The sequence below is a fragment of the Nonomuraea sp. NPDC050478 genome, from assembly GCF_044458265.1.
GTDB classification, from domain to species: domain Bacteria; phylum Actinomycetota; class Actinomycetes; order Streptosporangiales; family Streptosporangiaceae; genus Nonomuraea; species Nonomuraea ferruginea.
In genome coordinates, this window is the sequence record NZ_JBITHT010000006.1 from 655,603 (window position 1) to 712,001 (window position 56,399).

The 56,399-nt window shown below is 70.9% G+C and carries 51 protein-coding genes and 1 riboswitch (2 of these 52 only partly in view); of the genes, 24 read left to right on the top strand and 27 right to left on the bottom strand.

Going from position 1 to position 56,399, the window contains the following annotated elements; all coding sequences use genetic code 11:
* Together ACIBF7_RS32170 and ACIBF7_RS32175 are read left to right on the top strand one after the other, a co-directional pair.
* Positions 1–1,211: the 3' portion of a glycoside hydrolase gene (locus ACIBF7_RS32170; protein WP_364230974.1), read on the top strand. It extends 130 nt beyond the left edge of the window; 1,211 of the gene's 1,341 nt are visible here — the last part of the coding sequence; its start codon lies beyond the left edge, outside the window; it ends in the stop codon at positions 1,209–1,211.
* Positions 1,208–2,281 (top strand): endo-1,4-beta-xylanase, encoded by a 1,074-nt coding sequence (locus tag ACIBF7_RS32175; protein ID WP_364230972.1) that lies wholly within the window; start codon positions 1,208–1,210, stop codon positions 2,279–2,281. The genes ACIBF7_RS32170 and ACIBF7_RS32175 overlap by 4 nt, the downstream gene beginning before the upstream one ends.
* Here ACIBF7_RS32175 and ACIBF7_RS32180 read toward each other — a convergent pair.
* Positions 2,278–3,051, bottom strand: coding sequence for an enoyl-CoA hydratase/isomerase family protein (locus ACIBF7_RS32180; protein ID WP_271276447.1), 774 nt, complete (start codon positions 3,049–3,051; stop codon positions 2,278–2,280). The two genes, ACIBF7_RS32175 and ACIBF7_RS32180, sit on opposite strands and share 4 nt — an antisense overlap.
* 151 nt (positions 3,052–3,202) lie before the next feature.
* On the opposite strand from ACIBF7_RS32180, the gene ACIBF7_RS32185 reads away from it, so the two are divergent.
* Positions 3,203–5,116, top strand: a complete 1,914-nt coding sequence (locus ACIBF7_RS32185) for an N-acetylmuramoyl-L-alanine amidase (RefSeq protein WP_364230969.1) — start codon at positions 3,203–3,205, stop codon at positions 5,114–5,116.
* Here the strand turns inward: ACIBF7_RS32185 and ACIBF7_RS32190 are convergent.
* A complete protein-coding gene (locus ACIBF7_RS32190; RefSeq protein WP_148029433.1) occupies positions 5,079–5,975 on the bottom strand; it encodes a MurR/RpiR family transcriptional regulator in 897 nt (298 codons plus the stop codon). The genes ACIBF7_RS32185 and ACIBF7_RS32190 overlap by 38 nt on opposite strands.
* Before the next feature lie 45 nt (positions 5,976–6,020).
* Positions 6,021–8,603 (bottom strand): alpha-glucan family phosphorylase, encoded by a 2,583-nt coding sequence (gene glgP, locus ACIBF7_RS32195; RefSeq protein ID WP_397198823.1) that lies wholly within the window; start codon positions 8,601–8,603, stop codon positions 6,021–6,023.
* A 238-nt stretch (positions 8,604–8,841) separates the two neighbouring features.
* Here glgP and ACIBF7_RS32200 point away from each other — a divergent pair, with 238 nt between their 5' ends.
* The 3 genes from ACIBF7_RS32200 to ACIBF7_RS32210 all read left to right on the top strand — a co-directional run bounded on the left by ACIBF7_RS32200 (position 8,842) and on the right by ACIBF7_RS32210 (position 14,004).
* Positions 8,842–10,887 (top strand): alpha-1,4-glucan--maltose-1-phosphate maltosyltransferase, encoded by a 2,046-nt coding sequence (locus ACIBF7_RS32200; protein WP_397198824.1) that lies wholly within the window; start codon positions 8,842–8,844, stop codon positions 10,885–10,887.
* Positions 10,888–10,959: 72 nt separating this feature from the next.
* Positions 10,960–12,660, top strand: a complete 1,701-nt coding sequence (gene treS, locus ACIBF7_RS32205) for a maltose alpha-D-glucosyltransferase (protein ID WP_148029430.1) — start codon at positions 10,960–10,962, stop codon at positions 12,658–12,660.
* Between the two features lie 3 nt (positions 12,661–12,663).
* Positions 12,664–14,004, top strand: coding sequence for a phosphotransferase (locus ACIBF7_RS32210; protein WP_397198825.1), 1,341 nt, complete (start codon positions 12,664–12,666; stop codon positions 14,002–14,004).
* On the opposite strand, the gene ACIBF7_RS32215 is transcribed toward ACIBF7_RS32210, so the two are convergent.
* The 4 genes from ACIBF7_RS32215 to ACIBF7_RS32230 all read right to left on the bottom strand — a co-directional run bounded on the left by ACIBF7_RS32215 (position 14,001) and on the right by ACIBF7_RS32230 (position 17,048).
* Positions 14,001–14,246, bottom strand: a complete 246-nt coding sequence (locus tag ACIBF7_RS32215) for a DUF4328 domain-containing protein (protein ID WP_148029428.1) — start codon at positions 14,244–14,246, stop codon at positions 14,001–14,003. The two genes, ACIBF7_RS32210 and ACIBF7_RS32215, sit on opposite strands and share 4 nt — an antisense overlap.
* Positions 14,216–14,410: a hypothetical protein gene (locus ACIBF7_RS32220; RefSeq protein ID WP_364230963.1), complete on the bottom strand. Its 195-nt coding sequence runs from the start codon at positions 14,408–14,410 to the stop codon at positions 14,216–14,218. Before ACIBF7_RS32220 ends, ACIBF7_RS32215 begins: the two co-directional genes overlap by 31 nt.
* A 70-nt stretch (positions 14,411–14,480) precedes the next feature.
* Positions 14,481–15,155: a CHAP domain-containing protein gene (locus ACIBF7_RS32225; RefSeq protein WP_397198826.1), complete on the bottom strand. Its 675-nt coding sequence runs from the start codon at positions 15,153–15,155 to the stop codon at positions 14,481–14,483.
* Between the two features lie 13 nt (positions 15,156–15,168).
* A riboswitch (cyclic di-AMP (ydaO/yuaA leader) is annotated at positions 15,169–15,317 on the bottom strand.
* 207 nt (positions 15,318–15,524) lie between these two features.
* Positions 15,525–17,048 (bottom strand): MFS transporter, encoded by a 1,524-nt coding sequence (locus ACIBF7_RS32230; RefSeq protein ID WP_271277193.1) that lies wholly within the window; start codon positions 17,046–17,048, stop codon positions 15,525–15,527.
* Positions 17,049–17,189: 141 nt separating this feature from the next.
* Between ACIBF7_RS32230 and glgB the strand changes: the two genes are divergently transcribed.
* From glgB to sppA, 4 genes are all read left to right on the top strand, one after another.
* On the top strand, positions 17,190–19,340 hold the full coding sequence (gene glgB / locus ACIBF7_RS32235) for a 1,4-alpha-glucan branching protein GlgB (RefSeq protein ID WP_364237484.1): 2,151 nt from the start codon (positions 17,190–17,192) through the stop codon (positions 19,338–19,340).
* Positions 19,341–19,438: 98 nt separating this feature from the next.
* Entirely contained in the window at positions 19,439–21,364 is a 1,926-nt protein-coding gene (locus tag ACIBF7_RS32240; RefSeq protein WP_271277195.1) for a S8 family serine peptidase, read from the top strand.
* 84 nt (positions 21,365–21,448) lie between these two features.
* Positions 21,449–22,816: a S8 family serine peptidase gene (locus ACIBF7_RS32245; RefSeq protein WP_364237487.1), complete on the top strand. Its 1,368-nt coding sequence runs from the start codon at positions 21,449–21,451 to the stop codon at positions 22,814–22,816.
* 61 nt (positions 22,817–22,877) lie between these two features.
* Positions 22,878–24,575: a signal peptide peptidase SppA gene (gene sppA, locus ACIBF7_RS32250; RefSeq protein WP_364237489.1), complete on the top strand. Its 1,698-nt coding sequence runs from the start codon at positions 22,878–22,880 to the stop codon at positions 24,573–24,575.
* Here sppA and ACIBF7_RS32255 read toward each other — a convergent pair.
* Genes ACIBF7_RS32255 through ACIBF7_RS32275 form a run of 5 tightly spaced genes read right to left on the bottom strand, consistent with a single transcriptional unit; the run spans position 24,572 to position 28,427 of the window.
* Positions 24,572–25,054, bottom strand: coding sequence for a flavin reductase family protein (locus tag ACIBF7_RS32255; protein ID WP_261808325.1), 483 nt, complete (start codon positions 25,052–25,054; stop codon positions 24,572–24,574). The genes sppA and ACIBF7_RS32255 overlap by 4 nt on opposite strands.
* Positions 25,055–25,085: 31 nt before the next feature.
* Positions 25,086–25,997, bottom strand: a complete 912-nt coding sequence (locus ACIBF7_RS32260; protein ID WP_148029421.1) for an ABC transporter substrate-binding protein — start codon at positions 25,995–25,997, stop codon at positions 25,086–25,088.
* 15 nt (positions 25,998–26,012) lie between these two features.
* Positions 26,013–26,705, bottom strand: a complete 693-nt coding sequence (locus ACIBF7_RS32265) for an ABC transporter permease (RefSeq protein WP_148029420.1) — start codon at positions 26,703–26,705, stop codon at positions 26,013–26,015.
* Positions 26,702–27,376 carry an ABC transporter permease gene (locus tag ACIBF7_RS32270; protein WP_148029419.1) on the bottom strand — a complete coding sequence of 225 codons (675 nt, stop codon included), beginning with the start codon at positions 27,374–27,376 and terminating at the stop codon, positions 26,702–26,704. Before ACIBF7_RS32270 ends, ACIBF7_RS32265 begins: the two co-directional genes overlap by 4 nt.
* Positions 27,369–28,427 (bottom strand): ABC transporter ATP-binding protein, encoded by a 1,059-nt coding sequence (locus tag ACIBF7_RS32275; protein ID WP_219550988.1) that lies wholly within the window; start codon positions 28,425–28,427, stop codon positions 27,369–27,371. Before ACIBF7_RS32275 ends, ACIBF7_RS32270 begins: the two co-directional genes overlap by 8 nt.
* Positions 28,428–28,697: 270 nt before the next feature.
* Between ACIBF7_RS32275 and ACIBF7_RS32280 the strand changes: the two genes are divergently transcribed.
* Positions 28,698–30,569, top strand: a complete 1,872-nt coding sequence (locus ACIBF7_RS32280; RefSeq protein WP_364237495.1) for a hypothetical protein — start codon at positions 28,698–28,700, stop codon at positions 30,567–30,569.
* A 31-nt stretch (positions 30,570–30,600) separates the two neighbouring features.
* On the opposite strand, the gene ACIBF7_RS32285 is transcribed toward ACIBF7_RS32280, so the two are convergent.
* A complete protein-coding gene (locus ACIBF7_RS32285) occupies positions 30,601–31,755 on the bottom strand; it encodes an acyl-CoA dehydrogenase family protein (protein WP_271277200.1) in 1,155 nt (384 codons plus the stop codon).
* Entirely contained in the window at positions 31,755–32,867 is a 1,113-nt protein-coding gene (locus ACIBF7_RS32290) for an acyl-CoA dehydrogenase family protein (protein WP_271277201.1), read from the bottom strand. Before ACIBF7_RS32290 ends, ACIBF7_RS32285 begins: the two co-directional genes overlap by 1 nt.
* Before the next feature lie 253 nt (positions 32,868–33,120).
* Between ACIBF7_RS32290 and ACIBF7_RS32295 the strand changes: the two genes are divergently transcribed.
* The gene (locus ACIBF7_RS32295) at positions 33,121–33,747 is read left to right on the top strand and encodes a TetR family transcriptional regulator (protein WP_219551039.1); all 627 of its coding nucleotides are present in this window, start codon (positions 33,121–33,123) and stop codon (positions 33,745–33,747) included.
* A 24-nt stretch (positions 33,748–33,771) separates the two neighbouring features.
* Here the strand turns inward: ACIBF7_RS32295 and ACIBF7_RS32300 are convergent, their stop codons facing one another.
* Complete coding sequence (locus ACIBF7_RS32300; RefSeq protein WP_271277202.1) at positions 33,772–34,326, bottom strand: helix-turn-helix transcriptional regulator; 555 nt, start codon at positions 34,324–34,326, stop codon at positions 33,772–33,774.
* A gap of 92 nt (positions 34,327–34,418) precedes the next feature.
* Between ACIBF7_RS32300 and ACIBF7_RS32305 the strand changes: the two genes are divergently transcribed.
* From ACIBF7_RS32305 to ACIBF7_RS32330, 6 genes are all read left to right on the top strand, one after another.
* Positions 34,419–35,339, top strand: a complete 921-nt coding sequence (locus ACIBF7_RS32305) for a serine hydrolase domain-containing protein (RefSeq protein ID WP_364237552.1) — start codon at positions 34,419–34,421, stop codon at positions 35,337–35,339.
* Positions 35,340–35,427: 88 nt separating this feature from the next.
* Positions 35,428–36,366 (top strand): NADP-dependent oxidoreductase, encoded by a 939-nt coding sequence (locus ACIBF7_RS32310; RefSeq protein ID WP_271277224.1) that lies wholly within the window; start codon positions 35,428–35,430, stop codon positions 36,364–36,366.
* Positions 36,367–36,418: 52 nt separating this feature from the next.
* Positions 36,419–37,414 (top strand): sigma-70 family RNA polymerase sigma factor, encoded by a 996-nt coding sequence (locus ACIBF7_RS32315; RefSeq protein WP_271277203.1) that lies wholly within the window; start codon positions 36,419–36,421, stop codon positions 37,412–37,414.
* 43 nt (positions 37,415–37,457) lie between these two features.
* On the top strand, positions 37,458–38,576 hold the full coding sequence (locus ACIBF7_RS32320) for a steroid 3-ketoacyl-CoA thiolase (RefSeq protein ID WP_271277225.1): 1,119 nt from the start codon (positions 37,458–37,460) through the stop codon (positions 38,574–38,576).
* On the top strand, positions 38,573–39,595 hold the full coding sequence (locus ACIBF7_RS32325) for an MBL fold metallo-hydrolase (protein WP_148029412.1): 1,023 nt from the start codon (positions 38,573–38,575) through the stop codon (positions 39,593–39,595). Before ACIBF7_RS32320 ends, ACIBF7_RS32325 begins: the two co-directional genes overlap by 4 nt.
* A gap of 25 nt (positions 39,596–39,620) precedes the next feature.
* On the top strand, positions 39,621–40,295 hold the full coding sequence (locus ACIBF7_RS32330; RefSeq protein ID WP_364237502.1) for a FadR/GntR family transcriptional regulator: 675 nt from the start codon (positions 39,621–39,623) through the stop codon (positions 40,293–40,295).
* Here the strand turns inward: ACIBF7_RS32330 and ACIBF7_RS32335 are convergent.
* Both ACIBF7_RS32335 and ACIBF7_RS32340 read right to left on the bottom strand, forming a co-directional pair.
* On the bottom strand, positions 40,292–41,113 hold the full coding sequence (locus ACIBF7_RS32335; RefSeq protein WP_364237505.1) for a hypothetical protein: 822 nt from the start codon (positions 41,111–41,113) through the stop codon (positions 40,292–40,294). The genes ACIBF7_RS32330 and ACIBF7_RS32335 overlap by 4 nt on opposite strands.
* Entirely contained in the window at positions 41,110–41,964 is an 855-nt protein-coding gene (locus tag ACIBF7_RS32340) for a hypothetical protein (protein ID WP_397198827.1), read from the bottom strand. Before ACIBF7_RS32340 ends, ACIBF7_RS32335 begins: the two co-directional genes overlap by 4 nt.
* Positions 41,965–42,069: 105 nt before the next feature.
* On the opposite strand from ACIBF7_RS32340, the gene ACIBF7_RS32345 reads away from it, so the two are divergent.
* Positions 42,070–43,017: a DNA polymerase ligase N-terminal domain-containing protein gene (locus tag ACIBF7_RS32345; protein ID WP_397198828.1), complete on the top strand. Its 948-nt coding sequence runs from the start codon at positions 42,070–42,072 to the stop codon at positions 43,015–43,017.
* Here the strand turns inward: ACIBF7_RS32345 and ACIBF7_RS32350 are convergent.
* The 3 genes from ACIBF7_RS32350 to ACIBF7_RS32360 all read right to left on the bottom strand — a co-directional run bounded on the left by ACIBF7_RS32350 (position 42,972) and on the right by ACIBF7_RS32360 (position 45,980).
* A complete protein-coding gene (locus tag ACIBF7_RS32350; protein WP_397198829.1) occupies positions 42,972–44,141 on the bottom strand; it encodes a Cmx/CmrA family chloramphenicol efflux MFS transporter in 1,170 nt (389 codons plus the stop codon). The two genes, ACIBF7_RS32345 and ACIBF7_RS32350, sit on opposite strands and share 46 nt — an antisense overlap.
* 183 nt (positions 44,142–44,324) lie before the next feature.
* Positions 44,325–45,056 (bottom strand): dienelactone hydrolase family protein, encoded by a 732-nt coding sequence (locus ACIBF7_RS32355; protein WP_271277207.1) that lies wholly within the window; start codon positions 45,054–45,056, stop codon positions 44,325–44,327.
* Positions 45,057–45,350: 294 nt separating this feature from the next.
* Complete coding sequence (locus ACIBF7_RS32360; protein WP_271277208.1) at positions 45,351–45,980, bottom strand: hypothetical protein; 630 nt, start codon at positions 45,978–45,980, stop codon at positions 45,351–45,353.
* Between the two features lie 38 nt (positions 45,981–46,018).
* Here ACIBF7_RS32360 and ACIBF7_RS32365 point away from each other — a divergent pair, with 38 nt between their 5' ends.
* On the top strand, positions 46,019–46,615 hold the full coding sequence (locus ACIBF7_RS32365) for a UTRA domain-containing protein (RefSeq protein ID WP_148029404.1): 597 nt from the start codon (positions 46,019–46,021) through the stop codon (positions 46,613–46,615).
* Between the two features lie 157 nt (positions 46,616–46,772).
* On the opposite strand, the gene ACIBF7_RS32370 is transcribed toward ACIBF7_RS32365, so the two are convergent.
* On the bottom strand, positions 46,773–47,627 hold the full coding sequence (locus ACIBF7_RS32370; RefSeq protein ID WP_397198830.1) for an Ig-like domain-containing protein: 855 nt from the start codon (positions 47,625–47,627) through the stop codon (positions 46,773–46,775).
* Positions 47,628–47,887: 260 nt separating this feature from the next.
* Here ACIBF7_RS32370 and ACIBF7_RS32375 point away from each other — a divergent pair, with 260 nt between their 5' ends.
* Positions 47,888–49,093, top strand: a complete 1,206-nt coding sequence (locus tag ACIBF7_RS32375; protein ID WP_271277210.1) for an ATP-binding protein — start codon at positions 47,888–47,890, stop codon at positions 49,091–49,093.
* Complete coding sequence (locus ACIBF7_RS32380) at positions 49,094–49,558, top strand: N-acetyltransferase (RefSeq protein WP_271277211.1); 465 nt, start codon at positions 49,094–49,096, stop codon at positions 49,556–49,558.
* A 15-nt stretch (positions 49,559–49,573) separates the two neighbouring features.
* On the opposite strand, the gene ACIBF7_RS32385 is transcribed toward ACIBF7_RS32380, so the two are convergent.
* Positions 49,574–50,173 (bottom strand): hypothetical protein, encoded by a 600-nt coding sequence (locus tag ACIBF7_RS32385; RefSeq protein ID WP_271277212.1) that lies wholly within the window; start codon positions 50,171–50,173, stop codon positions 49,574–49,576.
* A 66-nt stretch (positions 50,174–50,239) separates the two neighbouring features.
* Here ACIBF7_RS32385 and ACIBF7_RS32390 point away from each other — a divergent pair, with 66 nt between their 5' ends.
* Together ACIBF7_RS32390 and ACIBF7_RS32395 are read left to right on the top strand one after the other, a co-directional pair.
* A complete protein-coding gene (locus tag ACIBF7_RS32390) occupies positions 50,240–51,100 on the top strand; it encodes an alpha/beta fold hydrolase (RefSeq protein ID WP_271277213.1) in 861 nt (286 codons plus the stop codon).
* A complete protein-coding gene (locus ACIBF7_RS32395; RefSeq protein WP_271277214.1) occupies positions 51,100–51,885 on the top strand; it encodes a MerR family transcriptional regulator in 786 nt (261 codons plus the stop codon). The genes ACIBF7_RS32390 and ACIBF7_RS32395 overlap by 1 nt, the downstream gene beginning before the upstream one ends.
* Here the strand turns inward: ACIBF7_RS32395 and ACIBF7_RS32400 are convergent.
* The 5 genes in view from ACIBF7_RS32400 to ACIBF7_RS32420 are tightly spaced (at most 29 nt apart) and all read right to left on the bottom strand, a layout consistent with a single transcriptional unit that may run on beyond the window.
* Positions 51,870–52,799, bottom strand: coding sequence for an aldo/keto reductase (locus ACIBF7_RS32400; protein ID WP_271277215.1), 930 nt, complete (start codon positions 52,797–52,799; stop codon positions 51,870–51,872). The two genes, ACIBF7_RS32395 and ACIBF7_RS32400, sit on opposite strands and share 16 nt — an antisense overlap.
* Positions 52,796–53,101: an L-rhamnose mutarotase gene (locus tag ACIBF7_RS32405; protein WP_271277216.1), complete on the bottom strand. Its 306-nt coding sequence runs from the start codon at positions 53,099–53,101 to the stop codon at positions 52,796–52,798. Before ACIBF7_RS32405 ends, ACIBF7_RS32400 begins: the two co-directional genes overlap by 4 nt.
* Entirely contained in the window at positions 53,101–54,099 is a 999-nt protein-coding gene (locus ACIBF7_RS32410) for an ABC transporter permease (RefSeq protein WP_187280961.1), read from the bottom strand. The genes ACIBF7_RS32405 and ACIBF7_RS32410 overlap by 1 nt, the downstream gene beginning before the upstream one ends.
* Complete coding sequence (locus ACIBF7_RS32415; RefSeq protein WP_364237540.1) at positions 54,096–55,544, bottom strand: sugar ABC transporter ATP-binding protein; 1,449 nt, start codon at positions 55,542–55,544, stop codon at positions 54,096–54,098. Before ACIBF7_RS32415 ends, ACIBF7_RS32410 begins: the two co-directional genes overlap by 4 nt.
* 29 nt (positions 55,545–55,573) lie before the next feature.
* A protein-coding gene (locus ACIBF7_RS32420) for a sugar ABC transporter substrate-binding protein (RefSeq protein ID WP_271277217.1) crosses the window boundary here: on the bottom strand, positions 55,574–56,399 show its 3' portion. 203 nt of this gene lie beyond the right edge of the window; the window shows 826 of its 1,029 coding nt (coding positions 204–1,029); the start codon falls outside the window, past its right edge; it ends in the stop codon at positions 55,574–55,576.

A 56,399-nucleotide genomic window follows, 5' to 3' on the forward strand; every position in this document is an offset into this window, starting at 1 on the left:
CCCAGGCCTTCAGGCGCAACGAGCTGCTGGAAGCGCTGTCCCCCGAACAGCGACGCGAGATCCTCGACCTGTGGTTCGACCCGCGCGAGGGGGCCGGGCTGAGCATCCTGCGCCTGGGCATCGGCTCCTCCCCGGCCGGCAGCCCGTACGACCACATGGTCTCCCACCAGCCCGAGGACCCGGGCGGGCCGGACGCGCGCCCCCGGTACGTGTGGGACGGCGACGACAACAGCCAGGTGTGGGTCGCCAAGGAGGCGCGGCGGTACGGCGTCGAGCGCTTCTACGCCAACGCCTGGAGCGCCCCCGGCTACATGAAGGACAACGGCGACGACAAGAACGGCGGCACGCTCAAGCCGGAGTGGGCCGAGGCCTACGCCCGCTACCTCGTCGCCTACACCGACTTCTACAAGAAGGAGGGCATCCGGATCACCGACCTGGCGTTCACCAACGAGCCCGACTACACGGCCCCGTACGCCTCCATGCGGTTCACCCCGGAACAGGCCGCCGCGTTCGTCAAGGTCCTGGGCCCGATCGCCAAGGGCATGAACGTGGTCTGCTGCGACTCCTTCGGCTGGGACGAGGCGCGCGCCTACACCCGGGCCGTCGAGGCGGACCCCGAGGCCCGCCGCTGGGTCAAGGTCCACACCGGTCACACGTACGCGAGCCCCGTGGACGGCCCGCTGCCCACCCGCCGCCAGGTGTGGATGTCGGAGTGGAACCCCAACGGCACCACCTGGAACGAGAACTGGGACGACGGCAGCGGCTACGACGGCATGACCATCGCCCTGGCCGTGCACGACGCGCTGACGCTGGGCCGGGCCAACGCCTACGTCTACTGGTTCGGCGCCTCCCGCGGCGCGACCAGGGCGCTGATGCAGATCGACGACGCGGCCGGGACCTACCGGGTGGCCAAGCGGTTCTGGGCGCTGGCGGCCTACGGCAGGTTCATCAGGCCCGGCGCGGTCCGGCTCGACGCCACCACCGCGAACCCGGCGCTCAAGGCGTCGGCCTTCCGCAACCGTGACGGGTCCACGGTCATCGAAGTGATCAACACCGGCGCCGAGCCGGTCACCTGGCACGGCGTGCGCGGCCGGGCGACCGCGTACCTGACCGACAGCACGCACGACCTCGCCCCCAGCAAGATCACCGGCGGGAGCGTCACGCTCCCGCCGCGCGCCCTCACCACCATCGTCGTCGGAGGCCATCGATGAGACCCCTGATCGTCGCGCTCACGCTGGCGCTCGCCGTGCCCGCGTTCGCACTCCCCGCGTCCGCCGCGCCCCCCGGCCAGGACGCCGCGAAGAACCACCACCGCGTCAAGGACCTGCGCGACCTGGCGCGCAAGCACGGCATCAGGATCGGCAGCGCCGTGGACGTCGCCGCGCTGCGTGCCGAGGCCGACTACCGGCACGTGCTCAACCGCGAGTTCACCCACCTCACCGCCGAGAACGCGATGAAGTGGGAGAGCGTGGAGCCCGAGCGCGGCGTCTACACCTGGGACGACGCGGACGCGGTGGTCGCGAACGCGCGCCGCAACGGCCAGCAGGTGCGCGGCCACACGCTGATCTGGCACAACCAGCTCCCCGGCTGGCTGACCAGCGGCGTGGCGGACGGCTCCATCGGCCCCGCCGAGCTCAGGAAGATCCTGCGCGAGCACGTCCAGACCCAGGTCCGCCGCTACAAGGGCAAGATCAGGGCCTGGGACGTGGTGAACGAGGCCGTCGACGACGACGGCAACATGCGGCAGACCATCTGGCTGCAGCACCTCGGCCCCGGCTACATCGCCGACGCCTTCCGCTGGGCCCGCGCCGCCGACCCGCGCGCCAAGCTCTACCTGAACGACTACAACGTCGAGTGGAACCAGAGCAAGATCGACCGCTACCTGAGCATCGTCCAGGAGCTGCAGGCGCAGCGGGTGCCGATCGACGGCATGGGCTTCCAGGGTCACCTGGGCATCCAGTACGACTACCCCGGTGACTGGGCCGACGTCATGCGGCGCTTCGCCGCCCTCGGCCTGGAGATCGCGGTCACCGAGATGGACGTGCGGATGGTGCTGCCCGTCACGCCCGAGAAGCTCGCCACCCAGGCCGAGTACTACAGCAGGGCGCTGACCGACTGCCTGAGCGTCAAGGCCTGCCGCGAGTTCACCGTCTGGGGCTACACCGACCGGCACTCGTGGGTGCCCGGCTGGTTCGACGGCGAGGGCGCGGCCTGCATCCTCGACGAGAACCTGCGGCCCAAGCCCGCCTACCAGGCCCTGCTGGCGACCGCGAGGCGCTAGCGGCCGGTGAACTCGGGGGTGGACTTCTCGGTGAAGGCTGTCATGCCGGTCTTCGCGTCCTCCGTCGCGAAGATGCCGGAGAACTGGAGCCTCTCGATCTCCAGGCCGGAGTCGAGGTCCACCTCCATCCCCCGGTCGACGGCCAGCTTGGCGGCCCGCAGCGCGATCGCGGGCCCGCCGGTGAAGGTCGCGGCCCACTCGCGCGCGGCCTGGTAGACCTCGGCGTCGGGCACGACCCGGTCGACCAGGCCGATGGCCAGCGCCTCGGCGGCGGGCACGTGACGGCCGCTGAAGATGAGGTCCTTGGCGCGGGCCGGGCCGATCAGACGCGGCAGCCTCTGGGTGCCGCCGGCGCCGGGGATGATGCCGAGCTGGATCTCAGGCTGGCCCAGCTTGGCGGACTCCCCGGCGACCCGGAAGTCGGCGCACAGGGCGAGCTCGCAGCCGCCGCCGAGCGCGTAGCCGGTGATGGCGGCGATGACCGGCTTGCCGATGCGGGCGACGGCGGTGAGGCTGTCCTGCAGGGCGCGCGAGTGCGCGTACATGTCGGCGTACGACATGACCGCCATCTCCTTGATGTCCGCGCCCGCGGCGAACACCCGCTCGCCGCCGTAGATCACCACGGCGTGCACCCCGGGATCGTCGTCCACGAGACGGGCCGCTTCGGCGATCTCCCGCTGGACCTGGGCGTCGAGGGCGTTCATCTTCGGACGGTCGAGTCTGATCGTGGCGATCTGGTCGGCCACCTCGACGCTTACGAACTCAGCCATGGAGCGAACCCTACCGGCTGCCTTTTCGCCGGTTCCGGCAGGTCTGTCCGGGGACCCAGTCGATGAAGAATTTCTTCGCAAAGCTCTCGCCAGAGAAGGAAAATGTTGAGACGCTGACTCCGTTCTGACAGCCCCCAGCAAGGAGCGGTACATGCGCAGAGCGCTGGCGATCGCGGCGGTCGCCATCCTGCCCTTAGCCCACGTCACGGCCGCGTCGGCCGCCGAGCCCGACGACCGGCAGCAGGCCTTCGCGGCGGCGGCCGAGGAGTTCCAGGTCCCCGAGAGCGTGCTGCTCGGCGTCTCCTACCTGGAGTCGCGCTGGGACGCCCACGCCGGGACGCCCAGCAACAACGCGGGCTTCGGCCCCATGCACCTGACCGACGCGGCCTCGTACACCGGCTCCAACCACCACGGTCAGGACGAGGAGGACCCGCGCGGCGACGACAGCAGGCCCGCCGTCCCGGCGGCCGAGGCGCCCGGGCCCGCCGAGATCCCCGCCGCGCTGCGCACCCTGGAGCGGGCGGCCGAGCTGACCGGAGAGAGCCGCGAGCGGCTGCGCGCCGACCCGGCCGCCAACATCAGGGGCGGCGCCGCGCTGCTGGCCGACTACCAGAAGTCGATCGGCGCGCCGCTCAGCGACGACCCCGGCCAGTGGTACGGCGCGGTCGCCAAGTACTCGGGCGCCGAGCAGCAGGAGGCCGCCCGGTTCTTCGCCGACGAGGTCTTCGCCACGATCAAGTCCGGTGAGGAGCGGGTCACCGACGACGGCCACCGGGTCAGGCTCAGCCCCGTCCCGAACCTGGGCAAGGTCGTGGCGTGGCTGGAGAAGCTGGGGCTGCGCGCGCCGCGCCGCGACGGCGTGGAGTGCCCGAGCACGGTGTCGTGCGAGTGGATCCCGGCCGGCTACGCCGAGCTGCCCGGCGGCGGCTACGGCAACCACGACCTGGCGAACCGCCCCAGCTCCCAGAAGATCGACTACATCGTCATCCATGACATGGAGGGCTACTTCGGCCCCTCCGTCGGACTGGTGCAGAACCCGGCCTACCGGGCGAGCTGGCAGTACTCGCTCCGCTCCTCCGACGGGCACATCGCCCAGCACATCAAGGCCAAGGACGTCGCCTGGCAGGCCGGCAACTGGTACATCAACGCCAAGTCGATCGGGCTGGAGCACGAGGGCTTCCTGGCCGAGGGCCACACCTGGTACACCGAGGCGATGTACCGGACGTCGGCCAAACTGGTGCGCTACCTGGCGCTCCGGCACGGCGTGCCGCTCGACCGGGCGCACATCATCGGCCACGACAACGTGCCCGGCACGCTCCCGACCACGGTGCGCGGCATGCACGAGGACCCCGGGCCGTTCTGGGACTGGGCGCACTACTTCAAGCTGCTCGGCGCCCCGCTGCACCCGTTCGGCGGCCCCCGCTCCGGCGCGGTCATGATCAGGCCCGACTTCGAGAACAACAAGCCGTACTTCTACGGCTGCGACCGGCAGAACCCGGAGGCCGCCTGCCCGCCGCTGCCCGCGCACACCGTCTGGCTGCGCACCGAGCCGCGCGAGGACGCGCCGCTGGTGAAGGACATCGGCAAGCACCCCACGGGCGAGTCCCTCTACAGCGTGTACGACCACAGCGCGCGGGCCAGCACCGGCCAGCGGTACGCGGTGGCCGACCGGCAGGGCGACTGGACGGCGATCTGGTATCTCGGCCAGAAGGCGTGGTTCCACAACCCGGCGTCCGCGCCGACCGCCGTGCCGTCGATGGGGCTCGTGGTCACGCCCAGGCCGGGCCTGGCGACGGTGCCGGTGTACGGCAGGGCCTACCCGGAGGAGGCCGCCTACCCCGAGGGCGTCCCGTACCAGGCGGTCACGCCGTTGCAGTACACGTTCTCGGCGGGCGAGAAATACACACTGGCCGGGACGGCGGCGACCGAGTATTACCGGGCCGTCACCTTCGACCCGGCGAACCACCAGGTGGTCCGGGGCAAGACGAAGTATCTGCAGATCCAGTTCGGGCACCGGATCATGTTCGTCAAGGCTGACGACGTGCGGGTGACGTTCTCCGGGTGAACTCCGAGACGGCGCGCCTGGTGCTGGCCAGCGCCTCCTGCGAGGAGTCGTAGGTGCGCTGGGCGACGCCGACGAAGACGCAGTCGACGACGAGAAGCTGGCTGATGCGGCTGGCCAGGGCGCCGGGACGGAACTCCGTCTCGCGCCCGGCCGAGATGAGCACGTGCTCGGCCAGCTCCGCGATGGACGAGCGGGGGTTGTTGGTGATGGCGACCGTGGTCGCGCCGGCCTCCCCCGCCCGGCGCAGCGGCTCGATCACGTCGGGCGTCTCGCCCGAGGTGCTGATGCCGATCGCCACGTCGCCGTCCTTGAGCAGCACCGCGCTGGTCAGCGCCAGATGGGCGTCCTGGAAGGCGTGGCTGGACAGGCCGATGCGCAGCAGCTTCTGCGCGACGTCCTCGGCCACCAGGCCGGAGGCGCCCACTCCGTAAGCGTCGATGCGGCGGGCGCCGACGATGGCGTCGACGACCAGGCCGAGCCGCTCGGAGGTGAGCTGGGCGACCGTGTCGTTGATCGCCTCCGACTCGGCCCTGGCGACCTTCTGGATGACCTCCGACAGCGGGTCGTCGGGGGCCAGGTCGCCGGGCACCAGCCGGTCGGGCTGGGCGGCGGCCGCGGCCAGCGCCAGGCGCAGCTGCGGGTAGCCCGCGAAGCCGAGCAGCCTGGCGGTGCGCACGATCGTCGCCTCGCTCGTGCCCGACGCGGCCGACAGCTCCGTGATCGTGCTGCGGGCCACCGTCGCCGGGTCCTCGAGGATCAGCTGGGCGACGGTGCGGGCAGCGGGCGTCAGGGACGGCAGCACACCACGAACCGTGGCCACCAGGGTGTCGGCTCGCATGCCGTTGCCGCTGTCGTCCACAGACCTGATTATGCCGTTGGTTGACCTGATTTCTACACCGCGTAATCAGCGCAGGGTGCCGTTGGTCATGCCGACCGGCTCCTCGGGCACGGCGATCAGCCCCAGCTCGGCCCGCGCGGCCACCAGCGGGTGGTGCGGCACGACCCGGACGGTGTAGCCGAAGGCGCCGGTGCGGCCGAGCGGGACCACCCCGGTGAAGTGGGCGCGGCCGTCGTCGTCGACCCCGGCCGCGGTCAGCTCGGCGTACTCGGGATGGATCAGCTCGTCGTGCGGGCCGACCCTGCCGTAGGCGGCCTCCACCAGCACGTCGCCGGGCTCCAGGTCGCCGAGCGTGATCGTGGCCCGCAGCTCCAGCGAGGCCCCGACCTCCGGCGTGTCTCCGACGCCCGACGCCTCCACGTGCTCGACGCGCACGCCCGGCCACTCCTTGGTGACCTTGAGCCGCCAGTCGGCGAAGGCCCGCGCGGGAGCGTACCCGTCGGCCGACAGCGCCCGCGCGGCCCTGGCGGCGGGCGTGTAGAGGCCCACCACGTAGTCGCGGAGCATCCGCCCGGCGAGCACCTTGGGCCCGAGCGAGGTCAGGGTGTGCTTGACCATCTCCATCCAGCGGCGGGGCAGCCCGTCGGCGGCCCGGTCGTAGAAGCGGTCGGCCACCTCGTGCTCGATGAGGTCGTAGAGCGCGGTGGCCTCCAGCTCGTCACGCCGGTCGGGGTCGGTCACCCCGTCGGCGGTGGGGATGGCCCAGCCGTTGGTGCCGTCGTACCACTCGTCCCACCAGCCGTCGCGGATGGACAGGTTGAGTCCGCCGTTGAGCGCCGACTTCATGCCGGACGTGCCGGACGCCTCCAGCGGGCGCAGCGGGTTGTTGAGCCACACGTCGCAGCCCTGCACCAGCAGCTGGGCCAGGGCCATGTCGTAGTCGGGCAGGAAGACGATGCGATGGCGGACGTCGGCGCGGTCGGCGAACTTGACGATCTGCTGGATGAGCTTCTTGCCGCCCTCGTCGGCCGGGTGGGCCTTGCCCGCGATCAGGATCTGCACCGGCTTGTCCGGGTCGAGCAGCAGCTCGCTCAGCCGCTCGGGGTCGCTGAGCATGAGCGTGAGCCGCTTGTAGGACGGCACCCGCCGGGCGAACCCGATCGTCAGCACCTCGGGGTCGAGCACGTCGTCGATCCAGCCCAGCTCGGCCGGCGAGGCGCCGCGGTCGAGCCACGACCGGCGCAGCCGCGCCCGCGCGCCCTCGACCAGGCGGCCGCGGAGCTCGCGCCTGATCTCCCAGATCTCCGCGTCGGAGATCTTCTGCACGCCCTCCCAGCCGCGCGCCCGCTCCAGCAGCGACGGCAGCTCGCGGCCGGCCAGCTCCATGAACTCGCGGCCGACCCAGGTGGGCGCGTGGACGCCGTTGGTGATCGAGCCGATCGGCACCTCGTCGACGTCGAAGCCGGGCCACAGGTCCTTGAACATGTCCCGGCTGACCTCGCCGTGCAGCTCGGACACGCCGTTGACGCGCTGGGCCAGCCGCATGCCCATGACGGCCATGTTGAACCGGCCGGGATCGGCCTCGGCGCCGAGTTCGAGAATGCGCTCGACGGGCACGGTCGGCCAGGCGTTGCCGCCGCCGAACTGGCGGGCGATCATGTCGACGGGGAACCGGTCGATGCCCGCGGGCACCGGGGTGTGGGTGGTGAACACCGTCCCGGCCCGCACCGCCTCCAGCGCCTCGTCGAAGGAGAGCCTGGACTCGGTCAGCTCGCGGATGCGCTCCAGGCCGAGGAAGCCCGCGTGGCCCTCGTTGGTGTGGAACACCTCGGGGTCGGGGTTGCCGGTGATGCGGCAGAAGGCCCGGATGGCGCGCACCCCGCCCACGCCGAGCAGGAGCTCCTGCATCAGCCGGTGGTCGGTGCCGCCGCCGTAGAGCCGGTCGGTGACGTCGCGGGCGGCGCTGTCGTTCTCGGCCACGTCGGAGTCGAGCAGCAGCAGCGGGACCCGCCCGACCTGCGCCATCCAGACCTGGGCGTGCAGCACCCGGTCGTCGGGCAGCGAGATGCGGATCTTGACCGGCGCGCCGCCGGGCTCCTTGAGCAGGCTCAGCGGCAGGCCCCCGGCGTCGAGCGACGGGTAGTGCTCCAGCTGCCAGCCCTCGGGCGAGAGCGACTGCGTGAAGTAGCCGTGGCGGTAGAGCAGGCCCACGGCCAGGATCGGCACGCCGAGGTCGCTGGCCGCCTTGAGGTGGTCGCCCGCCAGGATGCCGAGGCCGCCCGAGTACTGCGGCAGCGCGGCGGCGATGCCGTACTCGGGTGAGAAGTAGGCGATGGCCCGCGCGGCGTCGGGCAGCGTCTGGTACCACCGCGGCGCGGTCATGTACTCGCGCAGGTCGTCCGCGGCGTCGGCGAGCCGCCGGCGGAAGCGGCGGTCGGCGGCCAGTTCGGCCAGCCGGTCGGGCCCCACGGCGCCCAGCAGCGCGACCGGGTCGTGGCCGACCCGCTCCCAGAGGACGGGGTCGACCTCGGCGAAGAGATCCATCGTCTCTGGGTGCCATGACCAGCGCAGATTGTGGACGAGCTCGCCGAGTGCGGCCAGCTCCGCGGGCAGGACGGTCCGGACGGTGAACCGGCGGATAGCTCTCACAATGTGAACCCTACGGGCTAGGAGGAACGTCTGGTTCCTTCACCCCCAGTCCCGGCTTTCAAACCCCTTCCGAGATGAAGCATGAAGGGAGACTTTTGGGGCAACTTTCCCCCATGTCAGGTTCTCCCGGGGACACTCGGGAGTTCTATCCACCGCTGCCCGCAATTCACGTGCAAGGATCGATCCTGCCAGGAAAGCCTCCGGCGGTACCGAGTGCCGTCGCAAACCTTGAAATGCGATGATCGGACGAATTCCCATCACGGACATCTCCCCCGTCGTCGACTGCGGGCAGTGGCCCGCCAAGGCGGTCGCCGGCGAGACCTTCGAGGTCTCCGCGACCGTGTTCCGGGAGGGCCATGACGCCGTGGCCGCCGGAGTGGTTCTCACCGCGCCGGACGGGCAGCGGGGCAGGCTGAGACCGATGCGCGAGACCGCCCCCGGCACCGACCGGTGGGCCGTGGAGGTCTGCCTGCCGAGCGAGGGCGACTGGCTCTACCGCGTGGAGGCGTGGAGCGACCCCATCGCCAGCTGGCTGCACGACGCCGACATCAAGATCCCGCGCGGGCTCGACACCGATCTCATGTGCGAGGAGGGCGCGCGCCTGTTCGAGCGCGCGGCCAGGGCCGTGCGGCAGGCCGACTGCCCGGCTCCCGACGGCGCCAACGGCGAGAGCGCCTGCGGCCACCGGGCCGCGCTGCTCGGCGTCGCGGCGAGGCTGCGCGACGAGGACCTCGACCCGCGGGCCCGTCTGTCGATCGCGCAACTGCCCGAGACGGCCTCGCTGCTGGCGGCCCACCCGCTGCGCGAGCTGGTCACCAGGTCCAGGCAGCAGAAGGTGCGGGTGTCCAGGCGTCGGGCGCTCTACGGCTCCTGGTACGAGTTCTTCCCGCGGTCGGAGGGGGCCGTGGTCAACGGCGTCGGCGCCTCCAAGTCCGGAAATTTCCAGACTGCGGCCAAGCGACTGCCCGCCATCGCCAAGATGGGCTTCGACGTCGTCTACCTGCCCCCGATCCACCCGATCGGCCACACCTTCCGCAAGGGACGCAACAACACGCTCAACCCCGAGCCCGACGACCCCGGCTCACCGTGGGCGATCGGCTCGGAGGACGGCGGGCACGACGCCGTCCACCCCGACCTGGGCACCATCGACGACTTCGACGACTTCGTCGGCCGCACCCGCGAGCTGGGCATGGAGGTGGCGCTCGACTTCGCGCTGCAGTGCTCCCCCGACCATCCGTGGGTCAAGGAGCACCCGGAGTGGTTCACCGTCCGGGCCGACGGCACGATCGCGTACGCCGAGAACCCGCCCAAGAAGTATCAGGACATCTACCCGCTCAACTTCGACAAGGACCCCGAGGGCCTGTACGCGGAGATCAAGCGGGTGCTGCGCCACTGGATGGACCACGGCGTGCGGATCTTCCGGGTGGACAACCCGCACACCAAGCCGGTGGCGTTCTGGGAGCGCCTCATGGCCGACATCCACGCCACCGACCCTGACGTGCTGTTCCTGTCGGAGGCGTTCACCCGGCCGCCGATGCTGCACGCGCTGGGCAAGATCGGCTTCCACCAGTCGTACACGTACTACACCTGGAAGAACTCCAAGTGGGACGTCGAGGACTACCTGGCGGAGCTGTCCCACGCCACGTCCCACTTCCTGCGGCCCAACCTGTTCGTCAACACGCCGGACATCCTGCACGAGTACCTGCAGCACGGCGGGGTCCCGGCGTTCAAGATCAGGGCCGTGCTGGCGGCGACGGCCTCGCCGACGTGGGGGGTGTACTCGGGCTACGAACTCGCGGAGAACGTGCCGGTACGTCCCGGCAGCGAGGAGTATCTCGACAGCGAGAAGTACCAGTACCGGCCGCGTGACTGGGTGACCGCGGAGCGGGATGGCCGCAGCCTGGCGCCCTTCATCACCCACCTGAATCTCTTCAGAAGGGCCCACCCGGCCCTGCAGGAATTGCGTAACCTACGGTTCCACCGGGTCGACCAGCCGGACATCATCTGCTTCTCCAAACGGCTGCCCGGCGCCTACGACGCGGCCACACGACGGCACGGACTGGGCGACGTCGTCATAGCGGTGATCAACCTCGATCCGCACCATACGCACGAGGCCACGGTAGACCTCGACCTGCCCGCCCTCGGGCTCGACTGGAACGCCGAGTTCGTGGTGGACGACGAGTTTTCTGGCGAGTCGTACCGTTGGAGACAGAACAACTACGTGCGTCTCGACCCTCACATCCAGCCGGCCCACCTTCTCACCGTACGAGCGTCGCCACGGTAGAGCTGAATTCAGCGGGGAGTCTTCAACAGTGTGTGCAAGCGCCTCCCTCATGAGCACCCGAGAGGAGAGCTCATGAGCTCCACACCCATTCCCAACACCTTCGACGACGAGAAACCACGCGACCCCTACTGGTACCGGCGTGCCGTCTTCTACGAGGTGCTGATCAGAGGGTTCGCCGACTCCAACGGCGACGGCACGGGCGACATCCGCGGCCTCATCGGCAAACTCGACTACCTGCAGTGGCTCGGCGTCGACTGCCTCTGGCTGCTCCCGCTGTACGAGTCACCGCTGCGCGACGGCGGCTACGACATCGCCGACTTCATGAAGATCCTCCCGGAGTTCGGTGACCTCGGCGACTTCGTACGGCTGGTCGAAGAGGCGCACAAGCGCGGCATGCGGGTCATCGCCGACCTGGTGATGAACCACACCAGCGACGCCCACCCGTGGTTCCAGGCGTCCCGCCACGACCCGGAGGGGCCGTTCGGCGACTTCTACGTCTGGTCCGACACCGACACGCGCTACCCCGACGCCCGCATCATCTTCATCGACACCGAGACGTCCAACTGGACGTATGACCAGGTGCGCGGGCAGTACTACTGGCACCGGTTCTTCCATCACCAGCCGGACCTCAACTACGAGAACCCCGCGGTGCAGGACGCGATGCTGGAGGTGCTGCGCTTCTGGCTCGACCTGGGCATCGACGGGTTCCGGCTGGACGCGGTGCCGTACCTCTTCGAGGAGGAGGGCACCAACTGCGAGAACCTCCCGAAGACGCACGAATACCTCAAGCGGGTGCGGGCCGAGGTCGACAGGCTCTACCCGGACCGGGTGCTGCTGGCCGAGGCCAACCAGTGGCCTTCGGACGTGGTGGAGTATTTCGGCGACCCGGTGGGCGGCGGGGACGAATGCCACATGGCTTTCCATTTCCCGCTGATGCCCCGCATTTTCATGGCGGTCCGCCGGGAGTCCCGTTACCCCATTTCCGAAATTTTGGCACAAACGCCGAAAATTCCGGAAAACTGCCAGTGGGGAATCTTCCTCCGCAACCACGACGAGCTGACCCTCGAAATGGTCACGGACGAAGAACGCGACTATATGTATACCGAATACGCCAAAGACCCCCGTATGCGGGCGAACGTCGGCATCCGCCGCCGGCTGGCGCCCCTGCTGGAGAACGACCGCAACCAGATCGAGCTGTTCACCGCCCTGCTGCTCTCGCTGCCCGGCTCGCCGGTGCTCTACTACGGCGACGAGATCGGCATGGGCGACAACATCTGGCTCGGCGACCGCGACGGCGTCCGCACCCCCATGCAGTGGGACCCGGACCGCAACGCGGGCTTCTCCGACTGCGACCCCGGCCGCCTCTACCTGCCGGTGATCATGGACCCGATCTACGGCTACCAGGGGCTCAACGTCGAGGCCCAGCAGAAGAACGCCGGCTCGCTGCTCCACTGGACCCGCCGGATGATCGAGATCCGCAAGCGCCACCCGGTGTTCGGGCTCGGCGAGTTCATCGAGCTCAACTCCTCCAACCCGAGCGTGCTGGCGTTCGTCCGCGAGCTGGGCGACGACCGCATGCTCTGCGTGAACAACCTGTCCCGCTTCCCGCAGCCGGTGGAGCTGGACCTGCGCAGGTTCGTGGGCGTCTCACCCGTGGAGACCATGGGTGGCGTGCCATTTCCACCGATTGGCGAACTTCCGTATCTTTTGACGCTCCCTGGGCATGGGTTCTACTGGTTCACTTTGCCGCCGGCCCACACCCAGGAGGAGTAGGACGTGCTGGAGGAGCTCCTTGCCGCATGGATCGCACGCCAACGCTGGTTCGGCGGCAAGGGGCGCCCGATCGACTCGCTGTCGATCGACTCCGACGTCGTCATCGAGGCGGGCGACCCGAGCCTGCGCCACCTGATCGTGTCGGTGTGGCAGGAGGGGTCCCGCGAGCGCTACCAGCTCCTGCTCGGCCTGCGCAGGGAGCTCCCCGACACCCTCACCCACGCCTTCATCGGGCCGTACGCGGCGGACGACGGGGAATGCGTGGTGTACGACGCCGTCCACGACCACGAGCTGACCCGCTGGATCCTGGAGTCGATGGCGGCCGGCTCGGGCCGGGCGGGCGTGCGGTTCCACCACCTGCCCGGCGTCGAGATCGACACCAACCAGCGCAGCCTGGTGCTGGGGGCCGAGCAGTCCAACACCTCGCTGGTGTTCGGCGAGAAGTACATCTGCAAGCTCTTCCGCCGGCTCGTCCCCGGCGTCAACCCGGAGCTGGAGATCGTCACCGCGCTCGCGATCAGGCAGGCGCCGCACATCGCGCAGCCGTACGGGTGGATCGAGACCGACCTCGACGAGACCCCGACCACGCTGGCGATCATGCAGGAGTTCCTGTCGAACTCCACCGACGGCTGGGACCTGGCGCTCACCAGCGTGCGCGACCTCTACAACTCGCTGCCCGGCCTCCCCGCCGCTGAGGCGGGCGGCGACTTCGCCGCAGAGGCGGGCCGGCTCGGCGCGGCCACCGCCCGCGTCCACCACGAGCTGCGCGAGGCGTTCGGCACGGAGGTGATGGAGCCGCACGAGATCAAGCGGATGGCCGAGGACTTCAGGCGCCAGCTCGGCCGCGCCGTGGGCGAGGTCCCCGAACTGCGCGAGCACGTGCCCGCCCTGGAGCTCGCCTACCACCGGGCCGAGGAGCTGACCACCGAGGTACGCGTCCAGCGGGTGCACGGCGACTACCACCTGGGCCAGGTCATGCGCACCACCACCGACTGGGTGGTGCTCGACTTCGAGGGCGAGCCCGGCCAGCCGCTGGCCGAGCGCCGCGCGCTCTCCTCGCCGCTGCGCGACGTGGCCGGCATGCTGCGCTCGTTCGACTACGCGGCCAGGCACCTGCTGGCGGACCACTCCGAGGCGGCCCGCCTGGAGCCGATGGCCGAGGAGTGGGCCAAGCGCAACAGGGCCGCGTTCCTTGAGGGCTACGCCGAGGGCGGAGGCGTCATCACCCCCGCCGACACGGCGCTGCTGCGCGCGTTCGAACTGTCGAAGGCGGTCTACGAGGTCGTGTACGAGGCCCGCAACCGCCCCACCTGGGTGTCGATCCCCTTGGCCGCCTTCCGCTAGACGGCCGGGCTCTCGAAGGGCGACACCGGAGCGGCGGGGCGCCGCGCCTCCTGCGCGTTGCTGATCCGCAGGACCACCAGGGCCGCCGGCACCGCCGCCACCAGCATCAGCGCGCAGCTCAGCACGTCGAACCTGGCCGCCGACGCCATGGACTCCAGCTCTTCGGCGTTGAAGAACAGCCGCCCGGCCACGAGCGCCACCCAGTTGCCGATCAGCCAGAGCGCCCACCAGAGCGTGACCAGCCCCGAGCGCGGCCGAGCTCCGCCATGCCGGTGAGGGCGTAGAGGGCGTCACTGGCCTCGACCTCCTCCATCGTGATGGCGGCCGGGTCGGCGATCACGCGGTCGATGAACGCGGCCCGCTGCAGGTCGACCACGATGACGCCGACGGCGAGGGAGTGGAGCACCGAGCCGGAAGCACCCGGGTGTCCGACCCGGCACCCATCCGTGATCAACCCGAGACGGTTGTCAGGCCGTTCAGGCGGCCTTGTACTCGGGGTAGCCGTAGCCGGTCACCTGGGACACGGGCCGGATGCGCTCCTCGACCTTGCCGTTGCCGGTGTTGCCCTCGATCGTGGTGATCGTGCCGTCGCCGTTGTCCTTCTTCACCAGGCCGACGTGGTCGACGGCGCTGATGTTCTTGCTGCCGTCCCAGTCGAAGAAGACCACGCTGCCGGGCTTGGCCTCGCTGCCCCAGCGGTTGTTGTCCTTGAACCACTGGGCGTGGGTGACGGTGTAGGCGTCCCAGCCGATGGTGGAGCGGGCGCCGGCCTGCTCGCCGACCCAGGACACGAACATCGCGCACCAGGGGGCGTTGGCGTACAGCGCGGGCGTGCCGCCGCCGTCACGGGCCAGGGTCTCGGCCGCGCGCGGGGAGGACATGTACCACTGGTGGAACTTGGTGCCGCCGCCGGCGGCGTCCTCGGTGACGCCGATCTGCGACTCGGCGACCTGCAGGACGGTGCTCGCGCTGACGGCGGTGGCCTGGCCGGCGCTGCTGTGCTGCTGGGCGACCGGGTACGGCTGGGAGGGGGAGGCGGCGGCCGCGGTGGCGGCGGCGGAGGTGCCGGCGAAGGCGGCGCCGAGTGCCAGGGTGGCGCCCAGGGCCAGGCGGGAGGTGGACGGGATGCGATCGAAGATGTGCTTGACCATGCTCGGGGATTGCTCCTTGCTTCCATGCCGCCTACCGGGTTAGCTGTCGGGTTCGGGCGTGGAAGTGCCCTACGGCGCGCTCTTGGTGAAGAGCGACCGATTCACCCCAGAGAAAGGTGGGTCCCCGGTTCCGCCAGAGGGCGGATTCGGCGGCCGCGCCGTGTTCCCGCATGTGCGCGGGTGGGCGCGGTCTCGGCAATTCATCGGCAACGCGCGGGGGCTTACCTAAAAGCGCTGCTCAAGCGCGTGCCATCGATGGGTCCGAAGGTAATCGTCGCGCAAGGGAAAGGGCAAGCGCGGGACGGACCCCGGCGACGGGATCCCCTATGACATGGGGGATCCCGCACGAATTCTTTACCTTCGATCCGGTTACGAACCGTCGGGCGAGGAGCCGAGCCGGGGGACGTGGCGCAGGGCGGTGGCCGCCAGGATCGCCGCGGCGAGCAGGACGACCGAGGCGGCCGCCGCCGTGACCGTGAGGCTCGTGGTGAAGGCGGCCCTGGCCGCCTCCGCGAGCGTGGCGGCGACAGAGGCGGGCTGAGCGGACGCGACGGCCATGGCGCCGCCCAGGGTGTCGCGGGCCGCTGCCGCCGCCTCCGCGGGGACTTCCTCCGGTACGCGCAGGCGGGCCTGGTAGACGGCGGCGGCGATGCTCCCGAAGACGGCCAGCCCGGCCGCGCCGCCGAACTCCTGGGCGGTCTCCGACAGCGCCGCCGCCGAGCCGGAGCGCTCCGGCGGCGCCGCGCCGACCACGATGTCGATGCCCAGCACGAGCAGCGGCGAGCCGCCCAGGAAGAACAGCGTCTGCCCGGTCACCAGCGCGGCGAGCCCCGACGTGCCCGCCATGGTGAGGAGCAGGACCCCTGCCGCGCCGAGCACCAGTCCCCCGGCCGCGAGGACCGCGGGCCGGACCCGCCGCGCCAGCGCCGGGGTCGCCACGAACCCGAAGATGATCGCCACCGCGTTGGGCAGCGTCCACAGCCCGGCCTCCAGCGGCGACAGGCCGAGCACGAGTTGCAGGTACTGCGCCGTCAGCAGGCCGATTCCCGGCCCCACCAGGATGACCAGCATCAGCGTGCCCAGCGCACCGGAGAAGCGCCGCTCGGCGAACAGCCGCAGGTCGAGCAGGGGTTCGGCCAGCCCGCGCTGCCTTCGTACGAAGACCACCGCCAGCGCCGTCCCCGCCACCAGGGAGAGCGGCGCGACGGCGCCCGCCCCGCCGGCGGCCAGCTCCTTCACCCCGTAGGTGACCGCGAGCGCGGCCGCCACCGACAGCACCACACTGGGGGCGTCGATCCGGCCCACGGCGGGCGAGCGGTACTCGGGCAGCAGCAGCGGCCCCGCCACCAGCAGCACGGCCATCACCGGCACCCCGAGCAGGAACGCCGCCCCCCACCAGAAGGTCTCCAGCAGTGATCCGCCGAGCAGCGGCCCGATCACCATGCCGCCGGTGAAGCCGACCATCCACAGGCTGATCGCGGTCGTCCGCTGGGCGGGGTCGTGGAACATGGTGCGGATCAGCGACAGTGTCGAGGGCATCAGCGTCGCGCCCGCCACGCCCAGCGCGGCGCGGGCGGCGATGAGCACTTCGGCGCTCGGCGCGTACGCGGCCGCGGCGGAGGCGAGCGCGAAGGCCGCGGCCCCGATCAGCAGCAGCCGCCTGCGCCCGATCCGGTCGCCCAGCGTGCCCATGGGGATGAGGAAGCCGGCGATCAGGAACCCGTAGATGTCGTTGATCCACAGCAGCTGCGCCCCGGTGGGCCGGAGGTCCTCACTCAGCGCGGGCACGGCCAGGTGCAGCACGGTCACGTCTATCGAGAGCAGCAGGGTCGGCAGGATGAGGACGGCCAGGCCGATCCACTCCCGCTTTCCCGCACGCTGTTGTATGTCCATGCATGGAACGCTAAAAACCCAACCACGCTTGAGGTCAATCCCCGATAAACCCAAGATTCCGCACTTTCGGTGATTGTCGGGGTGAATGCGGGCAGTGCCACAGATGGACGGTCGCCATAGGGCAGTGTTGGGAGCATGCCGATGAGGACAGAGCTCGACCGCCTCGCGGGCGGGGCGCACCACGATCCGCATTCCGTGCTGGGCGCCCACCCAGGCGCGGGTGGGGTGACCTTCCGAGCGCTGCGCCCGCTCGCCGAACGGGTCCGCGTGGTGCTGGACGACGGCACCGCGCACGACATGAAGCACGTGGCCCACGGCGTGTTCGAGACCACGGTCCCCGGTCTGGACAAGGTTCCCTCGTACACCTTGAGCGTGCGCTATCCCGGCGGTGAGGCGCACGAGACGCGCGACCCGTACCGGCACTGGCCCACGCTGGGCGAGGTCGACCTGCACCTGATCGGCGAGGGGCGGCACGAGCGGCTGTGGGAGGTGCTCGGCGCCCGCGTGATGGAACACCAGGACACGCCGGGCACGGCGTTCGCCGTCTGGGCGCCCAACGCCCGCGGCATCCGGGTGATCGGCGACTTCAACCACTGGGACGGCACCGCCTACCCCATGCGCTCGCTGGGCCGCTCGGGGGTGTGGGAGCTGTTCGTCCCCGGTCTCGGCGCGGGCGAACGTTACAAGTACCAGGTGCTGGGCGCCGACGGCGTATGGCGCGACAAGGCCGACCCGATGGCGCGCAGGACCGAGCTGCCCCCGCAGACCGCCTCGGTCGTCGAGCAGTCCGACTACGTCTGGGCCGACGAGGAGTGGATGGCGGGGCGGCGCGACGAGCAGCCGCGCAACGGGCCGATGAGCATCTACGAGGTCCACCTGGGCTCGTGGCGGCCCGGCCTGTCCTATCTGGAGCTGGCCGACCAGCTCTCGGAGTACGTGGCCGACCTGGGCTTCACGCACGTGGAGCTGCTGCCGGTGGCCGAGCACCCGTTCGGCGGGTCGTGGGGCTACCAGGTGACCTCCTACTACGCGCCGACGGCCCGCTTCGGCACCCCCGACGAGTTCCGCGCGTTCGTCGACCGGATGCACGCCAAGGGCATCGGGGTGGTGCTCGACTGGGTGCCGGCGCACTTCCCGATGGACGACTGGGCGCTGGCCCGCTTCGACGGCACCCCGCTCTACGAGCACGCCGACCCGGCCAGGGGCGAGCACCCCGACTGGGGCACGTACGTGTTCGACTTCGGGCGCCGCGAGGTGCGCAACTTCCTGGTCGCCAACGCGCTCTACTGGCTCAAGGAGTTCCACATCGACGGCCTGCGGGTGGACGCGGTGGCCTCGATGCTCTATCTCGACTACTCCCGCCGGGAGGGCGAGTGGACCCCCAACGTCTACGGCGGCCGGGAGAACCTCGACGCGGTCGAGTTCCTCAAGGAGATGAACTCGGTCTGCTACCGGGAGGCGCCCGGCATCGCGACCGTGGCCGAGGAGTCGACCGCCTGGCCGGGAGTGTCACGGCCGGTGCACCTGGGCGGGCTCGGCTTCGGGTTCAAGTGGAACATGGGGTGGATGCACGACACGCTGGAGTATCTCCGGCACGAGCCGATCTTCCGGCAGTACCACCACCATCAGATGACGTTCTCCCTCATCTACGCCTACTCGGAGAACTACGTCCTGCCGCTCTCCCATGACGAGGTGGTGCACGGCAAGGGCTCGCTGATGGGCAAGATGCCCGGCGACGAGTGGCAGCGCTTCGCCCAGCTGCGCGCGCTGCTGGCGTTCATGTGGGCGCATCCGGGCAAGCAGCTGCTGTTCATGGGCGGCGAGTTCGGTCAGGGCTCGGAGTGGTCGGAGGAGCGCGGGCTCGACTGGTGGGTGCTGGAGTTCGACGGTCACCAGGGCGTGCAGAGGCTGGTACGCGACCTCAACCGGTTCTACAAGGACACCCCGGCGCTGTGGGAGCAGGACACCAGGCCCGAGGGTTTCCGGTGGATCGACGCCGACGACGCGCCGGGCAACACGTTCTCGTTCCTGCGGTACGCGAAGGACGGGTCCGCGGTGGCGTGCGTGGTCAACTTCAGCGGCGGGGCGCACGAGAACTACCGGCTCGGGCTCCCGTACGGGGGGCGGTGGGAGGAGGCGGTCAACACCGACGCCTACGAGTACTGGGGCAGCGGCGTGGGCAACATGGGCGAGGTGGAGGCGGTCGACGAGCCGTGGCACGGCCTGCGCTACTCGACGACGTTGCGGGTGCCGCCGATGGGCGCGGTCTGGCTGACCTCTCCGCCTTCCTGACTGGTGCCTGAAAGTCTGGTGAGAAAGGAGCGGCAGGGCCTGTCCGGTCCTGACAAATCACCTTAAACTCCGAGATCATGTCTCCTCGGAGGAAGCCGGTGCGACTTCGCCCCCTGATCGCCACCGCGATCATGCTGGCGCTGCTCCCCGCGGCGCCGGCGTTCGCCGACGATTTAACGCCGACGCTGCCCACACCGACCCCCACCCCCGCCGCCACGAGCGCCGAAGAGAAGGTCGAGGAGGGCTTAGCCGTCGACGGCGGCAGCGTGCGCGCCATCGTCGAGCTGACCGACCCCGCCCAGCACGCCCCGATGGCGGCCAGGGCCGCCGAAGGCAGCGTCGAGGTGCTGCTGCAGCCTCAGGCCCAGCCGTTCATGGTGGTCGAGGGCACGGCCGAGGAGCTGGCCGCGCTCGCCGAGGACCCCCGGGTGACGTCCATCCACCGCGACCGCGCCTACCCGCCCGCGCTGGCCTCCAGCATCGCGCAGATCGGGGCCGACCAGGCGCACGCCGCCGGTCACACCGGGGCCGGACAGAACATCGCGATCCTGGACACCGGCGTCGACCTCGACCACCCGTTCCTGAGCGGCCGGGTGGTGGCCGAGGCCTGCTTCTCCGCCGTGGACGCGGGCGTCGAGTCGCTCTGCCCCAACGGCCAGACCAGCCAGGTCGGCGCCGGCTCGGCCGACGCCACCACGGCCAAGTGCCTGCTGGACGGGACGAACCTGTGCGACCACGGCACCCACGTGGCCGGCATCGCCGCGGGCACCGGCGGCGTCGCGCCCGGCGCGGGGATCGTCGCGGTGCAGGTGTTCAGCCGGGTCAACGACGAGGACCTGTGCGGCGCGGCCGCCTGCCTGCTGGCGTACGAGTCGTCGCTGCGGCTGGCCCTGGACCACGTGGCCTCGCTCACCGAGCCCATCGCGGCGGTGAACCTGAGCCTGGGCGGCATGCCGTACGAGACGAGCTGCGACGACAGCGAGGAGGCGCAGGTCTTCAAGCCGAAGATCGACGCGCTGCTCGCCAAGGGCGTCGCGACCGTAGTCGCGGCCGGCAACGAGTACTTCGAGGGCGCCACGTTCCCCGCCTGCATCAGCTCCGCGGTGGCCGTCGGGGCGAACGACGACGGCGACGCCATCGCCGACTTCTCCAACCGGGGCGCGCTGCTCGACCTGTTCGCGCCCGGCGTGGACATCGAGTCGTCGGTGCCTGACGACCAGATGACCACCTACAGCGGCACCTCGATGGCCACCCCGCACGTGGCGGGCGCGCTGGCGCTGCTGAAGGCGCAGTCGCCGGACACGCCGATGCCAGACCTGATCGCCAAGCTCGTGTCGACCGGCAGGCCGTACGTCTACCAGGTCGACGGCGCCGAGGTGCGCACGCCGAGGCTGGACGTGGCGGCGGCGGTGACGGGCGGCACGCCGCAGCCGGAGATCAGCCAGAGCCCGCCGGCCGCCCCCGACCCGGCCGATCCTGGCCCGGGGGACCCGGACCCGGCCGACCCGGACCCGAGCCCTCAGCCCGACCCGACGGGCAGCGGCCCGACCCCCGAGCCGGAGCAGCCGTCCGACGACCCGACGCCGGTGCCGCTGCCGACGGTCACCGTCACAGTCACGATCACCGTCACGCCGACCCCGGCCGCCAAGGCCGCGCCGGTCTGCACCAGGGGCACCGCGGCCAAGCGGCTGACCGCCAAGCAGTGGGCCAAGGAGATCCACCGCGGCAGCGGCACGATGAGCGACGAGACCCTCACCTGCTACCTGAAGCTGGTGGGCAAGGCCAGCAAGGTCTTCCCCGAGCTGACCAAGGCCTCGTCGCTGGGCAAGGCGTACCGGGTGATCAAGAACACCAAGACCGCCAAGCGCAGGCTGGACAGCGCGCTGCTCACCGGCTGGCTCAACTGGGCGCACGGCGTGAACGGCACCAAGACCCTCAAATCATCAGAGAAGGTGCGGCTGGCCAAGAAGCCCACGAATGCCGCGCTCAAGAAAGCTGCCACCAAGGTGATCAAATCCCGGTAAAAGGCTAGAAAACCGAGGCGTCACGGACGACACGACCGGGGAGCTATCCGCCGTGTCGTCCGCTTGACGTCTCGGAGGAAACCCGTGGGATCTCGCTCTGTGCTCGCCTGCGCGGTCGCGCTGACGACGATCGTGGGCACGGCGCCCGCGGGGAACGCCGGCACTCCTGTCAGCGACGGTCCCACCGTCGGCAACGGCCTGGTCGAGCAGATCAGGTCCGAGAAGAAGGTCCGCTCCATCGTCGAACTGCGGCCAGGCCAGCCGGTGGGCAAGGTCGCCACGGACGTCGAGCGGGCCTCGGCCGGCGCCAAGGTGCTGGAGTCGTCCGCCTCGGCGGGCTTCCTGGTCGCCGAGGTCGACGCCGCCACCCTCGCCGAGCTGCGCAGGGACCCCCGGGTCCAGGCCGTGTACGCGGACCGGCCGAGCGTGCCCTTTCTGGCCGACAGCACCCGGGTGATCGGCTCGGACCGGGCCAACGCGGCGGGCTGGACGGGCCGCGGCGCCACCGTCGCCGTCCTGGACCTGGGCATCGACGGCGACCATCCGTTCCTGTCCGGCCGCATCGTGGACCAGGCCTGCTTCTCCACCACCGACGCGAGCACCGGGTCCGTGTCCCTGTGCCCGAGCGGCGAGGACACCCAGACCGGGCCGGGCGCGGCGGACACCACGATCCCGCGCTGCATGTCGCGCGGCGTCAACCAGTGCGGCCACGGGACCCACGTGGCCGGCATCGCCGCGGGCCGGAACGCGCCCGGCGCCCCCGGCAACGGGGTCGCCCCCGACGCGGCGGTCCTGCCCATCCAGGTCTTCAGCCGGGTCGACACCGCCACGGGCTGCGGCGGGGTCGGCGCCCAGGCCCCCTGCTTCGTCACCTACACCTCCGACCAGAAGCTGGCGCTGGACTACGTCACCCGCGTGGCCAGGACGTACAACGTGGCCTCGGTGAACATGAGCTTCGGCGGCAGCGGCCCCTTCCGGGCGCACTGCGACGCCGACCCGGAGGCGTCGGCGCTCAAGGGCCAGTTCGACACGCTGCTGAACCTGGGCGTCGCGCCCGTGGTGGCGGCCGGCAACGGGAGCGCGCGCGACGGCGTCGCCTCGCCCGCGTGCATCTCCAGCGCCGTCACGGTGGGCGCCACCGACGACGCCGACGCGGTCGCCGTCTTCTCCAACCGGGGCGCGCTGCTCGACCTGTTCGCGCCGGGCGTGACGATCGAGTCCTCGGTGCCGGACGACACGTACGCGTCGATGAGCGGCACGTCGATGTCCGCGCCGCACGTGGCTGGGGCGTTCGCGGTGATGAAGCAGGCGTTTCCGGCGCTCGACGCGGCGCAGATCCTGCGGCGGCTCCAGGAGACCGGCCGGTCCATCGTCTACAGCGCCTCCTCCCGGAGCGTCGGCACGCCGCGCATCGACCTGGGCCGCGCGACCTCGGCCGTCACGCAGGGCTGAGCCGCCCCACTTGGCAGGAGTTGGACACACGCGCCCGACTTCTGCCGCTTAGGGTGGCTCTATGGACCCAGGCAAGGCGATCTTCGAAACCGTCGAGAAGCTCCGGCAGCGGCGCACCGCTCCGCTCGTACTTGAACTCGACCTCACCGAGGGGCTCACCCAGGGGCCGCCCTCGGACCCGCTGGCCGCGCTGCTGTCCATGCGCAAGCCCCGCCTGTCCGACGTGCTGGCCGGGCTCAAGCGGGCCCGGCAGGACTCCCGGGTCAAGGCGCTGATCGTGAAGATCGGCGGCAATCCGATCGGGCTGGCGACCGTCCAGGAGCTGCGCCAGGCCGTCGTCGAGTTCCGCGCCTCCGGCAAGCGGACCGTGGCCTTCGCCGAGACGTTCGGCGAGTTCGGCGCCGGCACGATCCCGTACTTCCTGGCCAGCGCCTTCGACCGGGTCTACCTGCAGCCCAGCGGCGACGTGGGGCTCACCGGCGTGGTCCTGGAGCAGCGCTTCCTCAAGAACGCGCTGGGCAAGCTCGGCGTCGACTACGAGATCGGCCAGCGCCACGAGTACAAGACCGCGGCCAACACCTTCACCCAGGACCACATGACCGAGCCGCACCGCGAGTCGATGGCCCGGATCGTCGAGTCCATCACCGAGCAGATCGTGGCCGGCATCGCCGACGGCCGCCGGCTCGACCCCGGCAAGGTGCGCGAGCTGATCGACCGCGGCCCGTTCATCGGCGCCGAGGCGGTGGACGCCGGGCTGGTCGACGGCCTGGCCTACCGGGACGAGGTGTACGGCGAGGTCAAGCGCGCCGCCGGCGAGGACTCCCTGCTGCAGTACGTGTCCCGCTACCACCGGGCGTCGGCCGTCAAGAAGCTGCCGCATCCGACCGCCGACGGCATCGCGCTCGTCCACGGCGACGGCGCGATCCGCACCGGCCGCAGCGGCCGCAGCCCGCTCGGCGGGGGCGGCGCGATGGGCTCCGACACGATCAGCGCCGCGCTGCGCGCCGCCCGCCGCGACGAGCACGTCAAGGCCGTGGTGTTCCGCGTCGACAGCCCGGGCGGCTCGTACGTGGCCTCCGACACGGTGTGGCGTGAGGTGGTGCTGACGCGCAAGGTCAAGCCCGTGATCGTGTCGATGGGCGACGTGGCGGCCTCCGGCGGCTACTTCGTCTCGATGGCCGCCGACGTGATCGTGGCTCAGCCGGGCACGCTCACCGGCTCGATCGGCGTGCTCGGCGGCAAGCCGGTGCTGTCGGAGCTGCTGGAGAAGCTCGGCGTGGACACCGACCACGTCGCCCAGGGCGCGAACGCGGGCATGTTCTCCACCTCGCGCGGCTTCTCGCCGGAGCAGTGGGAGCGGGTCAACGCCTGGCTCGACAGGATCTACGACGACTTCGTGGGCAAGGTGGCCGAGGCCCGTGATCTGAGCCGTGAGCGCGCCCACGAGCTGGCCCGCGGCCGAGTCTGGACGGGCGCCGACGCACGGGCGGGCGGCCTGGTCGACGAGCTGGGCGGGCTGGAGGACGCGCTGCAGCTGGCCAGGAAGCGGGTCGGCCTCGCCGAGGACGCCCCGGTCCGGGTCTATCCCAGGCTCAACCCGCTGGAGCGCCTGCGCGGCCCCGAGTCCAGCGACGACAAGGCCGCGGCCCTGGCCAGGGTGCGCCTGGACTCCTGGGGCCCGCTGGCCAGGCTCTCCGCCGAGCTCGGCCTCCCGGCGACCGGTCCGCTCGCGCTCCCCGCCTGGTACACGATCCGCTAGGCGCCGACCGCGCGGTAGCGGCCCCGCAGGCGGATGAGAGGCCGCAGGCCCGGGGCCACGTAGTCGACGGCCAGGACCCGGGCCACGAACAGCGTGTGGTCGCCCGCCGGCACCACCCGCGTGGTCTCCGCCTCCAGCGCGGCGACGCCGCCGTCCAGGACGATCGCGTCCGAGTGCGGGCCGCGATGGTGCGGGACGCCCGCCACCAGGTGGCGGGCGCTCGGCCGGCCCGCCGCCGCGAACCGGCTGGCCATCGCCGCCTGGCCTGACGACAGCAGGGAGCACGCCCACCGGTCCTGGCGCAGCAGCACCTCGTTGACGTAGCCCCCGCTGCCCAGGCTGACGAGCATCAGCGGCGGGTCCAGCGACACCGACATCAGCGTGGAGACGGTGACGCCCACGTCGTCGCGCCCGTCGCGCACGGTGACGACCGACACGCCCGCCGCGAGCTGCGCCATGGCGTCGGTGAACTCGCTCACCGCCCGGCCCCCCGGATCCGGGCGGGGCGGGTCAGCCGAGGCCGTTCGAGGTCAGCCATTCCCCGGCCACCGTGGCGGGCTCGTCCTTGTTGACGGAGATCTTCTGCATCATGTCGAGCAGCGAGTCCGTCGTCAGCTTGGCGGAGACGCCGTTGAGCGTCGTCCTGACCGTGTCGTCCACCGTGGCCTTGTGGACCAGCGGGGTCACGTTCTGGGCCGGGAAGATGTTCTTGGTGTCCTCAAGGGGCGCCAGCTCGTTGATGGTCATCTTCGGGTCGGTGCTGAAGACGTTGCCCACCTGGATGGAGCCGTCCTTGATGGCGTCGGCCGTCGTGGGCCCCGTCGGCTTCCACTCCTTGAACTCGATCCCGTACACGTCCTTGAAACGCTGCTCCCAGCGGTCCTTGAACTCCGGCGGGCCGCCCACCACCATGTCCTTCGACACCTTGGCCAGGTCGTCCATGGTGGCGGTCTTCTGCGCCGTCTCCTTGGTGACCGAGAGGGTGTCCTTGTCCTCGGCCGGGGAGGAGTCGAGCACCTCCAGCTCGGGCGGCAGCTTCTCCTTCAGCGCGGCGTTGATCTCCTCGGCGGTCGCCGCGGTGTTCTCCTTGTCGACGTAGGCGAGCAGGTTGCCGTTGTACTCGGGCACGATCGTCAGCCCGCCGCCCTTCACCTGGTCGTAGACGACCTCGCGGCTGCCGATCCGCGGCTTCTCCTCCACCTGCACGCCCTTGGCCTCCAGCGCCTGGGCGTAGATCGACGCGAGCAGCACGCTCTCGTCGAAGTCGAACGACCCGATCACGACAGTCCCCCCGCCGGAAGCCGACCCGGTCGGCGTGGCGGCCGTGCTCTGCAGCGGGTTGTCACCGCCGCCGCCGCCACAGCCGGCCAGCGCGAGCGCCGCGGACAGGAGCACCGCCGCGGTGCCGAACATGCGTCTCATCAGTTGTTTCCCCTTCTAGCGGGAGGTTGCACCACTGTCACGTACCTTCAGTCGCCGGCTCACGCCCGGGGAGACGGTCACTCTCTGTACGAGCGTGAATCCGACCTGCACCACGAGCGCGAACAGCACAATCAACACAGAACCCCCGAAGACGCTCGCGTAATCCTGTGTCGCGAAACCGTCGATGACGAACCGCCCGAGCCCGCCCAGACCGGTGTAGGCCGCGACCGTCGTGGTCGCGACCACCTGGATGGCCGACAGCCGCAGCCCCAGCAGGATCAGCGGCAGCGCCACCGGCACCAGCACCTGCCCCAGAACCTGCCCGCCACGCAGCCCCATCCCGTACGCGGCGTCACGCAGCTCCGGGTCCACCCCCCTGATCCCCTCGAAGGTGTTGACCAGGATCGGCGGCACGGCCAGCAGCACCAGCGGGATGATCACCGGCCAGATCGACGCGGTGCCGAGCAGCAGCACGAACAGCACCAGCACGCCCAGCGTGGGGATCGCCCTGGCCAGGTTGGCGGAGACCACCACGACCAGGTGGCCCCTGCCGGTGTGACCGATCAGCAGGCCGAGCGGCACCGCGACCAGCGTGGCCAGGAAGAGGGCCAGCGCGGAGAACTCCAGGTGCTCCAGCAGCCGCACCGGGATCCCGTACGGCCCCGACCAGTGCGCGGGGTCGCCGAAGAAGTCGACGAGCCAGTTCACGTCGCCCTCCTCGCCCGTTCCCACGGCGTCAGCAGCCGCTGCGCGAGCACCAGCAGCCCGTCGGCGACCAGCGCGAGCAGCACGATCAGCCCGATGCCGACGACGACCGGCGGCAGGAACGGGTTCTGGTAGGCGCGGGTGAACAGCATGCCCAGCCCGCCCTGCCCGATCAGCGCGCCCACGCTGACCAGGCTGATGCTGGAGACGGCCACCACCCGCAGCCCGGCGATCACCACCGGCGCCGCGATCGGCAGCTCCACCTGCACCAGCCGGCGCAGCGGCGTGAAGCCCATGGCCACCGCCGACTGCCGGACGTGCTCGGGCACCGCGCGGATCCCGTCGACCACGGCGGGGATGAGCACGGCCATCGCGTAGAAGATCAGCGGGATGATCACGGTGACCGGCGACAGCCCGGTGACCGAGATCAGCAGCATGAACAGCGGCAGCGACGGCAGCGCGTAGAGCACGTTGAACACGGCCGCGGTGGGCTGGTAGAGCCACCGCCACCGGATGCAGGCGAGCCCGAGCGGCAGCGCCAGCGCCAGCCCGGCGACGATCGGCACCAGCGACATCAGCAGATGGTCGCTCAGCAGGTCCCTGATGCTGCCGGCCCGCCCGGTGTCCCAGTTGCGGGCGATCCACTCCCAGAGTGAGGGAGGCCCGTCACCCATGGACGGCCTCCGTCAGCGCCTCGTCGAGCGCCTGCCGGGTGGCCACCCCGACGACCTTGTCCTGCTCGTCCACCGCCACCGCGTGACCCGACGGGGACAGCAGCGCCGCGTCCAGCGCCGCGCGCATGGAGTCGCGGCCGTGGCGGAACGTGCCCGCGGGCCCCAGCTCGCCCGGCCGGCCGCGCGCCAGCCAGCCGGCGGCCCGTCCCTCGGCGGTGAGCGCGAGCAGCCACGGCTCGTCGCCCCGCCCGTCGGCGCCCTCCCTCACGGTCAGGTCGGTGCGCAGGCGCAGCCCGCCCGTGGAGACGAACTGCAGGCGGCGGATCCCCCGGTCGCGGCCGAGGAACTCGCGCACGAAGTCGTCGGCGGGCTCCGTCAGCAGCGTCTTGGGGTCGGCGACCTGCGCCAGCTTGCCGCCCACGCGCAGCACCGCCACCCGGTCGCCGAGCTTGATCGCCTCGTCGATGTCGTGGGTGACGAACACGATGGTCTTGTTCAGCTCGGCCTGGAGCCTGATCAGCTCGTCCTGGAGGTTCGTGCGGACCACCGGGTCGACCGCGCTGAACGGCTCGTCCATGAGCAGCACGGGCGGGTCGGCGGCCAGCGCCCTGGCCACCCCCACCCGCTGCTGCTGCCCGCCGGACAGCTGGAACGGGTAACGCTCGCCCATCGCGGGGTCCAGGCCGACCCGCTCAAGCAGCTCCATGGCCCGGCCGCGGGCCCGCTTGCGGTTCCAGCCGAGCAGGTACGGGACGGTGGCGACGTTGTCGACGACCTTGCGGTGCGGGAAGAGGCCCGCCTGCTGGATCACGTACCCGATGCCGCGGCGCAGCACCGGGGGATCGACGGTGTCCACCGGAGCGCCGTCGAGCAGGATCCGGCCCTCGCTGGGGTCGATCATCCGGTTGATCATCCGGAGCGACGTCGTCTTGCCGCACCCCGAGGGGCCGACGAGCACGGTGATCTCCCCCGTGCGCGCCTCCAGGCCGAGGCGGTCCACGGCGACCGTCCCGTCCGGATAGCGTTTGGTGACAGCATCGAAAGTGATCACGCGCGACCTCCCGCATCGAGCAGGGCCGCGACCCCCTGCCACGACCGCCGCATGATCTCTTGAACCCACAGACTACGGCGATCCATCCCCCTCTGTCCTAGCGGGTCCGAACTGAACCGCTTCACCGACCTGCGATTCCCCAGTAATTCGCCCTTCGGTAGTGCGCTCCACCAGGGATTGTTGGCATGATTGCCTCCACAACCTCCAGATTCACCGGCGCACCCCCTCCCCCTCAGCGTCCGCCCTTGCTATTAAGAGGAACCGGTCAACGTGACACACCCGCTCACCGATCAGCGCTCCCGTCGCGAGCAGATCGCCGAGCTCTACGACGGTCACGCCGCCGGGCTGTTCGTCTACTGCGCCGATCAGCTCGGCGATCTCGGCTCGGCGGCCGACGTCCTGGAGTCCGTCCTCACCAGCGCGCCGGAGGATCCTCCCCGGGCCGCCCTGTACGCGTTCGCCCGCCGGGAGATCCACCGGCGCGACGTCGTCTACGCGCCGCCGGTCGTCGATCCGCTGACCGACCCCGTGTCCGCGCTGGTCGAGCGCATCCTGCGCGAGCTGCGGCCGCAGCAGCGCGAGGTGCTCGTGCTCGGCCACGTCTGCGGGCTCGACCTGGCCGAGCTCGCCTGGGTGCTCGACGTGGCGGCCGACACGGCCGAGGAGCTGGCGCTCAGCGCCGCCCACCGGTTCCGGCAGATACTCAACATGGCGCTGGCCGCGACGGGGGCGGGCGGCTCCAAGCCGGTGGCCGACGTCTACGGCGCGCTCGCGGTCGCGCCGCTGCGCGACGTCTTCGGCCGCCTGCCGTGGCCCGAACCACCCGGCACCCTCCGCATCCACCTGGCCGGCTCCAGCACCGCCGATCCCGCGCCGCTGTTCGTCAAGCCGCGCTGGCCCGTGCCGCCGGCCTGGCCGCAGCCGCTCGGCACGGCCGACCCGGCGACCACGACCGTCCTCTTCCCCCGCGACCTGCTCAGGCCCCCCTCGCCGTCGCGCGTCCCCGACCACGACGCGACCACGACGCCGATGCCCAAGTTCCGCGACGACGTACGCGAGGGCCCGGCCTCCTTCGACGCCCTCCGCGCGAACCCCTTCGACGCCCTGCGCTCGAACCCCGCGTCCCCGGCCTCCTTCGACGCGTTGCGCTCGAACCCGGCGTCCTCAGCGCCCTTCGACGCCCTGCGCTCGAACCCCGGGTCCTCGGCGCCCTTCGAGCGCCTGAGGGGGAACCCCGCCTCGCTGAAGCCCTTCGAGGCCCGCCCGACCCCCTTCGAAGCCTTCCGCCCCCGGCGGCCCTCCCAGCCCGGCGCTGCTCAGCCCGGTCCTGCTCAGCCCGGTCCTGCGCAGCCCGGTCCTGCGCAGCCCGGCGCTGCTCAGCAGGGTCCCGCTCAGCCCGGCGCTGCTCAGCCGGGCCCCGGCAGGTCCGGTCCCGCTCAGCCGTCCGGTCCCGCTCAGTTCGCCCCCGGCCGGCCGACGCCGCGAGGGGCGAAGCCCGGTATGGGCGAGCCGCCGATGGCCGCGCCCACCGGTTTTCTGACCGGCGGCGACGTGCTCGACGACCCGGGCGGCACCAGCCCGGCGGTCGGCGGCCTCCCGGACATGGCGGCTCCCATGACCGGCGACTTCCTCGCCCAGCCCGGCCCCGCCCGTGAGGCCGGGCCGCTGTTCACCCCGCGCGCCCAGCCAAGGGAGCCGGTCTACCGCATGCCGGCCGCCCCTTCAGCCCCGGAGCCGGAGACGCCCCCGATCCAGGACCTCCGCCCTCAGCCGGCGAAGCCCTCCCCCGCCGACTCCCCCACGGCTGACGCCCTCAAGGCCGACTTCCTCAAGGCCGACTCCCGTACCTCTGACTTCCTCCCGGCTGACTCCCGTACGGATGGGTCACGTACGGGAGAGTCCGGACAGCTTCGTACGGCGGGTGGCGGGGAGAAGGCGGATCCGCTGGCGACGAAGCCGCGTCCCGCCCTCCGGAAGCCGCAGGCGCAGAAGGGCCGCAAGCCGTCCCCCGCCAAGAACAGAAAGAAGAAGAAGCGCCGCAACCGTCACCACGACTGGGCATGGGAGCTGATCGGCTTCCTGATCTGCGTGGCGATCGCGATGATCGTGTTCTTCTCGGTCCCCATGATCCTCAAGCCCTGACCGGCCCCGGGCGAAGCCGGGACCAGCGCCGTCACCGAGGCGGCCTGGGCAGGCTCAGCCCGAGCATGGCGATCAGCTCCCGCTGCACCTCGTTGACGCCGCCGCCGAAAGTGAGCACCAGGCCACCCTTGACGCCCCGGTCGGTCACCTCGATCAGCGCGGCCGTCTCCGGGTCGGCCGGGTCGCCGTAGCGGGCCAGGATCTCGCCGACGAGCCGTCCCGCATCCTGCATCCGTTCGGAGGCGTAGATCTTGGTGGCGGAGGCGTCGGGCGCGCCCAGCCAGCCGAGGTCCATGTTCGCCGCGACCTGCCAGTTCAGCAGCTCGTTCGTACGGGAGAAAGCCCGGACGCGGCCGAGCACGCGCCGCACGTCGGGCTGGTCGGCCAGCCCGACGCGGCGGGCCCAGGCCAGGAGGCGGTCGTGGATCTGGGCGAGGTTCCCGGCGGGGCCGAGCGTGACGCGCTCGTGGTTGAGCTGGTTGACGATCAGGTCCCAGCCCTTGTCGACCTCGCCGACCACCATGTCGACCGGGACGCGGACGTCGGTGTAGTAGGTGGCGTTGGTGTGGTGGCGGCCGTCCATGGTGGTGATCGGCGTCCAGGAGAAGCCGGGGTCGTCCGTGGAGGCGATCATCATGGTGATGCCCTTGTGCTTCTTCGCGTCGGGGTTGGTGCGGGCGGCCAGCCAGATGTACTGGGCGTAGTGGGCGCCGCTGGTGAAGATCTTCTGACCGTTCACCACGTAGTGGTCGCCGTCCAGCACGGCCGTGGTGCGGAGCGACGCGAGGTCGGTGCCGGCCTCGGGCTCGGTGTAGCCGATCGCGAAGTGGCACTCTCCCGCGAGGATGCTCGGCAGGAACCGTTCCTTCTGCTCCCGCGTCCCGTACTGCATGATCGTCGGTGCGACGGTCTGCACGGAGATGAGCGGGTACGGGACGCCGGCGCGGGCGATCTCGTTGGCGAAGATCTGCTGCTCGATGGGGCCGAGACCGGCGCCGCCGTACTCCTCCGGCCAGCCGAGGCCGAGCTTGCCGTCTCGGCCCAGGCGGCGGCAGTGGGCCATATACGCCTCGCCGAACGGATCATCGGCGATCTTGGCGCGCTCCTCGGGAGCCAGGCAGGCGGCGAAGTACGCGCGCAGCTCGCCCTGGAGGCGGCGCTGTTCTGGGGTCAGGTCGATGAGCATCAGGCGAGCGCTCCGATCAGGTCGAGCTGGGCGTCGGCGCCGCCGAGCAGGTGCGCCAGGTGCTTGGCGTGCGCGAAGTAGCGGTGCAGCGGGTACGTCACGTCGAGCCCCAGCCCGCCGTGCAGGTGCTGGCAGGTGTAGAGCGCGCGGGCCGCCTCGCTCGTGTGGTACGCGGCCAGCGCCAGGTCCTCCTCGGCGGGCAGCCCTTCGGCCAGCCGCCAGGCCCCGGACCACATGGCGACGTCGAGCGCCCGCGCCGCGATGTAGACGTCGGCGACCTGCGTGGTGACGGCCTGGAACTCGGCCAGCGCGCGGCCGAACTGTTTGCGGTTCCTGACGTGCTCGGTGGTCAGCCGCAGCGCCCCGGCCAGCACCCCGGACGCCTGCGCGGCCGTCGCGGCGGTGTAGAGATGGCGCACCCCCGCCACCGCCTCCGGACCGGCGACCCGCTCCGCCGGTGCCGCGTCGAACGTCACCGTCGCGACGACCTCCCCCGTCGAGGCGAACTCCGACACCGCGACCACGGCGGCCTCGGCCGCCGGGGCGATCCCGGACGCCGGGGCGGTCGCCTCGGCCGCCGATGCGGAGCCGGACGCCGGGACGGCGGCGTGGACCAGGAAGAGGCCCTCGTCGGCGGTGACCAGCAGGTCGCCGTCGGGGTAAGCGACGCCGCACTTGCGGCCGGTCAGCGCCCAGCCGCCCGCCTTCCGCTCGGCGGTGGTGGCGGGCGGGTCGGCCAAGGCCCTGCCCGGCTCCCTGATGGCGACCGTGGAGACGGCGGCACCGGTCAGCCGTTTCTGCTCCGGGGTGCCGTACCGGCTCGCGGCCAAGGTGCTCACCAGGGTGGCGGCCAGCGGGCCCGGCGCGGCCCGCGCGCCGGCCTCGCGCAGCACCACCGCCATCTCGACGGGCCCCAGCCCCGCGCCGCCCGCGTGCTCCGGCACGCAGATCGCGGTCAGCCCGGACTCGCGCAGCGCCTGCCACAGCCGTTCGTCGTACGGTGCGCCGCCGCGTTCGTGCGCCTCCAGCCGCTCCTGGCTCGCCTCCTTGGCGAGCAGGCCGGCGGCCAGGTCGCGCAGGGCTTCCTGGGTCTCGTCAAGGCCGAAGTCCATCTGCCCTCCACCAAGCGCTCGGTCAACCGAATCGAAAACTAGAACAGATTCCAATATCTGTCCAGTGCCAATTAATCCGAATAATCCTCGATATATCCCCGTAACGGGGAAGACATGCACTGATAGGCCTTCTTTGTGACCGGCGAGTAACAAGCCGGGGCATCGGGAAATCAGATAACGTGTTCTTATGCGTACCCCGCAGGCGGCCACTCGCGGAGCCATCGCCACACCCCCCACCCACCCTGAGGGGACCATGGAGCACGACCTCACACCCGACGGCCTCACGTCCGGCGGATCCTCTCCCGACGGCCAGGGCGCCCGCTCGCGCAGCCAGCACCAACGCCGCAAGCGCATCGTCCAGGCCGCCGCGGCCCTCGCCTCGCGGGGCGGCGTCGAGGCCATGCAGATGCGCACCGTCGCCGAGCGGGCAGGCGTGGCGCTCGGCACGCTCTACCGCTACTTCCCGTCCAAGATGGACCTCGTCGTGGCCGTCGTCGGCGAGGAGATCGACCTGCTGGAGAGCAGCATCGAGCGGCGCCCGCCGAGCGCGGCCACCCCGCCGGGACGCGCGGTCGACGTGCTGATGCGGGCCACCAGAGGGCTCATGCGCGAGCCCGAGCTGGCCGACGCGCTGATCCGCTCGCTCATCCTCGCCGACGACGTCGAGATCCCGCTCGGCGACCGCATGGCCGGCCTCCTGCTGCGCGTCTCCACCGGCACCACCCCCGAGCAGGCCACCGAGGAGCAGCTCGCCCTCGCGGGCTCGCTGGCGAGCGTGTGGGTCCAGGAACTCCTGGAGATCCTCCGGGGCCGCCGCACCCACGACCAGATCCAGCGCCGCATCGAGCTCGCCGCCGACCGCCTCCTCGCCGGCCTCTGACCCGCCGGGCGCGCCGGGGCGGTCTCAGCGGTCCGGCGACTCCTCCCTGTCGATCCGGTGGCTGAACCAGTCGAGCGCGAACCGGAGTGCGGCGACGCCGTAGTCGAGCGTCGCGCGCTGGTATGCGGCGATGTCCCGATGTTCCTCGAGGATGTCCAGGGCGTCGAGCCGCTCGTCGAGGGCCGTGAGCCTGGCGAGGTCGGTCTCGATGCGCGCGGTGATGCGGCGCAGCACCGGCACGCGTTCGCCCGGCTCCAGCAGGCCGAGGAAGAAGAGCCTGGACAGCGCCGCGGTCTCCAGGTCGGGGCCGGCCGGCTCCCCTGTCAGCCACGCGCGGAACTCCTCGCGGCCGGCGTCGGTCACACGGTACGTCTTCCGTCCCCGGCCTCCGGCTTCGACGCTGGCGACCTCGATGTGCCCTTGCGCCAGCAGGATGTCCAGCGCGCGTTTGATGCTGCCGGAGCTGGCGCTGTAGAAGAGCGCCGCGCCTGCCTCGAAATTCTTGATGAGGTCGTACAGGCTCTGTGGGGTGATCTGACGGACCTGCTCGGGCGCCTCGTCACGCGGTCCGGCATCCACCACGCCGACCTCGCCGTCACCAGCGGCGACGGGAAACAGCGCTGGGCCGCCGCCGCCGGCCCCGGCCGCTGGATCCCGGCACCCCGTTCTTCATCGCGAGCGTCACCAAGCGGTTCATCGTCACGCTGGTGCTCCAGGCCTGCGAGCGCGGCGAGCTGGAGCCGGCGGCGCCGATCAGCGACTACCTGCCGGACGCGACTATCGCCGGACTCCACGTGCTCAGGGGGGTCGACCGGACGCCCGCGATCACGGTGCGCCACCTCGCGAGCCACACCTCGGGGCTGCCCGACTTCTTCGAGAAGCGCGATCCTGGCCCCAGCCTGTTCGAGCAGCTCGCGGCAGGCCGTGACCAGGCCTGGACCTTCGATGACGTGATCCGGATGACGCGCGGGCAGCGCCCGCACTTCGAGCCGCAGGACCTCACCGCCACGCGGCAGCGGGCGCGCTACTCCGACACCGGCTTCCAGCTGCTCATCCGCATCCTGGAGACGGTGACCGGTCAGCCCTTCGCCGACCTGCTGGCCGAACGGATCGTCCGCCCGCTCGGCCTGACGCGCACCTGGCTCCCGGGACGCCTCCCGCCCGATCCGGAGGCCCCGGCGCCCTCACCCCTGCACGCGCGACGGCGTCGCGTGGAGCTGCCCTCGCTGATCGAGTCCAGCAACGACCTTTTCAGCACCACCGGCGATCTCCTCGCCTTCCAGCGGGCGCTGCTCGACGGCGCGCTCTTCGACGACGCCCGTTCACTGGAGCTGATCACCGAGCGGCGCAACCGGCTGCGCAACGTCCCCGTCCTCCAGTACGGGCTGGGCACCATGTTCTTCAAGGTCAACCGGTTCATGTCGCCGGACGGCAGGCCCGTCACGCTCGTCGGCCATTCGGGGTCCACCGGGACGTGGCTCTTCCACTGCCCGGAGCTGGACGTGCACCTCGCCGGCACCGTCGACCAGACCGAGGCCCGGGCCATACCCTTCCGGATCATGGCGCGGTGCCTGAAGGTCTGGCGGATGTGACGCGTCGTTTGGCCGGATCTTTGCGGATGTCGGCTTCCCGATCTCTCGTCCGTACGGGGACAGAAGGCGCAAGCTGGTACGCATGAGGATGCTTGCGATCACTCAGGACACGCTCGGCGACCCTGAGGTGCTGAAGATGACGGAAACCGACAAGCCGGTGCCCGGCCCGACCGAGGTGCTGGTGCGGGTGGAGGCCACCGGCGTCAACCCGACCGACTGGAAGACGCGCGCCACGGGCGGGCTGCTGGGCGAGCCGCCGTTCACGCTCGGCTACGACGTCTCCGGCGTGGTGGAGGGCTCCGGCCTCGGCCAGGCCCTGTACGAGCCGGGCGACGAGGTGTTCGGCATGCTGCGCTACCCGTACGGCAACGGCGCCTACGCCCAGTACGTCACCGCGCCGTCCCGTCACTTCGCCCGCAAGCCGCCCAGCGTCGACCACGTGCACGCGGCGGCCGTCCCGCTCGCCGCGCTGACCGCGTGGCAGGCGCTGGTGGACGTGGCGGGGCTCAAGGGCGGGCAGCGGGTCCTCGTCCACGCCGCGGCCGGCGGGGTGGGCCACTTCGCGGTGCAGATCGCCAAGGCGCGGGGCGCGTACGTGATCGGCACGGCGAGCGCGGCCAAGCATGGGTTCCTGCGCGGGCTCGGCGCGGACGAGCTGGTCGACTACCGCGAGGTCGACTTCGCCGAGGTCGTCGGCGACGTGGACGTGGTGCTGGACGGCATCGGCGGCGACTACGGGCGGCGCTCGCTGCGCACCATGCGCCGGGGCGGCACGATCGTCACGCTGCCCCTGTCGGTGATGGACGAGGGCGTGCACGACGAGGCGGCCGCGCTGGGCGTCAGGTCGGCGGTGATGCTGGTCGAGCCGGACCACGCCGCCATGCGCGCGCTTGCGGCGCTGATGGAGGCGGGCAGACTGCGCCCCGAGGTGGCCGCCGTGCTACCGCTGCGGGACGCGGCCAAGGCGCACGAACTCGGCGAGAGCGGCCGTACCACCGGCAAGATCGTCCTCACCGTGCCGCACTGACCCTGACCTGCGCGTAAGCGATCTGTCGGTGGCGTCGTCTATACAGGACTGTATGACCGAGAGGCCATCTAACGAGGAGTTCCTCCGGCAGGCCGATCCGATGCGCCGGGAGCTGCTCGCCCACTGTTATCGCATGATGGGCTCGGTGCACGACGCCGAGGACCTGGTGCAGGAGACCTACCTGCGGGCCTGGCGCCACTACGACGGGTTCGAGGGCCGCTCGTCGCTGCGCACCTGGCTCTACCGCATCGCCACCACGCAGTGCCTGACCGCGCTCGACAGCCGCGGGCGCAGGCCGCTGCCGACCGGGCTGGGCGCGCCGGCGTCCGAGCCGACCGCGCCGCTGGTGGAGCGGCACGAGGTGCCGTGGCTGGAGCCGGTCCCCGACGGGATGGTGGGCGCGGGCGGCGACGACCCGGCCGCGATCGTCACCGCCCGCGAGAGCATCCGGCTCGCGCTCGTCGCGGCCCTGCAGCACCTCCCGCCGCGCCAGCGGGCGGTGCTGGTCCTGCGTGACGTGCTCAAGTGGCGGGCCGCCGAGGTGGCCGAGGTGCTCGACACCACCACCACGGCGGTCAACAGCGTCCTCCAGCGCGCCCGCGCCCAGCTGGAGCAGGTCGCGCCGAGCCTCGACGACCGGCCGGAGCCGCTCACTCCGGACCAGCGCGAGCAGCTCGACCGCTACGTCGAGGCGTTCGAGTCCTACGACGTCGGGGCGATCGTCGAGCTGTTCACCAAGGACGCGGTCTTCGAGATGCCCCCCTTCGACGGGTGGTACCAGGGCGCGGAAGACATCGCCCGGCTCGTGCAAGCGCAGTGCCCCGCAGAGGCGCCTGAGGATCTGCGGCTGGTTCCGGCACGGGCCAACGGGCAGGAGGCGTTCGCCCTCTATCTGCGCGAGGGCGACACCTATCGGGAGTTCGCGCTGCAGGTGCTCGACTTCGACGGGCCGCAGGTCAGCCATGTCGCGATGTTCTTCGAGCCGGGGATGTTCGCGCGGTTCGGGCTGCCCGCCTCGTTGCCCGCCGGGGCTTCCGGATCAAAGTAGAACAAGTTACAGTCGCGACCAGAGTAACGTTCTGGAGGTGACTGTGCGCACACCCGTCATCGTCGAGGCCGTCCGCACCCCGATCGGCAAGCGCGGCGGCTGGCTGGCCGAGCTGAAACCGCAGCAGGTGCTGGCCACCGCGCTCAACGGGCTGATCCAGCGGGCCGGGATCGATCCCGCGCTGGTCGACCAGGTGTTCGCGGGGTGCGTGACGCAGGCGGGCGAGCAGGGCGGCCACGTCGGCAGGCACGCCTGGCTCTACGCCGGTCTCCCCTACCGGACGGGCGTGACCACCATAGACGCCCAGTGCGGCTCCTCCCAGCAGGCGGTGCACCTCGCGGCGGCCATGATCGCGGCCGGGGTGATGGACGTCGGCGTGGGCTGCGGCGTCGAGGTGATGAGCCGGGCGCCGCTCGGCAGCAACGTGCTGCCGGCGAACCCGCGGCCCGACGACTGGAGCATCGACCTGCCCGACCAGTTCACGGCCGCTGAGCGGATCGCCCGGCGGCGGGGGCTCACCCGGGAGCGGCTCGACTGGTTCGGCGCCCGGTCCCAGCAGCGGGCCGCGAAGGCGTGGTCCGACGGGCGGTTCGAGCGCGAGATCGTCCCCGTCGGGACCGTCACCAGGGACCAGGGGCTGCGCGAGACCACGGCCGAAGGGCTGGCCCGGCTCAAGCCGGTGCTGGGCGAGGAAGGGCTCCACACCGCCGGCACCTCCTCGCAGATCTCCGACGGCGCCGCCGCCGTGCTGCTGATGAGCAGGGAGGCCGCCGCACGCCACGGGCTGCGCCCCCGGGCGCGGATCCTGGCCCAGACGCTCGTCGGCGCGGAGCCGTACTACCACCTGGACGGGCCGGTGGACGCGACCGCGAAGGCGCTGGCGGCGGCCGGGATGACGATCGGCGACATCGACCTGTTCGAGGTCAACGAGGCGTTCGCGTCGGTGGCGCTGTCCTGGGCGCAGGTGCACGAGCCCGACCTCGACCGGGTCAACGTCAACGGCGGCGCGATCGCGCTCGGCCACCCGGTCGGGGCGACGGGCGCGCGGCTGATCACCACGGCGCTGCACGAGCTGGAACGGTCGGACGGCTCGACGGCGCTGGTGACCATGTGCGCGGGCGGCGCCCTGGCCACCGCCACGATCATCGAGCGTCTCGCGTGACCCGTCGTTCGTACGCCGAGCAGCGCCCGCTGGACCTCGGCTTCGGGGTGTGGAGCGTGCCCGTGCCCATCCCCGGCAACCCGCTCGGCTACACGCTCGTGTACGCGATCGAGTCCCCGCGCGGGCCGGTGCTGGTGGACGCGGGATGGAACCACCCGGAGGCGTGGGCGGCGCTGCGTGACGGGCTGGCGGCGGCGGGGATCGACGTGGCGTCGGTGCACGGGGTGGTCGTGACCCACTTCCACCCGGACCACGCCGGGCTGGCCGGGAGGGTCAGGGAGGAGTCGGGCGCCTGGATCGCCATGCACGAGGCGGACGCGGCGATCGTGGACATGATGAACGGCGTCCCCTCGGACGTCCGCGGGTCCTTCCAGGTCGACATGCTCCGCCGGGCCGGCGCGCCGTCGGAGGACCTGCCCGAGGGCCCGGCGGCCGACGGCAGGCAGGACCCGCCCGCGCCGGCGGACCGGCGGCTGCGGGACGGCGACCTCGTCGACCTGCCCGGCAGGAAGCTGCGGGTGGTGCACACCCCCGGCCACACTCCCGGCCATGTCTGCCTGCACCTGGAGGACGCCGACCGTCTCTTCACCGGCGACCACGTCCTGCCCGGCATCACCCCGCACATCGGGATCTATCCCTTCGACCGGGACGACGTCGATCCGCTGGGCGACTTCCTGGAGTCGCTGACCAGGGTCGGCGAGCTGGGAGAGCTCGGCGCCCTGCCCGCTCATGAATGGACATTTCCAGATGTGGCGGCACGGGCCGCGCAGATCCGTCACCATCACGAGGAGAAGCTCGAACGGCTCCTCGCCCTGCTGGCCGAGCGCGCGGAGCCGCTGACCATCTGGGAGACCGCCGCCATGATGACCTGGAACCGGCCCTGGTCCGAGCTGCCGCCGATGCTGCGAGGCATGGCGGCCGGCGAGGCCGCCGCCCACCTGCGCACCCTGGAGGTCCGCGGCGTGCTCCGCCGCCTGCCGGGGGGCGATCCGGTACGTTTCCAAGCCCTAGAATCGTAGACATCCGATGTCTAGGGAGAAAAGCGTGGCGGTCACCGACGCGGCCATCGACAAGATCAAACAGATGATCCTCTCGGGCGAGGTCGCCCCGGGAGACAGGCTGCCCAAGGAGGCCGACCTCGCCGAGCGGCTCGGGCTGTCACGCAACTCGCTGCGCGAGGCGGTGCGCGCGCTCGCCCTGATCAACGTCCTGGACGTACGGCAGGGCGACGGCACCTACGTCACCAGCCTGGAGCCCCGGCTGCTGCTCGACACCATGTCGTTCGTCCTCGACCTGCACCGCGACGACACGGTGCTGCAGTTCTTCGAGGTACGCCGCATCCTGGAGCCGGCCGCCACCGCGATGGCCGCCGAGCTGATGACGGACGACGACATCGACGAGCTGCGGGTGATCCTGGAGTCGCTGCCCGAGGAGCCGACGATCGAGGAGCTGGTCGCCAACGACCTGCGGTTCCATCAGCGGATCGCGCTCGGGTCGGGCAACAGCGTGCTCTGCTCGTTCATCGAGAGCCTGTCGGGGCCGACCACCCGGGCGCGCATCTGGCGCGGCCTCACCCAGGAGGGCGCGCTGGCCAAGACCCGCGAGCAGCACACCGCGATCTACGAGGCGATCGCCGCCCGCCAGAGGGAGGTGGCCCGTGCCTGGGCCACCGTCCACGTGGCGGGCGTCGAATCCTGGCTCCGCAAGGCCCTCGACTAGCGGAGCCCGAGGAGACCGTCTCGGAGCATGCCGGGCTCCGTGATCTTGTCGTTGAGGTCTTCGAAGGGGAGCACCTCGTCCTCGGCCGGGGGCGTGATCACCAGGAAATGTCCCCAGTCGGTGTATCTGGTGTCGGCGGTGGTGACCCAACCCGTCTTCTTGGAGGTCCGCAGACGCTTGATCAGGCCCGCGCCGTCGGTCCAGAGCCGATAGTCGACCGTCCGCTTGCCGAACGCGGCCCCCGGAACGCCGTCGAAAGAGGCGCCGTAGTAGGCCTTCGAGGCCTCGTACAGCTCCTTGTACGTCACGACGCCGGAATAGAGGTAGCCGCCGGAGACCCGCTGCGGACGCTCGCCCTTCAAGGTCGCCTTCAGCACGGCCGGGTCGAACACGTTGATCGGCTGCTGGGTGACAGGCAAAGTCGGTAGCAGAGGACCGGTTCCCTTCACCGCCTCGGTTTTCACCCACAGCTTTCCGGGAGGCAGCATCATGGCCAGGCCCTCACCGCCGAGGTACAGGTGCCGCTCGAATCCGAGCATCTCGGACGTGCCTGGTTCTCCCGTCACGTTCTCCATGGAGACGTAGGTGGCGACGGGGCCGGACGGGGAGAGCTGGACGCCGCCCTTGGCCCGGGTGTGCACCGGGTCGTCCTCGATCCCGCCCTTGATCAGCTCGCTCAGTTTGACGCCGCGTTCGGCCTTGAGCTGCTTCTGCAGCGCCCGGACGGGGTCGGGGGCGGCGGTCCGGGCGGCGGCCGGCGGGGCCGTGATCAGGGCGGCCAGCGTGGCGGTTACAACCGCGAGAACGAACCGCCTCACGACTGGCCGGTGCCGGCGTACGCGTCCGTCAGGACCAGGTCGTTCACGGAGTTCGCGGTGCCGGGGCGGCTGCGGTCCTTCCACTCGACGACCTCGGCCCTGGCCGGGGCGGTGACGATGAGGTGCTCGCCCCAGCTGGAGTAGCGGGTGTCGATGGTGCGGTACGCGCCGGACGTGGCCCGCTCGGTGGTCGAGAGCCGCACGGGCAGGCCCTGGCCGTCGGTCCAGAGCTTCCAGGAGATCGCGGTCTTGGCGAAGGCGCCGCGCGGGGCGCCGTCGAACAGCTTGCCGTAGTGGCCCTTCGCGGCCTCGTACAGCTTGGCGTACGTGATCGTGCCCTTGTAGTGACGGCCGCCGGTGACCGCCTTGCCGCCCTTGCCCTTCAGCACCGCCTTGAGCACGGCCGGGTCGAACACGTTGATCGTCTGCTTGCTGGCCGTGCCCAGCGCCAGGTTGGGGTGGCCGCTCTGCTTCACCCGGATCCAGAGCTTGTCCTTGGGCAGCAGGTCGGCGACGGCCTCGCCGGAGGTGTAGACGGACGTGCCCACGGCGGCCTTCTGGCCGGGCTTGGCGCCCAGGCCGTCCTGGCTGCGGGTGTCGGAGGCGTCCTCGACGTCGGCCCACGAGGCGACCGGGCCGGTCGGGGCGAGCTGGATGCCGCTGTGGTAGCGGGTCCTGGTGGACGCCTTGCCGGTCACGGTCCGCGAGATCTCGGCGATGCGCACCCCGCGCTCGTGCCGCAGCTGCGCTTTGACGGCCTGCGCCGGGTCGGGGGCGGCCTGGGCCACGGCGGGGGTCGCGGGTAGAGCCGCGGCCAGCGCGACGGCCGCGGGGAGGATCCAACGCCTCATGATTCTGATGTCCTTGGGAGGGGGGATTGCTTGGGAGAGATCATCCTTCCAGAAGCCGGCGGGGGTTCGCTCGTCCATTCGCGAATAACCGGGTAGTACGGCTGTGTGGCTGACAAACTCACGCAATACAGGAGCAAACGCGACGCCAGCCGTACCCCCGAACCCGTCCCCCCGGCATCCCCCGCGCCCGGTGGCGGCGACTCCTTCGTCATCCAGGAGCACCACGCCCGCTCCCTCCACTGGGACCTCCGCCTGGAACGCGACGGCGTGCTCGCCTCCTGGGCCATCCCCAAGGGCCTGCCGTCCGACCCCGCCACCAACCACCTGGCCGTGCACACCGAGGACCACCCGATGGAGTACCTCACCTTCCACGGCGAGATCCCCCAGGGCGAGTACGGCGGCGGCACCATGACGATCTGGGACCAGGGCACGTACGAGACCGAGAAATGGTCCGAGCGCGAGGTCAAGGTCGTCCTGCACGGCTCCCGAGCCGAGGGCCGGTTCGTGCTGTTCCAGACGAACGGCAAGAACTGGATGATCCACCGCATGGATCCCCCGTCCCGCGCTCCCCTGCCGGGCGTCGCGCCCATGCTCCCTTCGCGCCGCTCCCGCCTGCCGCGCGACACCGCCGCGTACGCGTACGAGTTCGCCTGGGGCGGGCGCCGCCTCCTGGTCCCGATCGAGGGCGGCCGCACGGCCGCCGCCCGCGAGCACCCGTGGCTTCGGGCGCTCGCGGCGTCGTTCGGCAGCCGCACCGCCCTCCTGGACGGCGAGCTCGCCACCCTCTCGGGCGCCGAGGTGCTGGTCTTCTACGACCTGCTGTACGACGACGGCCGGGTGTTGCTGGACGAGCCGTATGAGGTCCGCCGGGCGGCCCTGGAGGCGCTCGACCTGTCGACGCCCCGCTGGCAGACCGCCCCCTCGTGGCCCGGCGACGCCCGGCCGGTCCTTGAGGCGGCACGCGAGCAGGGCCTGCCCGGCGTGGTCGCCAAGCGCCTCGACTCCCCCTACGAGCCGGGCGAGTCGGCGGCCTGGTTGTTCATCCCGTCCTGACGCCGTACCAGGACGGCGAGGGCGAGCGCCACCAGCAGCGCGCTCACCCACAGCGGCGAGCGGAACCCGTGGCCCGCGCCGATGACGAGACCGCCCAGCCAGGGACCGAGCGCCGCGCCGACGTTGAACGCCGCCGTGGCGAACGCGCCGCCCAGCGTCGGCGCGCCCGTGGCGGCGTAGAGCACCTGGGAGATCAGCGTCGAACCGACGGCGAACGCGAGCGTCCCCTGGACGAGGACGAGCACGACCGTCGCCACCGGGCTGGCGGTCAGCGCGAACACCACCCACCCGGCGAGCAGCGCCGCCCCGCCCAGGACCAGCAGCCGCGCGGGCCGTACGTCGGCGACCCGGCCGGCGACAGTGACGCCGGCGAACGAACCGAGGCCGAAGAGCGCCAGCACGACGGGCACCCACGCCGTACCCATCCCCGCCACGTCGGTGACGATCGGCGCGAGGTAGGTGTAGGCGCAGAAGGTCGCCCCGTTCACCAGCGCGCCGAGCAGCAGCGTCACCAGCAGGCGCCGGTCGCGCAGCGCCCCGAGCTCCGGGCGCGCCCCGCCCTCGCGGGAGACGACGGCCGGAGAGGCGGGCACCGACCTGAGTATCGCGGCGAACGCCGGCGCCGACACCAGGGCCACCGCCCAGAACGCCGACCGCCACCCCCACATCTGGCCGAGCAGCGCCCCCGCGGGCACGCCGACGACGCAGGCGACGGTGACCCCGCCGAGCAGGACAGCGGTGGCGCGCCCCTTGGCGTCCGGCGCGACCAGGCCGGTGGCCGCCGACAGCGCGACAGCCAGGAACCCGGCGTTGGCGAGCGCCCCGACGACCCGCGTCAGCAGCAGGACGTCGAAGCTCGTGGTGACCGCGCCGAGGACGTGCACGAGCAGGAAGACCGCCAGGAACGCCAGCAGCGCGCGCCGCCGCGGCCAGCGCAGGCTCAGGATCGCCATCAGCGGCGCGCCGACGATCATCCCCACGGCGAACGCCGAGGTGAGCCGGCCGGCTTCCGGGATGGTCACGCCCAGGTCCTGGGCGACGCCCGGCACCAGGCCGGACAGCATGAACTCGGACGTGCCCATGGCGAACACGGCCAGCCCGAGCAGGTGGACGAAGAAAGGCATGAAGAGGCTCCGCACCCAGAGAGGGATCGACAGGAAAGCGGGGCCGGTGATCCGGTGGTCTCTTTACGCCACCGGATGACCGGTGGCTACCGTCTTGACGCCTCTGGGCTGGACACGCCCGGCAACCTAACAACGGGCGTCCTGCGATGCCAACCGATTATCCGCCTGGCTCGCGTCCCTGGGTCAGCGGAGGTGGCGGGCGAAGAACCGCAGCGTGCTGTCCATCTCGAACAGCGGAATCTCCGCGTGCTTGCCTGGGTTGGCGTGCAGCGTCTTCTCGGCCGAGCCCAGGGCGTCGAACAAGGCCAGGCTCTGGGCCCTGGGGACCCGCTCGTCGTCCCACTGCACCAGGAACTCCACCGGGACGGTGATGCGCGCGGCGTCCCCGGCCGATGACAGCGCCCCGCCCAGCCCCAGGACCGCCGCCTGGACCCGGGGCTCGGCGGCGACGAACGGGACGCCGAGCCCGCAGCCCAGCGACACGCCCCAGTAGCCCACCGGGCCCGCGCCGACGTGGTCGAGTTCCTGGACCGCGTCCAGGACCGCCCGCCACTCCGGTACGGTCCGGCGGGCCACGAGGGCCTGGAAGGCGGCGATCAGCGGAGCCAGTTCCTCTCCGGCGTCCGCGCGGGCCTGGTTCGCGGTCGCGATCCGGTCGTACTCCTCGTCCTTCGGACGGTCTCCATGGCTGGGCACGTCGACCGCCACCACCGCGTAACCGCACTCGGCCACGAAGCGGCCCGCGCGGAACACGATGCCGGGAGCCTTCTTGTGCTGGCCGCCGCCGTGGCCCATCAGGACGAGGGGCCGAGGACCGGTGGCGTCTTCCGGCGTCCACAGCACGCCGGGGATCTCACCGAGGGTGAAGAGCTGTTCGGAGACGCCGTCGGACGACGTTTCAGAGGTGAAGCGCATAGCGATTGAAGCCTTTCGGGATGCCTTCTTCGGGCACTCCCTAGGCCATGCGAGGGAGGGAGCCCCGACCTGTCACAGCGTTGATCGGTCTCACCTCCTCAGTCTTTAGCGGCGCATGCCGCCGCCGAACGTATCACGGAGGTGGTGGGATGCGGGCGATGCCGGTGAGCGCGTTGTGGGAGGTTGGCTGAGTGCATATATCCGAAATATCGGCGGATCGGCCGGGCCTGCCCGGCGTGGTCGCCGAACGCCTCGACTCCCCCTACGAGCCGGGCGAGTCGGCTTCCTGGCTGTTCATCCTGTCCTGACCAGCTCGCGTACATCGTGCAGCTGGACGACCTGCGACGTGGCCAGGATATGCGGGTGGCGGGCGAAGGCGTCCCAGGAGACGTAGACGTTGTGCGCGGTCAGCGTCGGCACCGGGCCGGGCTCGTACATGTCGGCCAGCACTCCGGCGGGCTCGACCCGGCCGACGGTGCACACGGTGGCATCGGCGCGCAGCATCGGGCACTCGCTCAGCGCGATGTCGACGCAGGCGCGGCAGGTGGGCGGCGCGTTCGTACGGCCCCCTCGCCCGCTGTCGTCGACCTCGAACACGGGCGGGACGAGGATCCACCATGACCGGCCGGTGCCCGGTTCGGTAGCGGGGCGGGAGCAGACCTGGCACAGCAGCCGGTCCATGCACAACCACTGCCGTCTCGTGTTGAGCATGCGCATCCGCTCGGGGCCGCGCTTGCCGACACGCCTGCGCAGGTCCCGCACGCGGGCGCGCAGGACGCCGCCGACGCGGTCGCCCTTGCGCGGGATCTCGTACGCCAACCGCAGCCCGCGGTCCGATCCGGCGTGCGGCTCGAACACGAGCCGGTCGCGTACCTCCTCGCGGGCGTAGGCGATCACAAACGGGACGACGCTGTAGCCGCTCACGGCCGGTCCCACAGCTCGACGTAGATCATCCGTCCGGTGTGCGTGGCCTGCTCCCCGTACGCGTCGGCGAGGCGGGACAGCAGGTGCTGGTGCGCTCGTGGTTCCGGGAGCGGCAGGACGGCTCGCCGTTCGGTCCGGCGATAGAGGAGCAGGGCCGTCACGGCAGCTTGGAGTACACCTCCGACACGATGCAGGCCCCGCCGGAGATACGCGAGCGGCTCGGCCTCGCCGAAGCGGACGGGCACTGGCACGACGTCATGCGCACCGCCTACCTGTTCTCGACCAAGGACGAGGGGCCGTGGATGCTGCTGACCTCATGGGAGCCGCTGGCGCTGACGAAGGGCACGCCGATCGCGTTCCCCGAAGGCGGCGAGTTCGCGGGTCAGGGCGTGCCACGCCGCATGGCCTCCATCGGGCTGATGGTGGACGCCTGGGACGAGCGGGTGTCGGCGCGGGTGGCGACCCACAAGGAGGCGAAGCGGCTCGACATCGGCGCGGGAAGCGTGGTGATGGTGATCCAACGGGCCCACCTCGCCGGCGATCGAGTGGTGGAGGTGGCGGACATCGTGGTGCCCGCGGAGTCGACCATGCTGGCGTACAACGGCCCGGTCGGCGATGCGGCGGCTACCTCGTGAGGTTCGCGCCGCAGCCACGGCGTTGGACTCCTATGGCACAGCAGAACAGAACTACAGTTTCAGCAGGGTGAAGCTGACGATGTTCGGAGTGAACTCCTCGTGACCGAGGGATTGACGATGGACAGCGATACTCCAGACATCAGCCCGCCGCCTTGTGCTAGGTTGGAGATGTCTCGCCGGTGGTGAATGACCAGGTGTAGGGCGCCATGACATTGCCGGAGTCGTTCTTGGCCCCGCTGACCTCCACCCGGTACACGGTCGAGGCAGCGAGCGGCGCCGCAGGTGTGAAGGTCCACAGGGTGTTGCCGTTGTCGCTGCTGAGCGTCCCCTGTGCGGCCGTGTCCGATGGATCCTTGATGATGACTTGGACGTCGGTCACCGCCTCGTTGATCGTCATCATGACCTTGATGTCCGGGGGCGCATCGGTGGCATCCCGGCCGGGTTCGAACCCGCTCACGGTCGGAACGTCAGCCCCCGTGGTGAACGACCAAGTGTGCGGGCCGGACATGACGTTGCCCGCCGCGTCCTTCGCACCGGACACTTCGACGGTGTATCGGGTATCGACGGCCAGCGGCTGCTCGGGCAGGAACGCTGCGATGTCTTCGTTCTCCTGCTGGGAGGTGCCTGCGACCGGGGAGCCGTCGGGGCCCTTCAGCTCCATCCGCGCTTCGGTGACCGACTCGCTGAACACGGCCCAGATCTCGGCCTTGGGATGTACTCCCGCCGCGTCCTTCTCTGGGCCAGAGGCGACCACTGTAGGCGGATCGGTGTCCTCGACAGGTGGATCGATCTGTTCCGGTGGTACGGAAAGGAGCGGGTCGTTGCTATCGCGAACCGACCGAGTGTCGACCGCCTGCAACTGCTCCAGCAGTTCCTCCGCGGTGATGTCCTCAGGGTCGGGCAGCGCCGGATAACCGCGAAAGCGATCTGGATCGTTCATGAACGCTTCCCACTCTTCGGACATCTGCGGCTCAGGTTCGCCTTCGTAGTAGAAGCGCATCACCTCAGACATGGACAGCCAATCTATTCACCAGGGCGCAGCAGAGCTACCGCAGTTGCTGGCGGCTAGTGCTGCCGGAGACGATCAGCGGGTTGGGTGGGAGTCTCAGCCAGGGTACGGCCAACCCACCACGGAATGAGCGGCCAATCACCCATAAGAAGGGCGACCAAACCACCACGTGAATAGCGTCCAAACCACCGCTGATGTGCGATGCTGACCCCATGGCGCATACCCCCTTGGGCAGAGTGGTCGTCCGGCACGCGGAAACCCTCGTGAAGGAAGCCCTGACGGACACACGGGTGGTGCTGATCAACGGCGCCCGCCAGAGCGGCAAGAGCACGCTCGTGAAACAACTGGTCAACGAGCACGCGGCAGAGTGGCGCGATCTGGACGTGGCGTACATTCTCCAGGGCGCCCGAGCGGATCCCGATGGCTTCGTCGACGTTCCCGGCATGATGGTCATCGACGAGATCCAGCGGGCACCCGAGTTGCTGCTCGCCATCAAGGCTCAAGTCGACGCCGACCAACGTCCCGGTCGGTTCCTCCTGACGGGCTCGTCCCGTGTTCTCGCGCTGCGAACGTTGCCTGACACGCTCGTGGGACGGATGGAAACGATAGAACTGTGGCCCTTCTCCCAAGGAGAGATCGACGGCGCCCCCGACGGCTTCATCGATGCCGTGTTCGACCAAGGGCCAGACCTACGTCACACCGCCGATGTCTCACGAGCCGACTATGCGGAACGCGTCGTGCGGGGCGGTTTTCCGGAAGCGGTGGCGCGGGTGAACGATCGCAGACGGCGGCGCTTCTTCAGCTCCTATGTCGATCATCTGATTGCCCGCGACATGACCGCGTTGCTGGAGATCGAACGAGTGGCCGAGCTGCGCGTGCTCATCCGGCTACTCGCGGCACGTTCCGGACAACTTCTCGTCAGCCAGTCCCTCGGTGGCGAGGCAGGGCTGCCGGCCACCACGGCCTCCCGCTACCTGAACCTGCTCGAAGAGGTCTTCCTGATCAAACGCATACCTGCCTGGTCGAGAAACCTGAGCAACAGGGCCATCCGCACTGCCAAGGTGGCGTTCGTGGACTCCGGGATCGCCGCATACCTGCTCGGCGCCGACGCACGGGGCCTCGTACGTCCTGGGGGACAGTTCGGCCCCCTTATGGAGGGGTTCGTGCTCATGGAGCTCGCCCGCCAGCTGACCTGGACGGAAGAGCAGGTGGACCTCTACCACTACCGGACCAAGGACAAGGTGGAAGTGGACGCGGTCCTGGAAAACCGCCGGGGTCAGGTCGTGGGTATCGAGGTCAAGGCCGCATCGACCGTACGGCCGGACGATTTTCGAGGACTGCGGCACCTCGCCGACCGCCTTGGGGACGACTTCATCGCCGGGATCGTGCTCCACACGGGAACGCAGACGCTGCCGTTCGGGGATCGGATGAGGGCGATGCCGGTGAGCGCGTTGTGGGAGATTGGCTGAATGCGTATATCCGAGATCTCAGCTGATCAGCCGGGCCTGATCGATCTGCAGCACGCCGCCTACCGGGTCGAGGCGGAGATCATCGGTGATGACCGCATCCCGCCGCTGCACGAGACATCGGAGGAATTGCGGGCTCAGCCGCTCACCTGGCTGGGGGCGTTCGACGACGACGGCGAGCTGGCCGGGGCCGTGGCGTGGGAGGAGACGGCCGGGGAGATCGACCTGAACCGGCTCATGGTGCACCCCGGCGCGCACCGGCGGGGCATCGGCCGTGCTCTGGTGAAGGAGGTCATGGCCAGGGCCGGCGAGCGCCGGGTCGCGGTCTCCACCGGGCGCGACAACAAGCCCGCCAGGATGCTGTACGAGCGACTCGGGTTCACTCTCACCGGGGAGGCGGAGCCGGTGCCGGGGCTGTGGGTGGTGCACTACTTGCGATCCCGGTGTCTCTCGACGGACGCTGGTTGACCCGGCCATCACGCCTCACCAGTTGTCCCATCCATGATGACCGAACCAGCGACCGCCGACGTGGCGGTATTCGTCGTCGATGGTCTCCGCCTCCGGTTCTCCATGAGGCACCATGAGGAAGCCCGTGTTGCTGTCGATGACCCATTCTTCGGTGCCGAGGTAGGCCGAGCCCGGGACCGGTTCCGAGTCGACGTAGTGCGGAGCCGAGTAGCACACGCGATACAGCCCGACCCATTCGCAGGGCGCGTCGAGCCGCGACTGCTCCTTGACCGTCGCGGCATACGCCTCCATTTCGGGAAGAGAGATTTCGGGAAGAGAGATCGCGAATCTCAACTGGAAAGGCGCGTCCGTGACGAGCGACAGCAACATGACCCAGACGATCAGCGGGGCTGCCAGCCATCTCCATGGGCGACCGCCGGCCTGGCCCTTCAGCGAGGCCGCGATGAGGCGGCCGATGTAGATCAGAACCAGCGGGCCCAGGACGAAGACCCCTACCAGCAAGATCTCGGCGCGATACCAGAACGGCACGCTGGCCCAGTAGAGCACGAGCAGGCACGGGGCCAGCAGTCCGATCAGGAAGACCCACCCGGGTGGCTTGGTGATCGTGAAGATCATTAGAACACCATAGTTTCGGAGGAGCCGCTTGCCCCTGACGCAGGGTCAACCCCACAGCATGGTGAGATGACCACGAAACCCACGGTGACCGAGGTCGCCGGACCGCACCGGTCGCACGGCGAGCACGACGACGGGGAGCGGGCCGAGAAGGGCGACAGGACGATGCGGCACTTTACGATCCACCACGACGGCGTCACCATCCCGGTCTCCCGCGGCGGCCGGGGACGACCGCTGGTCCTGTGCCCCGGGTTGCATACGACGCAGGCCCACCTGCGAGAGCTGGCCGGCCTGCTGCGGCGCGACCACGACGTGGTGACCTTCGACCTGCGCGGCCACGGCTTCGCCTCGGCCGCCGGCCGGTACTCCTTCGAGGGGTTCCTGAGCGACCTCGGCGCGGTCATGGCGGAGCTGTGCCTGCCGGAGGCGCCCGTGCTGGCGGGTTACTCGCTGGGCGCCGACCTGGCCGTGCACCATGCCGCCGAGCATCCCGGCTCCGTCTCCGGGCTCGTCCTCATCGACGGGGCGAACCCGGTGCCCGAACCGTTCGTCACCGAGGCCGTCCTGCCGGCGTTCCGGGCCATGTGGGCGGATCTGGCGACGCGGCAGGAGGCCGAGAGGGGCACCGCACGCCAGGTGCTGCTCACCGCCCAGGAGACTCTCGACCTGAATCTCGAGATCGATGCCATCCGGTCCGAGATCCTCGACCGATACCGGAGGATCGACGTGCCCATCAGCCTGATCATGTCCACCTCGATGGCCGGCGACGGGCCGCCGAGTTTCAACGCGAACTGGCGTGCCGGTGCCGAGCGGCTCGTCCGCGAACATCCGCACATCGCCCTGACCTGGCTCGACGCCGACCACCAGCTGGTCTTCACCCATGCCCAGGACATCGCCCGGATCGTCCGGGATTCGACCGGCCGGGTGTGATGCTGACCATCGGCGAGCTGGCGTCGTACGCCGGGGTGACGGTCCGCGCGGTGCGGCACTACCACGCCAAAGGGCTGCTGCCGGAGCCGGAGCGGGACCGCTCCGGCTACCGCAGGTACGGCGCCGACGCCGTGGTCGAGCTGATCAGGATCCGGACCCTCGCCGAGGCCGGGGTGCCGCTGGCGCGGGTGCGGGAGCTGCTGCGGGCCGACGAGGAGGAGTTCGCCGCGGCGATCGCGGACATCGACAGGCGGCTGCGGGCGGAGATCCGCGAGCGGCAGCGGCACCGCGAGCGGATCTCCCGGCTCGCCTCCGGAGACAGTCTGGCGCTGCCCCCGGAGGTGGTCGAGTATCTCGACCGGCTGCGGGCGCTCGGGGTCGACGAGCGGATCGTCCAGGCCGAGCGCGACGGCTGGATCCCACTGGCCGCGCACTCACCCGAGCGGGTCCCCGGCTGGATGGCACGCAAGCGGGAGCAGCTCGACGACCCGCGGCTCGCCGGCTTCTACCTCACCCTGAGCCAGGCCTTTGACCGGACCGACGACGACCCGCGGCTGGTCGAGCTGGCCGACAGGCTGGCCGCCTACCTCACGCGGATGGCGGACGAGCGGGGCGAGGAGTACGTCGACGACACCGATATCGACTCGCCGCTCGCCCGGCTGATGGACACGCTGGCCTTCGACGTCGTGCCGCCGGCGCGCCGGCTGATCGCGTTGCTGGAGCAGCGGGGCTGGACGGGCTGGACCAGGCTTGAGCGCGTGCCGCCTGATCAGCGCCCCTCGTGAAGCAGGCCCTCGGCGCGCAGCTCGGACCAGAGCGCGCCGGGGACGGGCCGCTCCATCGACGCGGCGTTGGTCCTGACCTCGCCGGGCGAGCGCGCGCCGAGGACGATCGCCGCCGTCGCCGGGTGCAGCAGCGGGAAGGCCATCGCGGCCTGCGGGAGCGTCACCCCGTGGGCCGCGCACACCGAGGCGATCCGCCGGGCCCGGTCCAGCAGTTCCGGCGGGGCGGGCGCGTAGTCGAAGGTGCCCGACGGGTCGGGGGTCGCGAGGAGGCCACTGTTGAAGACCCCGGCCGCCAGCACCCGGACGCCCCGTGCGGCGCAGGCGTCCAGGAGCGGCAGGCCCGACTGGTCGAGCAGGGTGTGGCGGCCGGCGAGCATGACCACGTCGAGGTCCGTCTCCCGGACGAATCTCAACGGCGCCCGCCACTGGTTCATGCCGACCCCGATGGCCTTGACCACGCCCTGCGAGCGCAGTTCGGCGAGCGCCGGGTACGCCTCCGAGAGCGCCTGGTCCAGGTGGTCGTCCGGGTCGTGGATGAGCGCGAGGTCGACGCCCGGCAGCCCGAGCCGCTCCAGCGACTCCTCCAGCGAGCGGAGCACGCCGTCGCGGGAGAAGTCCCACACGCGTTCGAAATCACCCGGCACGTCGAAGCCCTGGGTGTCCCTCCGGACAGAGGACGAGGGCACCAGCAGCCGGCCGACCTTGGTCGAGAGCACGTATCCCGACCTGCCGCGGAGCGCCGCGCCCAGGCGGCGCTCCGACAGGCCGAGCCCGTAGTGCGGCGCGGTGTCGAACAGGCGCACCCCGCTCTCCCAGGCCGCGTCGACGGTGGCGCGGGCCTGCTCGTCGGTGACGGCCGAGAACAGGTTGCCGATGGGCGCGGCGCCCAGGCCGACGCGGGGCAGCGCGATCACGTCAGCTCCCAGACCAGCCGGAGACCGCCGGAGTCCTTGTCGAAGCCGCCGTCGAGGAGCCGGTTCATGCGGGCCTGCCACGCCCGGTCGGCCGGATGGTCGCGGAGCGCGGCCTGCAGCGCGGCGTAGTCGTCGACCTCGACGACGTGGAACAGGTCGAGCCCGTCGCGGTAGATCCGCCACGAGTGCAGGCCGTGCGCGCGCATGGCCCGCTCGAGCTCCGCCGGGAGCTCGGCGTGCTCGCGGTCGTAGACCTCCTCGCAGCCGGGCTTCAGCCTGGTACGCAGCGCGAGCCGTTCCATCAGTCCTGTGCCTTCCCGCCGGCTATCCGGCTGATCATGAGGGCGAACAGGATGATGGTCCCGTAGACGACCGGCTGCCAGAAGCCCGAGACGCCCTGGAGCGTGAGCAGGTTCTGCACCAGGCCGATGACGAGCACGCCGGTGAGCGCGCCGAGGATCGTGCCCTTGCCGCCGTCCATGCTGACGCCGCCGATGACGGCCGCCGCGAACACCATGAAGATCCAGTTGACGCCCATGCCGGAGCCGATGGCGCCGAGCCGGCCGGTCTCCAGGATGCCCGCCAGCGCGGCGAGCGTGCCGCCGAGGATGAACACCCCCCACAGCACCCGGTCCACCCGGATGCCGGCGGCGCGGGCCGCGTCGATGTTGCCGCCGATCGCGTACAGGGACCGGCCCACCCGCAGGTAGGCGAGCCCGGCGATGCCCGCGGCGAACAGCGCGCCGGCGATCCAGATCGAGGCCGGCAGGCCGAGCCAGACGGCGCCGCCCAGGTAGAGCATCGACTCGGGCAGCTCGAACAGCGTCTTGCCCTCGGTCGGGCCGAGGTGCAGGCCGTGCACGATGATCAGCATGGCGAGCGTGACGATGAACGCCGACAGCTGGAACTTGATGATCAGGAACCCGTTGAACGCCCCGATCGCGGCCCCGATGAGCAGGCAGAGCGGGATCACCAGCACGGCCGGCAGCCCGATGCCGAGCCCTCCGGCCGACACCGGCACGACCAGGAGCACGGCCAGGGCGGGCGCCATGCCGACGGTCGACTCCAGCGACAGGTCGAACTTGCCGGAGATCAGAATCAGCGCCTCGGCCAGCACCAGCAGGGAGATCGCGGCCTGCTGCTGGAGGACGTTGGTCAGGTTGCCGGCCGTCAGGAAGACCGGGTCCAGGAACGCGCCCACGATCAGCAGGAGCACGATCACCGGGACCAGCGTCAGGTCCCGGAACCTGGCCAGCCTGAGCCGGGGCACGGCCGGGGTCAGTGCGGTCGGTGTGGTCACTCTTCGATGCCTTCCATCACGGCCACGAGTTCGTGGTCACTCCAGCCACGCGGCACGTCCTTGACGACCCGTCCGTGGAACATCACCAGGACGCGGTCGCAGATCCGCAGGTCGTCCAGCTCGTCGGAGACGAGCACGGCGCCCGCGCCCCGGTCGGCCGCGTCCTCGACGGCGCCGAGCAGCGCCTGCTTGGCCTTGACGTCGACGCCCGCCGTCGGGTTGATCACGACCAGCGCGTCCGGGTCGTCGGCCAGCGCCCGGGCGAACACCACCTTCTGCGCGTTCCCGCCGGACAGGTCGCCGACGGGCTGGTCGGGCCCCTCGGTCTTGATGTCCAGGTCCTGGATCATCCGTACGGCACGGGCGCGGCGTCTCGCGGGTGAGACGGCGCCGAGCCGGCCCAGCTTGTGCGCGATCGACATCGTCCCGTTCTCGGCCACGGACAGCAGTGGCACGAAGCCCTGGTGGTGGCGGTCCTCCGGGACGAACCCGAGCCCGGCGGCGAGCGCGGCCGGGACGTCGCCCGGCCTGACCGCCCGGCCGTTCACGGTGACGGCGCCGGTGTCGGCCCGGCGCAGGCCGACCAGGGTCTCGGCGAGCGACACCTTGCCGCTGCTGCCTGACCCGGCCAGCCCGACGACCTCGCCTGACCGTACGGACAGCTCGACGTCCTGGTAGCGGCCGGCGAGCGAGAGGCCGGACGCGGCCAGCACCACCGCCTCGCGCGGGGTGCGGGCGCGGGCCTGGTAGGCCGCGGTCGCCTCCCCGGTCATGGCGTCGACCAGCTCGTCGTGCGGCAGGTCGGCGACGGGTGAGGTCATGATGTGCCGGGCGTCGCGGAAGACCGTGACGCTCTGGCAGATCTCGTAGACCTCGTCCAGGTGGTGCGAGATGTACATCATCGTCACGCCCTGCCGGCGCAGCGCGCGCATGCGGTCGAACAGCCGCTCGATGGCCGGACCGTCCAGGCGCGCGGTCGGCTCGTCCAGGATGATGAACCGCGCGCCGAAGGAGAGGGCGCGGGCGATCTCCACGAGCTGCCGCTGCTCGACGCCGAGGTCCCCGGCCAGCGCCCCCGGGTCGACGTCGACCTCGTACGTGTCGAGCAGTTCGCGCGCCCTGGCCCGCAGCGCCCGCCAGTTGATGAGGCGGCCCTCGGTCTGGCGGTTGAGGAACAGGTTCTCGGCCACGGTCAGGGCGGGGATGATCGTGGACTTCTGGTAGACGCAGGCGACCCGCTGCCGCCAGGCGTCGCGGTCGGCGAGGGCGGGGGCGGGCTCTCCCGCGAACCGCACCTCGCCCTCGTCGGGCCGCTGGAGCCCGGTGAGGATCGACACCAGCGTGGACTTGCCGGCGCCGTTCCTGCCGACGAGCGCGTGGGTCTCGCCCTCCGCGATCGAGATGCCCGCTCCGTTGAGCGCCGTGGTCGGGCCGAAGCGCTTCACGACATTTCGGGCTTCAACGTGATAAGTCATCACTTGACCTGGTTGCCCCAGAGGGTCTGGTCCTCGACGTTGTCCTTGGTGACCAGCGGCGCGGGAAGCTGGTCCTCAAGGCCGTTCGGCAGCTCGATGATCGTGCTGTCGTGGTCCGTCGCGCCCGGCTGGAACGTCTTGCCCTCCAGCGCCGCCTTGGCGTAGTAGAGCGCGTACTTCGCGTACAGGTCGGCCGGCTGCGAGATGGTGGCGTCGATCTCGCCCTTGCGGATCGCCTCGAACTCCTGCGGGATGCCGTCGTTGGAGATCACGACCACATGCTTGGGGTCGTCGGGCGGCAGCAGCAGGCCCTTCTGCTTGAGCACCTGCAGCGTCGGGGCCAGGTGCACACCGCCCGCGTGCATGTAGACGCCCTTGACGTCGGGGTGCTGCTCCAGCCGGGTCTGCAGCATGGACGCGGCCTTGCTGCCCTCCCACTCGGTGGGCTCGTCGAAGACCGTGATGCCGGGGAACTTGGTCTTCATGCACTCGCCGAACGCCTCGGCCCTGTCGCGCCCGTTGATCGAGCTGAGCGCGCCCATGAGCTGCACGACCTTGCCCTTGCCGCCGAGCCGCTCGCCGAGGAACTCGCAGGACTTGGTGCCGTAGGCGCGGTTGTCGGCCCGGACCACCATGTAGACCTTGCCCTTGTCGGGGCGGGTGTCGACGGTGACGACCGGGATGTTCTTGTTCTCCAGGTTCTGCAGGGTGCTGGCGATGGCGCCGGTGTCCTGCGGGGCCATGACGATCGCCTTGGCGCCCTGGCCGATCAGCGCCTGCACGTTGTTGACCAGCTTGGCCACGTCGTTCTGCGAGTTCGTGGCC

Coding starts and splice junctions, on each gene's coding strand:
- ACIBF7_RS32225 (WP_397198826.1), bottom strand. CDS start 15,155: ATGGTCAAGCACATCTTCGATCGCATCCCGTCCACCTCCCGCCTGGCC.
- ACIBF7_RS32395 (WP_271277214.1), top strand. CDS start 51,100: ATGCTGACCATCGGCGAGCTGGCGTCGTACGCCGGGGTGACGGTCCGC.
- ACIBF7_RS32270 (WP_148029419.1), bottom strand. CDS start 27,376: ATGGGTGACGGGCCTCCCTCACTCTGGGAGTGGATCGCCCGCAACTGG.
- ACIBF7_RS32405 (WP_271277216.1), bottom strand. CDS start 53,101: ATGGAACGGCTCGCGCTGCGTACCAGGCTGAAGCCCGGCTGCGAGGAG.
- ACIBF7_RS32340 (WP_397198827.1), bottom strand. CDS start 41,964: ATGAGGCGTTGGATCCTCCCCGCGGCCGTCGCGCTGGCCGCGGCTCTA.
- ACIBF7_RS32175 (WP_364230972.1), top strand. CDS start 1,208: ATGAGACCCCTGATCGTCGCGCTCACGCTGGCGCTCGCCGTGCCCGCG.
- ACIBF7_RS32350 (WP_397198829.1), bottom strand. CDS start 44,141: ATGCCTTTCTTCGTCCACCTGCTCGGGCTGGCCGTGTTCGCCATGGGC.
- ACIBF7_RS32370 (WP_397198830.1), bottom strand. CDS start 47,627: ATGTCTGAGGTGATGCGCTTCTACTACGAAGGCGAACCTGAGCCGCAG.
- ACIBF7_RS32285 (WP_271277200.1), bottom strand. CDS start 31,755: ATGCTCATCGACCTGACCCCAGAACAGCGCCGCCTCCAGGGCGAGCTG.
- glgB (WP_364237484.1), top strand. CDS start 17,190: ATGAGGACAGAGCTCGACCGCCTCGCGGGCGGGGCGCACCACGATCCG.
- ACIBF7_RS32230 (WP_271277193.1), bottom strand. CDS start 17,048: ATGGACATACAACAGCGTGCGGGAAAGCGGGAGTGGATCGGCCTGGCC.
- ACIBF7_RS32315 (WP_271277203.1), top strand. CDS start 36,419: ATGACCGAGAGGCCATCTAACGAGGAGTTCCTCCGGCAGGCCGATCCG.
- treS (WP_148029430.1), top strand. CDS start 10,960: ATGAGCTCCACACCCATTCCCAACACCTTCGACGACGAGAAACCACGC.
- ACIBF7_RS32290 (WP_271277201.1), bottom strand. CDS start 32,867: ATGGACTTCGGCCTTGACGAGACCCAGGAAGCCCTGCGCGACCTGGCC.
- sppA (WP_364237489.1), top strand. CDS start 22,878: ATGGACCCAGGCAAGGCGATCTTCGAAACCGTCGAGAAGCTCCGGCAG.
- ACIBF7_RS32295 (WP_219551039.1), top strand. CDS start 33,121: ATGGAGCACGACCTCACACCCGACGGCCTCACGTCCGGCGGATCCTCT.
- ACIBF7_RS32200 (WP_397198824.1), top strand. CDS start 8,842: ATGATCGGACGAATTCCCATCACGGACATCTCCCCCGTCGTCGACTGC.
- ACIBF7_RS32390 (WP_271277213.1), top strand. CDS start 50,240: ATGACCACGAAACCCACGGTGACCGAGGTCGCCGGACCGCACCGGTCG.
- ACIBF7_RS32385 (WP_271277212.1), bottom strand. CDS start 50,173: ATGATCTTCACGATCACCAAGCCACCCGGGTGGGTCTTCCTGATCGGA.
- ACIBF7_RS32355 (WP_271277207.1), bottom strand. CDS start 45,056: ATGCGCTTCACCTCTGAAACGTCGTCCGACGGCGTCTCCGAACAGCTC.
- ACIBF7_RS32310 (WP_271277224.1), top strand. CDS start 35,428: ATGCTTGCGATCACTCAGGACACGCTCGGCGACCCTGAGGTGCTGAAG.
- ACIBF7_RS32180 (WP_271276447.1), bottom strand. CDS start 3,051: ATGGCTGAGTTCGTAAGCGTCGAGGTGGCCGACCAGATCGCCACGATC.
- ACIBF7_RS32185 (WP_364230969.1), top strand. CDS start 3,203: ATGCGCAGAGCGCTGGCGATCGCGGCGGTCGCCATCCTGCCCTTAGCC.
- ACIBF7_RS32260 (WP_148029421.1), bottom strand. CDS start 25,997: ATGAGACGCATGTTCGGCACCGCGGCGGTGCTCCTGTCCGCGGCGCTC.
- ACIBF7_RS32380 (WP_271277211.1), top strand. CDS start 49,094: ATGCGTATATCCGAGATCTCAGCTGATCAGCCGGGCCTGATCGATCTG.